Below are 47,911 nucleotides of genomic sequence, written 5' to 3'. Positions count from 1 at the left end.
TTATTACTTAAAAGCTACAAAAGTCTCAAAATTTACCCATTTAAAGACACTTTCTACTTTAGAAAATCCTGCCTTTTTAAGCATAGTTATGTTTTCATTTTGAGTATAAGGTATGAGGACATTTTCCAAAGCTTCTCTTTTGCTTGAAATTTCTAACTTGCTATAACCTTGCTCTAGTTTATATTGCTCATAAATTTGTATCATTTTTTTAGCTATTTTGACATCTTCATAAAGAATTTTTTCACTAAGCACAAATATACCATTTTCATTTAGGTTTTGATAGATTTTATCAACTAATTCTTGTCTTTTAGGTGGGCGGATAAACTGTAAAGTATAAGTAGCTATAAAAACATCATTTTTAAAAAACTCAAAATCATCTAAATTTTTTTGATAAAATTCCACTCTAGCTCCAAAAGCTTGGCATTTACTTTTAGCAATCTCTAGCATAGCATTAGCCTCATCAACCCCACTTAAAAGAAAATCTTTTCTTTTTTCATAAAATGCAAGCAACAAACTAGCCGTAGAACAACCAAGATCGCAAATTCTCGCATTTTGCGGTGCAAAATGATCTATGAGTTCAACTATGAGTTTTAAATTTTGCGTATAAAAAGGCACGGACCTTGACACCATATCATCAAAAACACTTGCTACGCTTTTATCAAATTCAAATTGTTTCTCTAAAGGTTTTTTAAAAATTTCATCTTTCATTTAATTTTCCTAAAATTTCTTTTGCTTTGTTAATATCTTTACTAATTTGTGCTTTTAATAAGGCTAAATCGTTAAATTTCTCATTAGCTCTTATATAGTCAATAAAACTTAACTCCACTAACTTTGCTTTTGTGTTTGTGAAATTTTCATCTAAAATATGCGTTTCTAGAGCAAAATTTTCATCAGTAGATCTTATGCCTATAAAACTTACACTATGATAACTTTTATTTTCAATCTTTACCAAAGTCGCATATACACCATCTTTAGGTAAAATAAAGTCTTTTGCATATAAATTTAAAGTTGCAAAAAGCTCTTTAGCACCTATGCCTTGCCCTTTGATGATATTTGCTTGTATAGTATAAAATCTACCTAGAAAATTTTTAGCTTCTTTGACTTTTGCTTCTTTAAGTAAGGTTTTAATCATACTTGTATGAACACTTTTATTTTGAATTTTAAACTCATCTACGATAATAGTGTTTATACCACAAAGACTTTGTATGTCTTTGGCACTGCATTTTCTTTCTTTGCCAAATTTAAAATCATAACCTACGATGATCTTTTCTAGTTTGGGAAATTCTTGCTTTAAAAGCTTTAAAAAATCCTCGCCTTTATAGTCCTTGATTTTATCAAAATCACAAAAAATCAAAGGAAAATCAACTAAAGTTGCTCTAAAATCCTTAGGTGTTAGGGTTTCTTTTTTCTCTTTAGTGATGATAAATAAAGCGCCATTTTCATCTAAATGCTTAAAAAGCTCAAAATGCCCCAAATGCATACCATCAAAACGCCCTATGGCTAAATTTGTGATTTTAGTTTTTTCTATAGGCGTAGAAAAACTCAACATTACCTTCTTTTCCTTTTAAGTGCGACTCTTGACTTACTTGCAAGATCCAACCAAGCTTTGCGCAGGCTTTTTCAAAGCCCTCTTTGGCAGTTTTAATAGCTTTTATATCTTTTACCACTCCGTTTTTATCACGCTTAGCATTTTTACCTACTTCAAATTGAGGTTTAAAAAGCAAGATGATAAGATCTTTAGCAAATTTATCTATATGAAAAATCAAATGTGTTAAAGATATAAAACTCACATCACAAGTGATAACATCATATAAAATTTCACTTTTAAACTCACGCAAATCGGTGTTTTCACAAATTTGAATATTTTCTAAATTTCTTAAGCTTTCATGAAGTTGGTTAGAACCTACATCTAAAGCAGTGATATATTTAGCATTATTTTGGTGTAAAATTTGCACAAAACCCCCAGTCGATGAGCCTATATCTAAACAAATTTTATCTTTTATAGTAAATGCATGCTCTTGTAAAAAATGCTTAAGCTTAAAAGCAGCTCTACTTACAAAAAGCTCTTCTAAAAGCGTGAGTTTTAAACTCTCATCTTCTAAAGGATTTAAAGATGTGATTTTAAAAGAGGTTTTTTTAAACTCACCATTGAGTAAAATTTGCTTGTTTTCTATAAGCTCACAAGCTTTATTGCGAGAAATATTTAACTTTGTGCTTACAAAGACATCATACCTCATCATCACCGCCTAAAAGAGCGTTAAACTCAGCTTCATTGATGCACTTAACTCCTAAACTTTGAGCCTTTTCAAGCTTTGAGCCTGCTTCACTTCCATATAATACAAAGTCAGTTTTCTTAGACACACTTGAACTTACCTTTGCTCCAAAGTTTTCGATTAGTTCTTTAAAATGATCGCGTGATTTGCTTAAAGTGCCTGTGATAACAAAGGTTTTATTAGAAATATTATCATTTATAATAAGCTCTTTTTTCTCATCCTCTAAATGCAAAATTTCATAAAAATGCTTAATGCGATTTGCATTGACATGGGTAAATTCTTCTAAGCTTTTAGCCATTTGTGCGCCAAAACCTTCTAAATTTGCATAAGCTTCATAGCTTTGCATAAACCATTCAAAGCCAAAAGATTGAGCTAGTTTTTTAGCTGCTACTTCGCCAATATGCTCTATACCTAAAGCAGTGATAAACCTTGATAAGGGGCATTTTTTTGCATTTTCAATAGCACTTAGAAGATTGTTAATTTTTTTCTCTTTAAAGCCTTCCAAGCCTTCAAAATCGCTGTATTTTAAGAAAAATATACTTTCTATGTTAGTGATTTTTCCTTCTTTAAATAAAAGCTCGACGATATTTTCTCCAAGGCCGTCTATATTTAAACACTTTTTAGATACAAAATGTATAATGGAATTTACAAGTCTTGCTTTGCAGTCTAAGTTTTGGCATTTTAAAAAAGCACCTTCATCTAAAAGTTCACTTAAACACTCAGGACAAAGAGTTGGCTTAGTGATTTTACTTTCTAAACCATCACGCCTTTGGGTAAAAACTTTAGTGATTTTTGGTATAACATCGCCACTTCTTATCACACTTACGCTATCGCCTATCATCACTCCAAGTCTAGCTATCTCATCAAAATTATGCAAGGTTGCAGACTTTACTACAACCCCATCTAAATTTACAGGCTCTAAAACCGCCACAGGAGTGATCACCCCGCTTCTTCCTACCTGCAAATTCACTCCAAGTAAGGTTGTAGTTTTTTCCAATGCAGGAAATTTAAACGCGGCCATAAATTTTGGAAATTTCACCGTATAACCCAAAAGCTTACAATGAGCTAAATCATCTACCCTTACAACCATACCATCCATCATCATAGGCTTTTGATCTCTTTTTTCTAAAAGCTCGTAGTATTTTTCCAAAACCCCATCTAAAGTTTTCACACAAAAAACAAAATCATCTTTTAAAAAACCAAGACTTCTTACAAACTCCATCACTTCAGAGTGCTTACTAAATTCTAAAGAATTCTCCCCCACTCCCCAAGGATAAAATTTTAAATTTCTTTCTTTTGTAATACTTGTATCAAGCTGTCTTAAAGAGCCACTTGCTGCATTACGTGGGTTTGCAAACAAACTTAAGCCATCTTTAGCTCTTTTTTCATTGATTTTTTCAAAATCTTCTTTTAAAATCACTACCTCGCCACGAATTTCTATCTTGTCTTTATAAGGAATTTTTTGAGGTATGTTTGATATTTCTTTCACATTTAAAGTAATATCCTCACCCACTTCTCCATCACCCCTTGTAGCGCCGCTGATTAAAATACCATTTTCATAAGTAAGATTTAAACTTGCTCCATCAAACTTAGGCTCTATGAAAAAACCAAACTCACATTTAGCTCTTTTTGCCCAAGCTCTAAGTTCAGTTTCATCAAAAACATCTTCCATAGACCACATTTTTGCACTATGTGCAAGTTTGTGAAATTCACTTTGTATAATAGGAGCGATGTTTTGTGTTGGAGAGTCTTTAGAAATCTTTTCTTGATGAAGCGTTTCAAATGCTTTTAACTCTCTTATAAGTTTATCGTATTCTTCATCACTTGCTAAAGGCTCATCATCTTCATAATAAGCCCTCATCCATTCTTTTGCTAATTTTACCTTTTCTAAATACTCTTGATAAGTCATCATTACTCCAAAGAAAGTTCATCCATAGCTTTTGCAAGTTCAAACATTTGCTTATGCTCATACACATCATGTGCTCTTATAATGCTTGCACCATTTTTGAAAGCCTCCAAATGCAAATAAAGCGTACCCGCTAGTCTTTGCTCAACACTTGAGTTAAAATAAGCATTTATCACACTTTTCCTACTAGCTCCGATCAAAAGTTCTTTTTCAAAGCGTAAAAAATGCTCTAAATGTTTGATTAACATCATATTATGCCAAGGACTTTTGCCAAAACCAATGCCAACATCTAAAATCACATCATCTAAACCAAGCTCACCTAGTCTTTCTAGCTTTTGTGCAAAAAAATCATCAAGCTCGGCTAATACATCTTCATAGAAAGGATTATCTTGCATATTTTGTGGGGTATTTTGTATATGCATGAGTGTATAAGTGGCTTTGTATTTTAAAGCTAGTTTGGCTAAATTTTCATTTTTAAAACCGGTGATATCATTAATAAGTTTAAAGCCTTTATTTAAAGCATATTCTAAACAATACTCATCAAAGCTATCTAAACTAAAAATACATTTTTCATAAAGTTTTTCTTTATAGATTAAATCTAGGGTATTTTTTAAGCGTTTAAACTCTTCTTCTTTCCCACAATACACACTACCAGGTCTTGAAGAAACCCCGCCTATATCTATATAATCAGCCCCTTGAGAAATCATGAGTTCGATTTTTTCCAAAACTTCATTTTCTTTAACCCTACTTTGAGCGTTAAAACTATCTTCATTAACATTAATCACACCCATGATTTTTGCATATTTTGGTTTAGCGAAATTAGACTTTAAAAATAGTGCTAAATTTTTAAGCTTAAAATCTTGCAATTTTTCTTTTTCTATAAGCTTTTTAGCTTGATCTTGCGTTACCATAAGCAAGGCATTAGTATGTTCCTTACCTAGTATAACTTCTTTATGTGTTACAAGTTCAGCTCCAACCCTTAGTGCATCTTGTTTAAGTATATTTGCAGCAGGTGCTCTTAATTCTTTGATAAGAAAGAAATGAATTTGAGTTTTTTCACTCATAATTTTCTCACCTGCTTTGTGCGGCTTTATGTATTTAGAAATTTGTTCAAAGTCTGTGTTGGGATTGATTTTAATGATTTTCATTTTTTCTCTCGTGTAAAATTAAAGCTATGGTACTTAGTAAAATAGTTGGCTTTGCATTTAATTTAGCTAATTCATAAGCCTTATAAAAAAATTCAATTTCTTCATCATTTAATTTTATATCTTGTTTAAAACATTCATGACTTAAAGCACTAATTAATTCTAAACACTCATGCTTGTCTATATTTTCATATTGTTTTAACAATGAAGCGATTTGAGCTAGATCTATTTTTTTAAGATCTAAATTTAAAGACATTTTTTCTTTTTGAATTTTATGTTTTTCTACGATAAATCTTGAAAGTATAGTAGGCAAAAAAACATTTTTTGAAGGAGCTACGATGATAAAATACACATTTTTTGGTGGTTCTTCAAAAAGTTTTAATAAAAAATTTTGTGCTTCTTCACGAAAAGATCTAGCTAGTATAACAATGATTTTAGCTTGTGCTTCAGCCATATAGCTTTCTTTCATAATAGCTCTTGCTGTTGCTTGGGCGTTTTTGTCATAGGTTAAGTCATTTAATCTTAATTCTAAGTCAGGATTTTTAGGTATGAAAAATCTAAGATTTTTTTGACCATATTCTTCTGTAAGCTTTTCTTGCATAAACTCAAAATCATTATGAATAATGATTTTATTTTTTAGATTCAAATTTCTACCTTAGAAAAAAGCACAGCCTCTAGGCTTTGCTCAAATACTTTATATAAAGAAATAAGCTTATAGTCTAATTCCTTATCGCGTGAGGAAAGATAAAAGCTATTTTGCAACTGCTCATCAAAAAGCCAAAGCATACTTTCTTCTTTAGAATTAGCAATTTTAAATTTAAAACCTGTATTAGTTCCTATATAAAAAAAAGCATAGCCATTAGGAAAAGAAATACTCAAAAGATCGTTTAGTAAATCTATATCTTCTTGGGTATTGCAAGCCTTATTATAAATTCCTTTTAAAGACACAAAAGGCACTAAAGGTCTTGTGGTGTTAGCATTAATTTGGCTTAAAAAATACTCTTCAAACCAAGCTCTTTGCTCATCAGTAATCACAATAAAAGTATAACCTTGTAAAAGCAAAGCTAATTTAGAAGCTATCAAAGGCGACCATTCAAGACGCCTTTCTTCTAACCAACTTGCATAAGTACCGTTTTCTCGGATTTGCTCTAGGGTAAATTTTAAAAAACTATTACTCATTTATACATCTAGTTTATAAACTTCATGCAATACTCTTACAGCTAATTCGCCGTATTTTTCATGCACGATGACTGAAATTTTAATTTCGCTTGTAGAAATCATTTGTATGTTGATATTTTCATTTGCTAATGCTTTAAAAGCTGCCGAAGCTACTCCAGAGTGTGATTTCATACCCACACCCACAACTGAAACTTTTACCACAGCACTATCTGTTTCTATATTAGCATTAGCACCTAAAACTTTTTTCATAGCATTAGTTGCTAAATCAAGCTCGTTTTCAGGCACAGTAAAGCCCAAATTTGTAGCTCCATCTACACCTACATTTTGGATAATCATATCTACATTGATATTTTCATTTGCTAAAGTTCCAAAAATTTCAGCAGCAATTCCTGGCTTATCATCAATATTTCTTAAAGTAACCCTTGCTTGGTTTTTATCTAGTGCTATACCACTAACCAAAGCTTGTTCCATATTTTCCTCCTTAGTAATAATCGTACCTTCATTTTCATTAAAACTACTTCTAGTAACTAATTTTACATTTAATTTTTTAGCAAGCTCTACAGAGCGATTTTGTAAAACTTTAGCTCCTAAACTTGCAAGCTCTAGCATTTCTTCATAAGAAATTTTATCTAGCTTTTTAGCCTTTGGCTCAATTCTAGGATCAGTGGTATATACCCCATCTACATCAGTGTAAATTTCACACAAATCAGCATTTAAAGCTCCAGCTAGCGCTACCGCACTTAAGTCACTTCCACCACGACCCAAAGTAGTAACATTACCCATTCTATCAATACCTTGAAAGCCAGCAACTACTACAATATACCCCTCATCTAAGGCTTTGTTAATGTTTGTAGTATCAATATGTTCAATTCTTGCTTTAGTATAAACATCATCTGTAATAATCCCTGCATTGCGTCCGGAAAATGCAGTAGCTTTTAAACCCATTTCATTTAATGCAATAGCAAGCAAAGATGAAGTTACGCGCTCGCCACTGCTTAAAAGCATATCCATCTCACGACCCGAAGGATTTTTGCTAAAATGATGAGCAAAATCAATAAGCTCATTAGTCACTCCACTCATTGCTGAAACTACTACAACTAGTTTATCGCAAGTTTTTTTACTTTTTGCCACCCTTTTAGCAACTTCATCAATACGTTCAAGCGTTCCTACGCTCGTTCCTCCATATTTTTGTACGATCAGCATTAAATATACCCCCTTTCTTTAAAATATTTTAAAACCTTGATATATATAGGTTTTTTAAAATGGTTAATCATATCATAAACATCTTCTAATGAAGCAAATTTATATGCATCAAATTCAGGATTTTTGGTGTTTAGATTAATAATAGCTTTATTTTTTAATCTAACTAAAAAATATTTTTGGATTTGACCATCGTAAGGATACATTTTTTGTGCAACCTTAACCGGAAAGTCATAACTAATCCACTCAGGATGTTCAGCTAAAATTTCAATCTCATCTGTACCTATTTCTTCTTTTAACTCTCTAAATAATGCACTTTTAATTTCCTCACCATCATCTATACCACCTTGAGGAAATTGCCATATATCTTCCATATCATTACGTTTAGCAAGTAAAATTTTACTTTCAAAAGGATAAGCTGATGATAATATTATGGCGGCTACATTTGGCCTATATTTTTTTTCTTTTTCCATGATTTTCTTATCCTTGACTTTTAAATAATATAATTCTAACAAAAAAATACGAATTTATAATCACATTTTAAAGAAGTTTTATGCATTTATATATACATATACCATTTTGCGAAAGTAAGTGTTTTTATTGTTCTTTTACCTCGCTTAAAAAAAAGGACTTTGAAAAAGATTATTTAAATGCTTTAATGCAAGATATAAAATATCAACTAGATTTTTTTAAACTTGACAAAAATTCTATAAAAACTATTTTCATAGGTGGTGGTACTCCTAGTTTAATGGGTATTAATTTTTATGAAAAAATTTTTATTTTTTTACAAAGTTATTTACAAAAAAATAATGAAATTAGTATAGAAGCCAACCCCAACTCAAGTAATTTTTCTTGGCTTAAAGAAATAAAAAATTTAGGATTTAATCGCATTTCTTTTGGCGCGCAAAGTTTTCATGAAAAAAAATTACAATTTCTTGGACGTATTCATGATCAAAAAAGTATTTTTACAAGTATAGAAAATGCAAAAAAAGCAGGATTTAATAATATAAATTTAGACTTAATTTATGATACAAAACTTGATGATAAAAAAATGCTTGATTATGAAATTTCTAAACTAACCCTGCTTGATATTAGCCATGTGAGTGCTTATAATCTAACTATAGAAGAAAAAACTAGATTTGCTAAAAAATTTCATTATAAAAAAAACGCTCCGCGCCTTGCAAAGCATTTTATTAAAGCAATTGAAAGCCTTGGCTATAAACAATATGAAATCAGTAATTTTGGACAAATTTGTAAACACAACCTTGCTTACTGGCAAGGAAAAGACTATATAGGCTGTGGCTTAAGTGCAGTAGGATTTTTAAAAAATCAAAGATTTTACACTAAAAAAAGTTTAAAAGATTATATAGCAAATCCTTGTTTTAGAGAGATTGAAAATTTAAATTCAAAAGATTTGCGTTTAGAGCATATTTTTCTAGGACTTAGAAGTATTATAGGGGTGGATGAAATAAAGCTAGAACCTTTAGAAAAAGAAAAGGCAATGTTTCTTAGCAAAAAAGGAAAATTAGTCTATAAAAATGGAATTTTTTATAACACCAACTACCTCTTAAGCGATGAATTAGCTTTGTATATTAGTACTTAAACCTCAAAGCCCATTTAACAAGTAAAATCAAAACAGGCACCTCAATCAATGGACCTATAATAGCAGCAAAAGATTGTAATGAGCTTATACCAAAAGATGCAATGGATATAGCTATAGCAAGTTCGAAATTATTACCACTAGCACTAAAACTAATAGCTGTATTTTTTTCATAGTTTAAACCTAGTTTTTTACTTATAAACCAAGAACTATAAAACATTATCACAAAATATAAAAACAAAGGAATACAAATTTTAAATACATCCAAAGGTAAACTGAAAATATCACTTGATCTATAAGAACACATAATAATGATAGTAAAAAGCAAAGTAATAAGTGTAATAGGACTAATTTTGGGTAAGAATTTTTGATCAAACCATTCTTTGCTTTTTAAACTAATGAAAATAACCCTACTTAAAATCCCTAATAAAAAAGGTAAACCAAGATAAATTGCCACATTTTTCAAAATTTCATCCATTTTTACTTCTAGGTTATTTTGAAAACTCAAGCCAAAAAGAGAAGGAAAAAATTCTAAAAACAAGTACACATAAAAAGCAAAACACAAAATTTGAAAAATAGTATTAATACCCACTAAAGCAGCGGTGTACTCTTTATCAGCCTTAGCTAAATCACTCCAAACTACCACCATAGCTACACAACGAGCTAAACCTATGATGATAATACCTTGCATATAATCAAGATCATTTTTTAAAAATACCCAAGCTAATATAAACATTAAAATAGGACCAAAAATCCAATTTAAAAACAAAGAAAGTATTAAAGCTTTAATAGAGTGAAAAATTTTAAATATTTTTCTATACTCAACCTTAGCCAAAGGTGGATACATCATTAAAACCAAACACACCATAAGCAAAACATTATTTTGATTATAATTAAAACTCTCCCAAAAATTTGTAATATTAGGAAAGATAAACCCAAAAAACAAACCTAAAGCCATGGCTATAAAAATCCACAAAGTCAAAAATCTATCTATAAAACCAAGCATTTAAAGCTCTCCTTGTATAATTTTTTCTAAAAGCTCTTTAAGTTTTAATTCTAAACTTTCCACCACTTTAATAAAATCCTCATCTTCAAAATTACTAGGATCTTCTAAGCCAAAATCAAAATGAAACTTTGCTCCAATATTTGCACAAGCTATCCCACAACCCATTCCTACAACAATATCTAAATCCTTAGGCAAACTATCAAAGCTCTTTACTTTATAAGTACTTATGTCAAGTGCATATTTTTGCTTTAAAATCTTTATAGCCTTAGGATTAATTTCCTTAGAAATATCACTTCCAGCTGAATAAATCTCTAAATTTAAACCAAGTTCTTTACATATTTTCTTACACAAAGCTTCAGCTATTTGAGATCTGCAACTATTATGAATGCAAATAAAAGCTATTTTCATTTTATTCCTTAGGACATTCACAAGAAAACCTTTTAAGTTCAGGAAGCTTTATAGAAAGCTCATTGATGTTTTTTAACACATCATTACAAAAATTATTTAAATGTTCTTTTACCCCATAATACGCCCAAACACCTTGTCTATCTACTTCTAAAAAATTAGCTTCTTTTAAAATTTTTAAGTGCCTTGAAAGCCTTGACTGACTCATATTTAAAGAGCTTTGTAAATCACATACACAAAGTTTTCCATATTTTTGTAAAAAAGCTAAGATTAAAATCCTACTTTCATCATTAATCGCACTTGTTATTTTTAAAAATTCTTGCATAAAAATCCTTATATGAAAAATATTAAAAGTCCAAAACTAATTGCTATAAAAACAATCATACTTGCAAATAAAATCAAAAAGCTTGTTTTAAAAATTCTTTTAAGTAAAATAAGTTCAGGTAAAGAACACCCTGCTCCTGCTATTAAAAAACTCATCATTATACCAAGTGGAATTCCGCTAGTAGTTAAAGCTAGTGCTATAGGTATCATAGCCGTACAATTCATATAAAGTAAAACCCCTATAAAAGCTGCTATAAATATGCCAAATACTCCATAATCTTTCATATAATTTTGGAAAAAATCTTGCGGGAAAAAGCCGTGTATAAAAGCTCCAATACCCATACCTATAACAATATAAGGTAATATTTTTTTATATTCTTTAAAGCTTTGCATAAATAGCATTTTGATTTTATTGTCTTTTGTCTTAGACTTAAATTTCAAAACTTTACCGCTAACTTTAGAATTTTTAACAAAAATAGAACTAGATTTTTGACAATATGAGTTTTGAAAAGTATTATTAGAACAACAACTTGACTTTTGCTCTAAATCATTTTTTAAAAAGTCTTCATTAAAAAATCTTTGAGTGTTTATTTTAGAAACACAAAAAGCAAGAAATAAAATCACGCAAAATAAAAATCCCACATAAAATAAAGAGATTTTTAAGCCAAAACTCACCACAAACATCACTACTATAATAGGATTGATTAAAGGCGAGGTGATTAAATAAGCTATACATACCCCAAGTGGTACTTTAGCTTTTAAAAATGCGTTTAAAAGCGGTATGCTTGAGCATGAGCAAAATGGAGTTAAACAGCCTAAAAGTATGGCTTTTATATAGCTTGTAAAAGAATCTTTCTTTAAATGCTCATTGAAAAATTTAGCATAGCGCTCATTTAAATAAGCAATAAGCATACTAACTAAAACAAATAAAACAGATATTTCTATGAATAAAATCAAAAAATCTTTTAAAATAAAAACTAATTTTTCCATGCTTTTCCTTTTTATTTTTAATTCATTATAACAAAAATATATCAATATATCAAGATATCTTTATATATTGATATAATAAAAGTAATAATATTTTTAAGTATTTTTATGTAAAATGTAGACCATATATTCAAGCGAAAGAAGACAAAATAATGAGTTTTGGTGAAATTTTAGTTATTTTAGTTGTAGCTATTTTAGTGCTTGGGCCTGAAAAATTACCTTCAACCATAGTTGAAATTGCAAAAATTTTAAAAGCCATTAAAAGCAATATTGATGAAGCAAAAGCAAGTATTAATAAAGAACTAAAAATAGCAGAATTAAAAGATGAAGCACAAAAATACAAAGATGAATTTTCACAAACTAATGAAAATATCAGAAAAAAACTAAGTTTTGAAGAATTTGATCAACTCAAAGAAGATATTTTAAATAATACCAAAGAATTAAAAAGTGAAATTAATGATTTAGAAAAAGATATACAAGAACTTTCTAATCTTGAAGAAAAAATTCAAAAAGATGAAAAAAATACTCAGAAAATGGAAAGCCAAGAATGTTTGAAGAATTAAAACCGCATTTAGTAGAACTTAGAAAAAGATTATTTATAAGTGTTGCTTGTGTTGTTGTGATGTTTTTTGTATGTTTTAGTTTTAATAGTTATATCATAGACATACTAAAAGCGCCTGTTGAAGCAGCCTTACCTGAAATTTCAAGACAAATGACCTTCGTTGAGTTACAAGAGCCTTTATTTACTGCGATGAAAGTTTCATTTTTTACAGCTTTTTTGATTTCTTTACCGGTTATTTTTTGGCAGTTTTGGAAGTTTGTAGCACCTGGACTTTATGATAATGAAAAAAGATTAGTAGTGCCTTTTGTAAGCTTTGCTAGTATTATGTTTGCACTTGGTGCTTTGTTTTGTTATTACATAGTTATACCTTTGGCTTTTAAATTTTTGATTGATTTTGGGGTGCAAACTCAAGATTTTAAACCTTTAATTAGTATAGGTTTATATGTAGGTTTTTTTACTAAATTAGTAATTGCTTTTGGTTTGGCTTTTGAGATGCCTGTAATAACATTTTTCTTTGCTAAACTTGGACTTGTTGATGATACTTTTTTAAAAAAACATTTTAGGGTTTCTGTTTTAGTGATTTTTGTTTTCTCGGCTATGATGACACCACCTGATGTTATATCACAATTTTTAATGGCCGTTCCTTTGTGTGGACTTTATGGGATTTCTATTTATATAGCTAAAAAAGTTAATCCTAGTCAAAAAGAAGATGATGAAAATGATTGATAAAGATCTTTTACTTTCTAGTTATGATTATGATTTACCTAATGAACTTATAGCAAATTTTCCTATTTTACCCAAAGAAAATGCTAAGCTTTTAGTTTATGAAAGATGTAAAGATCAAATTTCACATTTACATTTTAAGGACTTGGCTAAAATTTTACCACCTTGTGAAATCATCTTTAACGATACTAAAGTAATAAAAGCAAGAATTTATGGGAATAAAGAAAGTGGTAGTAAAATAGAACTTTTTATCAACCACCCTTTAAAAAACAATGATTTTTTAGTGCAAATTCGCGGTAAGGTTAAAGAAGGACAAATTTTATATTTTGAAAATTCTTTAAAAACTAAAATCAAAAAATTACACGATGATGGTACAAGAGAAGTGGAATTTTTTAATGATGATAAAAAACTTAATCATCATGAAGTTTTTGAAATTTTAGAAAAAATAGGCCATATACCTTTACCACCTTATATTAAAAGAGCAGATGAAGCACAAGATAGCATTAATTATCAAAGTATTTTTGCTAAAAACCAAGGTGCAGTTGCCGCACCTACTGCAAGCTTACACTTTGATGAAGCGATGATTGATGAACTTAAAATAAATCACAATATCCATACTATCACACTACATGTTGGCGCAGGAACTTTTAAAGGTGTAGAATGTGAAGATATACGTGAGCATAAAATGCATTCAGAATTTTTTCATATTAATGATGAAGTTTGTGCTTTGATTAATTCTTCTAAGAAAATACTAGGTGTTGGCACTACCGTTACTCGTTGCATAGAGTATTATCATAGAAAAAAATTAAAAGAAGGTTTTTGTGATTTGTTTTTACACCCACAAAACACTCCACAAAGACTTGATTATTTACTTACTAATTTTCACTTACCAAAATCGACTTTAATTATGCTTGTAGCAGCATTTATAGGTAGAGAAAAAACCTTAGATCTTTACCATAAAGCCATAGAAAACAACTATCGTTTTTACTCATATGGTGATGGAATGCTAATTATTTAGTCTTTCTCTTAATATATTTTTTATCAATATAACCCAAATCTATAAGTTTTTGATAAATTTTAGCAAGTATAGGTCCTCCTGTGCTACTACCACTTTTTCCATGTTCGATTAAAACCACTACTACATACTGCGGTTTTTCATAAGGCGCATAAGAAGTAATCCAAGCATGAGATCTTAAAAAATACTCTAAATCCTCTTCTTTAATACGCTTTTTTTCACTTTGGGAAATTCCAACTACTTGAGCTGTTCCTGTCTTAGCTGCTATAGTAATAGGAGAATTTCTTAAAAATCTTGCCGTAGTTCCACCATCAACATTGGCCACCTCATACATCGCACGCCTTAAAAGTGGGAGTTTTGATAATTCAAAAGTCGTAAAAACACTTTCATTATTGTCAAAATTTACCTTAGTAACATTATCATCAACACTATGTAAAAAATGCGGTGTGATATTTTTAGCTGTAGCAATCATAGCTGTAAATTTAGCCACTTGCATAGGAGTAGCAAGAAAATCACCTTGTCCTATGCTTGTATTTAAAGTTTCACCTTGATACCATGGTTGGTTGTATTTTTCCTTTTTCCATATTCTATTAGGTACTGTTCCTATAAATTCATTAGGTAAATCCACTCCTGTTTTTGTACCAAAACCTATTCTTTCAAAAACAGAACTAATGGTATCAATACCTACCTCTAAAGCGCCTTTATAAAAATATACATCACAACTTTCCCTAATAGCATCATTCATATTTACATAACCATGACCTATAGCTTTCCAACATCTAAATTTTCTACCACCAAGCTCAAAATTAGAATCACATAAATATTTGTGATTTTCATTTACTTTACCACTATCTAAAAAAGCTAAAGCTGTACCCATTTTCACAACTGAACCTGGAGGATAAAGACCATTAATAAGTTTATTAGTAAAAGGATGATTTAAATCATTAGAAAGTTTATCCCATTCTTCTTGGCTAATACCTGTAACAAAAGGATTAAGATTATACTCAGGAAAACTACCCGCTGCTAAAATAGCTCCACTTTTTACATCCATTATTATAGCCGCACCTGCTAAATTTTCAAAAATACTAGCTAAGTATTCTTGTAAATCAAGATCTATGCTTAAAGTGATATTGCTTGAAGTAGGTTTTTTATAAGAAAGTTCTTCTATTTCTTTATTTAACGCATTTACCTTGCTAACTTTTTCACCTTTTTGACCTTGCAAAATTTCATTATACGAACGCTCTATTCCACTACGTCCTACATAGCTAGTTAATCTTGCAATTTCATTTTCATTCATATCGTTTAAATTTGCTTTTCCAACATAACCTATAACATGACTAGCTAAAGCATCATAAGGATAAAATCTTTGAGTAGTAGATTTAACTTGCATATTTTCACGCAAATTAAGTTTAGTAAAATGCTTAATCATCGCATCATATTCTATAAATGGCACCACTTCTATATAATCTTGATTGTAATAAGAATCAGCTTTTATATAATTTCGTTTTAATTTGGTTATATTTAAATCAGGAAAAGCTTCTACTATGGCTTGCAATTCTTGCTCTAAAAGATTTCTATTTTTCTTTTTTATATGCAAATATGGCTTTATAGAGATTGAAAAACCTAATTTATTTACCGCTAAGGGTCTGCCTTTAACATCTAAAATTTGCCCTCTTACAGGCGCTAAAAATTGTGTTTTAATGGCATTTTGCTTGGCTATTTCTTCATAATAAACATTAGATTTTATACTTATATAATACACTCTAGCAAGTAAAAGCATAAAAAAGCAAGCTATAAAACCCATTACTAAACGCATACGCATATTAGATTTTCCCTTTAAAAATAACAAAAGAAATCAAAGCTTCAACAGCAAAAAACCATAAATATTCAATACCAAATTTTAAAATTTCACTATTATCCAAATAAGCCAAAAACACATCAAAAAGATAGATAAAAATATAAGCACAAAAAGTAAATATAACGAGTAAATAATGCCCTAACTTTAACTTGCTCTTAAACCAATCGACAAAAAAATGATAAAAGATAAAAAAGGCTATCCAAGAACTAAAAAGATAAAATCCATGGATAATATCAATTAATAAAAGATAAAACAAAGAAAAATACCATCTAAAATCAAGCTTATTAAGGGTTCTTTCTTTTTCTTTTAAAAGCACTATCATGTAACAAAAAAATACCCCGAACAAAGGAGGCATCCAATAATACACAGAACTTAGCACTTGATAAAAAATCAAAGATAAATAAAAAAATAAATAAGAAAAATCAAATCTATTTTTTACTAAATTTCTACTCCTCATTAAAACCCAAGCTCTCTAAAATAATTTTTTGTTCTAATTTATCAATACCACTTTTTTTCAAATTTGACACCAAAATGGCATTTTTATTTGCATTTAAAATTTTTGCTTTTTGACTTTGATTGAGCTTGTCTGCTTTTGTAAAAACTGTTATTTTTTTTTGATCAGCTCTAATAAAAGAATCTAAATATAAATCCAAATTTGCATCAATATCTAAATTTTCATGCCTTGAATCTATTAAATGGATAAAAAGCTTGATAGAACTGCGCTCTTTTAAAAACTCGTCTAAATTTTTATTCCAAATAGCCTTAGTTTTTTTGCTCACTTTAGCATAACCAAAACCAGGTAAATCAATAAATATTAGTTTAAATTTATCCTCATCTTTTTTACAATCAACTTCAAAAAAATTAATGAGTTGGGTTTTACCCGGAGTTGAAGAGCTTTTTGCTAAATTTTTATTTTTGCATAGTGTATTAATCAAAGAACTTTTACCCACATTAGAGCGTCCTAAAAAAGCGATTTCAGTGTATATAGGTTGTGGAGCTTCATCTATTTTAGAAGCAGAAATTAAAAATTTAGCATTTAATATCATTCTTTTACTTCAAATACAAATTTAGCAGGTTTTTTATCTTTACTCACTACTCTATAAGTCATATTTTTTCTATCTACTATGATTTTATCCCCTATGAGTTCCTTTTTTGACTGTACTTCTATAATTTTTGCATTGCCATTAATCTCATATGTATCCTTAGCTACATTGTAAATAAACTCATCACCACTTCCATGATAAGTTTTATCTTTCATCATGATTTTAAATCTAGCATCTTTAGTAGCTATATACTTAATAGGTTGTTTATTTTTCATATAAATGACTAATTTTTGCGAATTTAAAACATCATTACCTTTTTTAACTTCTACATCACCGGTTAATACACTTGTTTCATTTTTTTCATCTAAATAAAAATCTTTAGCATAAACTTCTATTTTTTGCGCACTAAATGCAAATAAATTTAACAAACACAAAAAAATTATTGCTCTAAAAACCATGCTTTTATTCCTTGAATTTTTAATTCTTTTTGATTCACATCATATAAAAAATTATCCCCAAAAATCTCATTTAAACCTACATATGCTTTAAAATTATCATTAGAAAATAAAATTTTATTTTTCATATCGTAAGTTGCTTTTTGGGTAAAAATAGAAGTTTGATTATGATCAAAATAACTTACATTACCTTCTAAAATGGATTTTTCATCATTTCTTACTAATAAATCCGAACTTAAATTATAATCAAGTGCTTGCACTTTAAAATCATCAAAAATATCTTTATCTTGGTATTTTACCCAACGACTTGCTTGATAGCTAGCTTTTGTAACAGATGTATTAAGCTCATAATCAAACACATCAAACGCTTGCATATTTGCCACATCTACCTTTTGCGGTTTTATGGCGAACAAATAAGGATCTTGAGTACTTAAAATCACCATAACAAAGGCAAATAAACTCATTAATATAGCAAAAATTTTTATCGCCAAAGTTTATCCCATTGAGCTTGCATATTATTATGTTCAATTAAAATTTCTATCATCTCACTTACCGCCCCATTACCACCTTTTCTGTTTAAAACTTTATCAGTTTTTAAAGCCTTATGTGCATCTTTTGGCTTAAAACTATAAGCAACTGCTTCAAGTAAACTCATATCATTATAATAATCCCCAATAGCAGCACATTGAGAAAAATCTAAATTTAATTTTTCTAAAATTTCTTTAGCACAAGCTAGTTTATCGCTAATACCTTGATATACTAGATCAATTTTTAAATCTCTAGCTCTAAAATACACACACTCACTAGTCCTGCCTGTAATAATAGCAACTTTTTTACCAAGCTTTTGCCAAGCCTCAATTGCTGCGCCATCTTTTACATTAAACTCTTTAATTTCACCATAATTTTGTGTGTAGATGATTTTACCATCTGTTAGACAACCATCTACATCTAAAAAAATAAGCTCTATCATAATTTTACTCTCTTACTATAAACGCACCTGGGAAAGATCCGCTATCAACAAAATCTCTTGCTTCTTGCTCGCTTCTAAAGCCTTTTAAAAATACTCTATGTAAACCATCTTTAGCACTTGTTTGTATAGTCGAAGTGTAAGAGTTATAGTTTTTATACCTACTTGCTATTAACTCTGCACCGCTTTTATTTCTAAATGCACCAATTTGCACCATAAAAGATCCACCTTGGAAAATATGGCCACTATCAGCAATCTCTCCACTACTACCTAAATTAGAATTAGTATGCACTGAACCTGAGTTTGCACTTGTTCCAAAGCCAATTACTTCAAGTCTTACAGGAGCTGTTCCTGCTTGAATCATATCAATATCTCTTGCAGCCATATTAGATAAATCTATAATCCTACCTGCCACAAAAGGTCCTCTATCATTAATCCTAACAGTAGTTTGACGGTGATTTTTTAAATTAGTTACTTTTACTATAGTATTCATAGGTAAAGTTTTATGAGCTGCAGTATAAGCATGTTGATCATAAGTTTCACCATTAGAAGTTTTTTTACCATGAAAACCCGGTCCATACCAACTAGCTATACCATCAGCAGTCTCACCTACTTCTACTACAGTTGGATAATAAGTTTTGCCATTAATAGTATAAGGCTTCATAGTGCCTTTTAAACTAGTGTTGTTATGTTTTATACTTTTAAAGTCCCTCTCTGGATAATACACAGTAGGCGTACTAATAGGCACCATACTACAAGCACTAAATAAAACTCCTACACAACTAACGACTAACGACTTTTGTATGAGAGTTTTTTGGTAATTTTTGAGTAGTTTTGATTTTTGCATTGTTATTCTCCTTAATTTTTAACACAAGTTTTTGATTAATATTGATTAAATTTCCTTTAATTTTATTATATTCTTTAATACTTTCAATGCTAATTTTGTGTTTTCTTGCAATAGTATAAAGACTATCACCCTCTTTTACTATATAAATTTTTGTATGTGGAATGGTTGTATCCACTTTGGCTAATTTTACATTCTCTAATGCCTTTTCTACTACCACGCTTTTGCTTAAAGGGATATACATATAATAATCTTTTTTATCAGGTGGAGTAAAGTCATAATTAAAATGTGGATTATAACGCTTAAATTCATTATAAGACATCTTGGCTACTTTAGCAAGCTCTCTTAAAGAAACACTTGGTGGAACTGAAATTTTTTTAACCTCACTTGATAGGGCATAATTAAGCAAAGCACTATCTTGAGAAATCAAAAAGTCATTATTGTTTGCCAAAAATGCCATAGTAAGAATTTTTCTAATAAAAATCCTAGTTTCTAATGGTAAGTATTTTTTATCAGGATCAAGTAAGATTCTTAAATCATCACTTTTTGCTTTTTTTATAGCTTGGCGTAATTTGCCATCACCACAATTATAAGCCAAAATAGCCAAATACCATTTTCCAAATTGCTCTTTTAGTTGTTTTAAATAAGTAATAGCTGCATAAGTTGATTTTACTAAATCTTTTCTCTCATCTACATAAGGATCTATCCTTAAGCCTAAAGTTTGTGCTGTTGGCTTCATAAACTGCCAAACACCCACTGCTTTAGTTCTTGAAATACTGTGAATTTTCAAACCAGATTCTACAATCGCTAAGTATAAAAATTCTTGAGGGATATTTTCTTTTTCTAAGATTTTGCGGATAATCGGGGTAATTTTGTAAAATTCCCTCATAGTATCTACCAAAGTTTTAGAATGCATATCTATGGAAGATTCTTTAAATTCTAAAAAAATCATATCACTAAGATAGCTTGCTTCTATATCTAAATTTCTTAAAATTTGTGCTTGTTGTGTGTAATGCTCTGGAGTAAATTGTAAGGCCTTAGCATTTAAACATAATAATACTAAAATAAAAAATAAAAAACTTTTTTTCATTATAAACCTTGGAAAAATAAACGATTAGCGTTAAAATTAGTAAGTTTTATTATTTCATTTTTAGATAATTTTAAAAGCTCAGCCATTTTTTGAGCTACAAAATGCATCAAAATAGGATCATTTACCTTACCACGATATGGTTCTGGAGTTAAATAAGGTCCATCTGTTTCTAAGACTAGTTTATCCTTTGGAATTTTAGGTAAAATTTCCACTAATTTTTTTGCATTTTTAAAAGTTAAAACTCCACCTATACCAAAATAAAATCCTTCATCAGCTAACTGAAGTAAAAGCTCGCTAGCATTAAAACAATGCAAAACACCGCCTTGTAAATCTTTTGCATACTTTTTTAAAATATTAAAACTATCTTCATTGGCTTCACGCACATGCACAATCAAAGGTTTTTTGTATTCAATAGCTAGTTGTATTTGGGTTATAAAAACTTCTTTTTGCTTTGCTTTTATTTCTTCTTCATCTGCTTTTAAACGATAATAATCAAGTCCACACTCACCCACTGCAACGCATTTTTTATCATCTATAAATTCTTTTAAAACTTCTAAATCAAAATCATCTATATCGTAAGGATGTACCCCACAAGAAAAATACACATTTTCATAATTATGTGCAATTTCTCTTGCTCTTGGTAAATCTTTTATATCTGCACCGGGTATGATGATTTTATCTACTCCATTAGCAAAAGCATGATTTAATATTTCATCTAAATATCCAAAATAAGCTTGACTATCTAGATGACAATGCGTGTCTATGATTTTTTCACTAAAATCACAATCTAAAAACATACCTCTACCCTATTTTTACCATTAGACTTAGCTAAATCTAGTGCCTTTTGAGCATTATCTAATAAATCTTGCATTTGACTTATTTTAGCACCAAAAGCAACTCCTACAGAAACACTATAATCTACTTCATCTAAAGCTATTAAAACGCTTTCTTTGGAAATATTAACTCTTATATTTGAAAACACTTTTAAAGCTTCTTTATGTCCAGTATTTTTCAACAACACGTAAAACTTACCATCTTCAATCTTAGTTGCTAAATCCATACCGCGAATTTGGTCTTTGATTTTTTTAGCCGTGTGCTTAATCACTCCATCACCACAATCATAGCTTAACTCATAATTAATTGTTGCAAGATTATCAATATCAATCAAAGCCAAAGCCATCTCTTCGTTTTCTTGCATATCTTCTAAGTAATCTAAAAATCTTTTTTCAAAATTTGCATAATCATCAAGTCCTGTTAGCAAATCCTTACCCAAACTATATTCATCAAGTAAAACGCATTTTTGCATATAATCTAAACAATTATTTACCCTGCAATTAAGCGATTCTTTTTGAAAAGGTCTAATAACATAATCATTCACACCCTTTCTAAAAGCCCTTGCTTCCAATGCATCATCTTTATCTCCAACCATAATTACACCAAGCTCTATTTTAGAATATTTTGAACGAATTTCTACAAGTAAATCTTCTCCATTAATTACTGGCATAGTTGCATCACAAATTACTAATTTTGTATCAGGATTATCACTTAAATAACTTAACGCTTCTTCTCCATGAGCTGCTGCTAAGACATTAAAAAGTTGATTATTTAAATTTTTCTTCATTTCTGCACGTAAAGTTACATTTGCGATTGCTAAAATTATCTTGGTTTTATTGTTTTTTTGAAGCATTCTAATAGAGTTTAGCATTTCATCAATACAGCTTTCACTTTCTTTTTGAATATAACCAATAATATCTTTTTCCATAAATTTCTTACGCGTTTGTCCATCGCTACTTCCTGTAAGAACTATAGCAGGAATATTTTTTTCTAAAATTACATCCACTACTTCTCCATTAGGTGCATCTGGCAAGCAAAGATCCACAAAGGCCATAAAATAATCATTTTTCACCAATTCTTTAGCACTATTCATATCAAAAGCAACATCTACTTTTAAACCTAAAGTATTTTCCACTTTTTTCGCCAAAAGTTTTGTAAGCATTTTATTATCATCAATAATTAAAATTTTTTGTTCCATGAATTAACTCTCTTTAACAATTTAAAATATAATTATATCATATAGAAATTTACTTTTTATTTTTAAAGTAAAGTTCTAGTAAATTCCAAAGCTTCTTGTGTGATATTTTCCCCACTTACCATTCTAGCAAGCTCTCTTACTCTTTCTTCTTTTTCTATTTTTCTTACCCTACTTTCATTTCCTATTTTTTCTACTAAAAAATGATTACTTGCTTTTGATGAAAGCTGCGGTAAATGTGAAATTGCAAAAATTTGATAAAATTTTGCAAGTTCTTTTAATACTTCAGCTATACTCATAGCTTCTTTGCCACTTAAATTTGCATCAATTTCGTCTAAAAATATTATCCCACTAGCCTTATTAGTGACATTACATTCAGTTGCAATAAAAGAAAGTCTTAGACGGTTTATCTCACCCGAGCTTAAATTTTTCAAACTAGCTTCATTGATATTTAAACTCACTTCATCTTTACCTAAAACACTCAAAGCACAGTCTTTAAGTTCTAATTTAACTTCCTTCATATAAAGTTTTTCAAGATAAAAATTAAGTAATTTTTCAAGCTCTTTTAATCTTTTTTTACGCAAAGTGCTTAATTTTTGACTTTTCTCATTTAAAAGTATTTTAGTGTTTTGTACTTTTTCTTCTAATTCCTTTTTTTCAAAACTTAAATTTTCATAATGAGCTAATTCTGCTTTTTTCTTCCCTAAAGCTTCTAAAGCTTCTTCTATGCTTCCATATTTTGAAATCAAAGAAGAAAGTTTTTCTATCCTATCAAGCACTTCTTCTATGTCAAAATCAAAATCATCAAAACTTTGACTTTCCCATACCACCCTTAACTCATTTAAACATTCTGAAAAAAATGAACTATCAACATCACTAATTTGTAAAGCTTCAACCACTGCTGATTCTAACTCAAAAATTCTACTTGCCCTATTCCAAGCAGCATCAATTTTGTCTTTTTTTGAAAGCCTTTTTTTAAGACTCATTAATTCATCAAATTCACCATTTTTTGGGTTAATACTTTGGATTTTTTGTATTTCAAAGCTAGTAAATTCTTTTAACTCTTCTACTTTTTTTTCTTCTTCTTGAATTTTTTCTAATTTAATTTTATTTTCTATATATTCTTTATAAATGTTTTTATATTCATTTAAAAAATCTTGAAATTTCTTATCTTCTTTTGATTGCATAAAATCAAGTAAGTTTAAAAACCTTTCATTTGAAAACTCATTATTTTCTTTAGCTGAAAGATGTTTTACAAATTTCTTAGAAAGTAAAGCCAAATTCTTTTTTGAAATAAGTTGATTATTGATAAAATAACGTGAGCTTTTATCTTTTAAAAGTTTAAATACATTTATTTCTTCATTTTCAATACCAAACTCATCTAACTCAAGCTCATCATTTAATAAAACTTCCACCATCTTTGCTTCACTCTCACTTAAAGCAAACACTGCTAAAATAGCCTTAAAAAGCACAGACTTTCCAGCACCACTTAAGCCAGTAAAAACAGTAAGTCCAGCTTCTAAGTCTAATTTTGCTTGTTTAAAACCTAAATTTTCTTTAATTAAAATGCTTTCTATCATTACTTACCCCAATTTAACTTTTCTTTTAAAACTTGGAAATAATCTCTATCTTTTTTATGTATAAAACTAAGTTCTTTTTTACTAAGTCCTATAAGAATTTTATCATATTCTTTAGGATCAATCACTTCTTGCCCATCTAAATATAACAAACAATGCTCAACTTTTAATTCAAGTTCAAAACCATAAGGTAAAACTATAGGTCTTTGAGTTAAAGAATGAGAACAAACCGGAGTTAGAACAAAAATTTCACTCCAAGGATGTACTATAGGCCCACCTGCACTAATATTATAAGCAGTTGAACCACTTGAACTAGCTATGATTAAACCATCTCCATAATAAGCATTAAAAAGTTTATTTTCAAAAAAAACTTCCACATTTGCCATTAAAGCATTATCACGAGAAAAAACTGCGTCATTAAAAGCAAATTTTTTAATGATTTTATTCTTTTTACAAAGTGATATTTGAAGCATTTTGGCTTTTTCTATTTTAAAATCATTTTTAAAAAAATCTTTAAAAAAACTTTCTACCTCACTAAAAGAAAAAGCAGTTAAAAAACCTAAATTTCCTGCATTTATACCTAAAATAGGCTTTTTTGCTTGATAAGCTTGTCTGCATAAAGATAAAAGCGTGCCATCCCCACCTAGAGAAATCAAAAAATCTAATTTTTTTAAATCTTTTAGATTAATTTTTTCTTGATCTAATAACACAAGCTCTATATTTTTTTGCAAAAAAATTGTTTTTAAAAAAGCAATTTGCTCATTTAAATTTGTATTTAACCTGCAAAATAAGCCTATTTTTTGAATTTTTTCTATATTTATATTTTTTTTCATAAAAAAATTATAACAAAACTTAGCTAAGCAAAAGAATAAAATACTATAATAACAAAATTGAACAAAATTAAGCTAAGGAAAAATTTTGAGAACTCATTATAATACAGAGCTTAACATACAAAATGTTGGCGCGGAAGTAACATTATGTGGTTGGGTAAATTCTTACCGTGATCACGGAGGTGTAATTTTTATCGATCTTAGAGATCGTAGCGGACTTATACAGTTAGTATGTGATCCTGCAGATAATCAAGAAGCACATAATATAGCTTCATCAGTGAGAAATGAATATGTTTTAATAGCACAAGGTAAAATTCGCCCACGTGGTGAAGGACTTGTAAATCCAAAATTAAAAACCGGAGAAATAGAAGTTGTTATAAGCAAACTTACTATTGAAAATGAAAGTGCTGTAATACCTTTTGCCATAGGCGATGAAAGTGTAAATGAAGAATTAAGATTAAAATATAGATTTTTAGATTTAAGAAGCAAAAAACTTTATGATAATTTTGCTCTAAGATCAACTGCTTGTATTGCAACAAGAAATTCTTTAGCAAAAATGGGATTTTTAGAGGTTGAAACCCCTATTTTAACCAAAGCCACTCCAGAAGGCGCAAGGGATTATTTAGTACCATCACGCGTACATCAAGGTGAATTTTATGCCCTGCCTCAAAGTCCTCAACTTTTCAAACAACTTTTAATGTGTTCAGGATTTGATAGATATTTTCAAATTGCAAAATGTTTTAGAGATGAGGATTTAAGAGCAGATCGTCAACCTGAATTTACTCAAATAGACATAGAAATGAGTTTTTGTGAGCAAAAAGATATCATAGCTATGGCAGAAAATTTACTCAAAGATATTTTCAAAGCTTGCGGAAAAGAAATTAGCATACCTTTTAGACAAATGAGTTACAAAGAAGCTATGGAAAATTATGGCTCTGATAAACCTGATTTAAGATTTGATATGAAATTTATTGATGTGATTGATATTTTTGCAAAATCAAATAACGAAATTTTTGCAAATATTGCAAAAGATACAAAGAAAAATCGTATTAAAGCTTTAAGAGTTCCAAAAGGCGATACGATTTTCTCTAAACGCCAAATGCAAAGATTTGAAGAATTTGTGCGCAAATTTGGAGCAGCAGGACTTGCATTCATACAAATGAAAGAAGATGGTCCTAAGGGTCCACTTTGTAAATTCTTTAGCGAAGAGGATTTGAATGCTTTAATTCAAAGATGTGAATTAGAAGTTGAAGATGTAGTATTTTTTGGTGCAGGAGCTAAGAAAACTGTGCTTGATTATATGGGTAGATTTAGATTATTCCTTGCTGATGAAATGAAAATTATTGATGAGGATAGATTAGAATTTTTATGGGTTATTGATTTTCCTATGTTTGAGCAAAATGATGATGGAAGCTATTCTGCAATGCACCATCCATTTACTATGCCAAAAAATATTGATGAGCAAGATTTAGAAGAAATTAATTCTATTGCACACGATGTGGTATTAAATGGTGTAGAATTAGGTGGTGGTAGCATAAGAATTCATAAAAGCCCTATCCAACAAAAAGTCTTTAAGCTTTTAAATATTGACGAAGAAGAACAAAGAAAGAAATTTGGCTTCTTGCTTGATGCATTAAGCTTTGGAGCACCGCCACATGGTGGTATAGCGATAGGCCTTGATAGACTTATCATGCTTTTAACAAAATCTTCAAGCATTAGAGAAGTCATAGCATTTCCAAAAACCCAAAGAGCACAATGTCTTATGACTCAAGCTCCAAGCGAAGTAAGCAATGAACAAATGAGAGAACTAGGTATAAGATTAAGGGAGAATACTAAATGAAACAATTATTTTTAATCATAGGTGCACCAGGTAGTGGTAAAACAACCGATGCAAGCATCATAGCTAAAGATGATGCAAACATTACTCATTATTCTACAGGTGATTTACTAAGAGCAGAAGTGGCTAGTGGTAGTGAGCTTGGAAAGACTATTGATAGTTTTATTTCTAAAGGAAATTTAGTTCCTTTGGAAGTAGTAGTTAATACTATCATCACTGCTTTAAAAAATGCACCAACTAATACTATATTAATAGATGGTTATCCAAGAAGTGTTGAACAAATGCTTGAGTTTGATAAGGTATTAAAAAATCAAAATGAAGTAAATTTAAAAGGTGTTATAGAAGTTAAAGTTAGTGAAGAAGTTGCTAGAGAAAGAGTTTTAGGACGTGCTAGAGGTGCTGATGATAACGAAGAAGTTTTCAATAATAGAATGAAAGTTTATTTAGAACCTTTAAAAGAAATAACAAATTTCTATACTAAAGAAAATATCCACCATGCAATCAATGGTGAAAGAAGTATTGAAGCTATTGTAACTGATATGAAAAATTTAATCAATGATTTATTAAAATAAAGGATAAAAAATGGATATTCGCAAAATCAAAGTTGGAGAAGTACCAAACAAACTTAATGCAGTTATTGAAATTCCTTATGGATCAAACATTAAATACGAGCTTGATAAAGAAAGCGGAGCCATCATGGTTGATCGCGTGATGTATTCAGCTATGTTTTATCCAGCAAACTATGGTTTTATACCAAATACTCTTGCAGATGATGGCGATCCTATTGATGTTTTAGTATTAAATGAATACCCTATCCAAGCAGGAGCTGTGATTCCTTGTCGTTTAATAGGAGTATTATTAATGGAAGATGAAAGCGGTATGGATGAAAAATTACTTGCTGTTCCTGTAAGTAAAATTGACCCAAGATATGATAATATTAAATGTTTAGATGATTTACCAAAAGCAAGCTTAGATAAAATCAAAAATTTCTTTGAAACATATAAAATGCTTGAACCAAACAAATGGGTAAAAGTAAAAGAATTTGCAGGCATTGAAAAAGCAAGTGAAATTTTAGAAAATTCTATTAAAAATTATAAATAATCAAAGTCCTTTTGAGGACTTCACAAAGGAAAAAAATGAAAAGTATTATTGCTTTTAGTATAGCTTTTGTGGTGCTAATAGGCGCTAGTATTAGTTTTTATATGTGGTATTTTGAAGACGATTCAAACACTTATGTATATGATTATAAAAAAAGTAGTTCTTATCAAAACTACACTCCGCCAAGTACTCAATATAACCAAGAAAGAAATAATATAAGTGATAATACTTATTATCCATCACAACAAACAAATCAAGAGCCTTTAAAAGAAGAAACTCCAGTGCAAAATAATCCTATCATAGATGAAAATACAAGCACTCAAGAAGTCACGCCAACGACTCAAACAAACACAGCCGAAATTTCTAAAAATGAAATTATTGCACCTAAAGTAGCCCAAGAAGAACAAAAAGTTCTCGTTGAAAACAACAAACAAACAAGCGTAAAAAAAGAAAAAACAACAAAATATAAAAATACTATGCAAGAATACATTGCAAAAGGTAAAACTAGTAGATATGAGCCAAGATTAAGTGATGATTTTGTTAAAGTTTATGTATTAGATGGAAAAAGTTTAAGTGATTATAGAATTGATATGTTAAAAGAAATGATTAATCCTGTTAAAGCTAATTCCAAAGATTATAATTTAACTATTTTTATCGATATGCTTTCAAATGACAATATGAAATTAAGCATATATAATAAAGATATTGTTTTTGCTAAAAATAAGAAAAAATACAATTATGTAGATGTGAAAATTTCTGATTTGAAATTTTTATTTGAAAGAAATGGATATAGTGAATACAGCAATGAAAATTTACTTGAAAAAATCAATCAAAATCTAGCAAGAGAAGATATACTCAAAAGAGTTAAAATTCAAGGTTATGCAGACGATAGAGGTAGTACTTTTGCAAACTATATGATAGGACTAAATAGAGCAATGAACGTGGCTAAACACTTCTTTAGCTTTACTGAGATTATAGAAATAGAATCTTTAGGAAAAGACACCTATCCTACTAAAGATAAGTCTGATTCTCAAAGACAAAATAATCGTAAAGTAGAAATTAGTTTTTTATAACTAATTTCTAAATTTCAAAACTTCTTTAACAATTTTAAGCTAACATAACAATTTATTTTCATTCTCAAGGTAGCAATTATGTATGATAAATCACTAGAAAAAGAATATTATAAAATTTGCGAAGAACGCGGATATTTTGAAATCAATGGTAATGAAAAAATTCAAGAAAAAGGCAAAAATTTTTGTATTATGATGCCACCACCTAATGTAACAGGTGTTTTACATATAGGTCATGCTCTAACTTGTACTTTACAAGATATCACAACGCGTTATAAAAGAATGGATGGTTATAAAACTCTTTATCAGCCAGGACTTGATCATGCAGGGATTGCAACACAAAATGTTGTAGAAAAACAACTTTTAGCTCAAGGTATTAAAAAAGAAGAACTCGGTAGAGAAGAATTTATAAAAAAAGTATGGGAATGGAAAGAGCAAAGCGGTGGTACTATAGTTAAGCAAATGCGAATTTTGGGTATCACTCCTGCTTGGAGTCGTTTACGCTTTACCATGGATGAGGGTTTAGTAAATGCAGTAAAAAAAGCCTTTGTAGATCTTTATGATAAAAAGCTTATTGTGCGTGGAAATTATATGGTAAATTGGTGTACCCATGATGGAGCATTAAGTGATATAGAAGTAGAACACAAAGAAAATAAAGGAAAATTATATTATTTAAAATATTTCTTAGAAAATTCTCAAGAATACATCGTAGTAGCCACCACAAGACCAGAAACTTATTTTGGCGATAGCGCTGTGATGGTTAATCCAAACGATGGAAGATTTAAACACTTAATAGGCAAAAATGTCATTTTACCTTTAATAGATAGAAAAATTCCTATTATTGCTGATGAGCATGTAGATATGGAATTTGGTACAGGCTTTGTGAAAGTAACCCCAGCACATGATCATAATGACTATGAAGTAGGCTTAAGACATAAACTTGAATTTATTACTATCTTTGATGAGAAAGGCATTTTAAATGAGCATTGCTTGCATTTTAAAGGCTTAGAAAGATTAGAAGCAAGAGATATTATTATAAAAGAATTACAAGAAAAAGGTTTTGTTGAAAAAATAGAAGATTACACTAATCAAGTGGGATATTGTTATCGTTGTAAAAATGTGGTTGAGCCCTATATTTCTAAACAATGGTTTGTAAAAAATGAAATTGCAAAAGAAAGCATAGAAAAAGTTAATCTTGGTGGAAGCAAATTCTACCCTGCACATTGGATTAATAGTTTTAATGCTTGGATGAGGGATTTAAAAGATTGGTGTATTTCAAGACAACTTTGGTGGGGTCATCAAATTCCTGTGTATTACTGTGAATGCTCTCATGAATGGGCAAGCGAAGAAACTCCAAGTCAATGCCCAAAATGCCAAAGCACTAATTTCAAACAAGACCCTGATGTTTTAGATACTTGGTTTTCTTCAGGTCTTTGGGCTATGAGTACTTTAGGTTGGGGTAATAAAGACTGGGGCAAAAACACACTTTGGCGTGAAGATGATTTAAAAGACTTTTATCCAAATTCTTTATTAATCACTGGCTTTGATATTTTATTTTTCTGGGTTGCTAGAATGATGTTTCAAAGTACTAATGCCTTAAGTGAGCTTCCTTTTAAAGATATATATTTGCATGCTTTGGTTAAAGATGAACAAGGTAGAAAAATGAGCAAGTCTTTAGGTAATGTCATTGATCCTGTGCAAAGCGTGGATGAATACAGTGCTGATATCTTGCGTTTTACCCTTGCTCTTTTAGCTATCCAAGGTAGAGATATAAAATTAAGCAATGACAAACTCATACAAGTTAGAAATTTTACTAACAAACTTTATAATGCAAGTAAATTTTTACTCTTAAATGAAGAAAAATTTGAAGATTTAGATAAAAGTAAAATTCAAACCAACTTGGCAAAATATATACTATCTCGTTTTGAAGTATGTGTAAAAGAAACAAGAGAAAATTTAGACAATTACCGTTTTAATGATGCAGCAAACACCTTGTATAGATTTTTTTGGGATGAATTTTGTGATTGGGGGATCGAGCTTAGCAAGGCTGAAAAATCAAGCATAAAAGAACTTGGAAGCATTTTTAAAGAAGCATTAAAGCTTTTAAATCCTTTTATGCCATTTATTAGTGAGTATTTATACCATGAGTTAAGTAAAACTTCTATCCAAACTCATGAATCTATAATGATTTCAAAATATCCTAAATTTAATTCTAGAGATGAAAAAATAGAAAAATTATTCAATATCATTATAGAAAGCATAGTAAGTTTACGCCGTGCAAAAACCCTAGTAGAACTTGCAAATGCAAAAATTCAAAAAGCTTGTATAAAATTAAACGATGAGAGTTTAATAGCTGAGTTAAAAAATTACACTAATTTCATCTCAACACTTGCAAAATGTGAAAACATCGAGCTTATTAGTACAAATTTAGAAAAATCCATTAGAGATGTAAGCGAGAATTTAGAAGTATTTATACCAACTCAAAATCTTGATTTAAGCGGTGTTTTAAATAGGCTTAATAGTCAAAAAACAAAACTTGAAAAAGAATTTAACAAGTTAGATGCTATGATGAAAAATGAAAAATTTATCTCTAATGCACCTGCTGCAGTCGTTGAGCAAAATAAAACTCAACTTGAAAGCATTAAAACTCAACTTGAAAAAATCAATGATGAAATTTCTAATTTAGAAGGCTAATAAGTGATAAAAATACAAAATCTTAAAAAATATTATGGTAAAGAATTAGTTATAAATGATGTTTCTTTAGAAGTTAAAGAAGGAGAAATTTATGCTCTTGTTGGACACAGCGGAGCAGGAAAATCAACTTTGCTAAGATGTATTAATGGTTTGGAAAATTACCAAAGCGGTAGCGTACAAGTTTTTGGTAAAGAAATAGCTACCTTAAAAGAAAAAGAGTTAAGAGTATTTAGAAAAGATATAGGAATGATTTTTCAGCATTTTGCACTTATGAGTAGAAAAAATGTATTTGAAAATGTAGCTATGCCTTTAGAAATTCATAATTTTGACAAAAACACAATTCAAAAAAGAGTTAATGAACTTTTAGATCTTGTGGGACTTTTAGCTAAAAGCAAAGCTTATCCAAATGAGCTAAGTGGTGGGCAAAAACAAAGGGTAGCCATAGCTAGAGCCCTTGCTTTAAATCCTAAAATTTTACTAAGCGATGAAGCTACTTCTGCACTTGATCCAAATACTACAAATAACATTTTAGAACTTATTGCCAAAATCAATCAAGAATTTAACATCAGCGTAGTATTAGTAACTCATGAAATGGAAGCAGTAAAACAAATAGCACAAAAGGCTGTATTATTAGAGCATGGACAAATCATAGGTCAAGGGAAAATTGAGGATTTATTCTTAAAGCCAAGTGAAAAAATGCGTGAATTCTTAGGTGAGAGTGATTTTTTACCACTAAATGGAGTTAATGTGCGCTTATATTTTTGCAAAGAAAAAGCAAACCAAAGTATTATCACTCATATGGCTAGAAGTTTAAATATTGATTTTAATATAGTTTGGGGTAAGATAGAAAAACTAAACAACAATGCTTTAGGAAATTTGGTGATCAATATAGAAGCTAAAGATCAAGAAAGAGTTTTAAATTATTTACAAGAAAATGGCGTTATTTGGGAGCTTGTGTAATGAATTTAGAAGCAATTTTAAGAAATTTTGAAAATATACTTTATCCGGCATTACTAGAAACTCTTTATATGAGTTTTACAGCCACTTTTTTAGCTTTTTTAATCGCACTTATCCCTGCAATTATACTTACTGTTACTGATAAAGGTGGCTTGTGGGAAAATAAAAGCATTTATAGCGTGCTTGATTTTATTATCAATATTTTAAGATCTTTTCCATTTTTAGTACTCATTGTGGTTTTAAGTCCTTTTACAAAATATCTCATTGGAATTAGCATAGGTACAACTGCCACGATAGTACCACTTACTATAGGAATTGCACCTTATCTAGCAAAAATGATAGAAAGTGCTTTTAAAGAAATTGATCCTGCTATCATTGAAGCAGCAAGATCTTATGGAGCTAGCAAAGCTCAAATTATCTTTAAAGTAATGTTTAGTGAAGCTTTGCCAAGCATTATTAATGGTATCACTTTGATTTTAATCATCGTAATAGGATTTTCTGCTATGGCAGGAACTGTTGGTGGTGGTGGTTTGGGTGATGTGGCCATTCGCTATGGTTATGAGCGTTTTAGAACTGATATTATGATTCAAACCGTTGTGATTTTAATTATTTTAGTTCAAATCATACAATTTATAGGAAATATTCTTTATAAAATCACCAAAAGATAAACAATGAAATATAAACTTGGTATTTTGCTAGCAGCGACTAAAAATTCAAGCTTTACCATAGGAACTTTACTCATTAATATCATGGATGTTATGGGTAAGAAAGTAGATATATTTTATATTTTACATGATGGTTTTAGCTTGAATGATCAAAATATCATGCAAAAAATTGTTAAAAATAAAACAATCAAATTCATTCCTTTTACCCAAGAAGATTTTTTAGCTGCTCTTGATAAAAATTAAAACGATATTAATAATTTATTTTTCTTAAAAAGATGGACACATATGGCTTTTGCAAGATTGGGTAAAATTTACTTCAAACAGCTCTGCCTTTGGAAAAAAATCATAACAATAAACGAGTATATCAAACAGGGATTTTAGTTTTTACCGATCTTATACCAAATCCTTTACAGTGTTATCAATTCATCTATAATTATCCTTCGCAAAATACCAAAAACCGGCAGGATCAAGGAATTTTTTCCTTAATGACTTATGAAAATCACTTTAAAGTCAAAGATTTAAAAGACAAATACACAGGAAGCACTCATTATCTTACAAATCTTACACAAAATGCCTCTATAGTTCATGCTTGTGGCACTAATAGCCGTTTTTGGAATAGTAAATTTTGCAATCAAACATGGCCTAGATGGCAAGAATATTATGAAAAATGGTTAAAACTTGGAGGAAGTAAATATACAGGATCTTTTTATAAAGATAATAAACAATCCATTCAACGTACAAGATATCATTTATCATACAAGCTAGGTTATGCCTTTATAGAATATGCTAAAAATAAGAAAAAATTCCTTTTTTGCCTTTTACTCTACTAAAGTTTTATTACAAACACACAAAATTTGCTAAACAATATCAAAAAGATTTGAAAACAAAACTTTATCTTAAGCTTCCACCTTTATCAAGCTTTGATGATTATAAAAGTGAAGGTGGTATTAAAAATCAAAATACTTATTCTTATAAAATCAGACAAACTCTCATTAAGGCTCAAAAAATTGGCACAAGGGTGGTTATGTGAATTTTATAAAAGAACTCAAACATTTTGCCAAAAAATACAAAAACAAACAAAAATAAAACTTTTCCTATCTTATTAATATTTTTACAATATAATCAAATATTTTAAAAACTATAAAAAGGAGTTAAAATGAAATTGTTAAAACTGCTCGCTGTAAGCACAATTTTAAGTGCAAGTTTATTTGCTAATGAAGTTATCACTGTAGGTGCAACACCTGTGCCTCACGCTGAAATTTTAGAACAAACCAAAGATTTGCTAAAAAAAGAAGGTTACACATTAGAAATTAAAGAATTTAATGACTATGTTTTACCAAATCTTAGTACAGATAGTAAAGAACTTGATGCAAATTTCTTCCAACATCAGCCTTATTTAGATGAATTTAATGCTAATAAAGGTACAAAATTAATTAGTGTTGCAAAAATTCACATCGAACCAATGGCAGTTTATTCTAAAAAATATAAAAATATCCAAGATCTTCCACAAAATGCTACCATAGCTGTGCCAAATGATCCGACAAATGAAAGCAGAGCTTTAGATATTATCGCTAGTACCAAACTAGTTAGTTTTGAAAATAGTGCATTAAAAACTCCACTTGATATTAAAGATAATCCAAAAAATATCAAATTTAAAGAGTTAAAAGCAGCACAACTTCCAAGAGCTTTAGATGATGTTGATTTTGCAGTGATTAATTCAAACTATGCCTTATCGGCAAATTTAAATCCTGTAAAAGATTCTATTTTAATAGAAAGCAAAGAGAGTCCTTATGCAAATATCTTAGTAACCACTCAAGATAATAAAGACAATCCTAAAATCAAAGCTTTGGTAAAGGCTTTGCAAAGTCAAAAAGTAAAAGATTTTATCAATGAAAAATACCAAGGTGCAGTAGTTCCTGCATTTTAAAATAAACCTTGAGTTTAAAACTCAAGGTTATTTATTTTTAATAAGTTCTGTGGTAATTTTAGCTATTTCTAATTCTTCTTCTGTTGGAACAATTAAAATTTTAATTTTAGAGTCTTTTTTACTAATCTCACCATTTCTAAGTTGTGCATTTTTATCTAAATCTATATCAAATCCCAAATGCGCTAGTCTTTGACAAACTTTTGCTCTAACAATATTATCATTTTCACCTATACCAGCTGTAAAAATCAACGCATCGACTCTAGGTAAAATTGCAAAATAAGAGCCAATATATTTACTCAAACGATAACAAAACATATCAAGAGCAAGTCTTGCTTTTTCGTTATTTTCTTCAATTTGCGCTTCAATATCTCTAAAATCATTAAACCCACAAATTCCATAAACACCACTTTTTTTATTCATTATAGTGTCTAAATCAGACGGATTTAAATTTAATTCTTTTGCTAAAAATGGCAGCACAGCAGGATCAATATCACCACATCTAGTTCCCATAATCAAACCTTCTAGCGGAGTAAAACCCATAGAAGTATCTACACATTTTCCATTTTCTATGGCACAAACACTCGCACCATTTCCAAGATGAGCGCTAATTGCATTAAATTCATTAATATCTTTACCAAGTATATGTGCAGCTTGTTTACTTACATAAGAATGTGAAGTACCGTGAAAGCCGTATTTTCTAACTTGGTGTTTTTCATAAAACTCATAAGGCAAAGCATACATATAAGCATAATCAGGCATGCTTTGATGAAAAGCTGTATCAAAAACTGTCACATTAGGAACTTTTGGAGCTGCTTTTATCATAGTTTTAATACCTATTAAATGTGCAGGATTATGTAAAGGTGCTATGTGAGAAACCCTATCAATTTCTTTTAAAATTTCATCATCTACCAAACAATGCTTGGTTAAATTTGGGCCTCCATGAACTATCCTATGTCCACACCCATCAAGCTCATTTAAATCATGTAAAATTCCACTTTGAGCAAATAATTCATTTACTAATTCAATACCTTGCTCATGATCTTTAATCGCTAATTCTTTTTGGTATTTTTGACCACTTTTTAAATCTTTTAGTTCTATTTTAGAGCTTTGCTCGCCTATTTTTTCCACTAAACCAGATGCTAGGGCTTCATCTTTTTCAAAAAGCTTAAATTTAATTGAAGACGAACCTGAATTTAAAACTAATATTTTCATTTTTCTCCTTATTCTTGTGCTTGAATAGCACTTAAAATCACAGTATTAACAATATCTTCCACCAAGCAACCTCTACTTAAATCATTAATTGGCTTTTTAAGACCTTGTAAAATCGGGCCAATCGCTAAAGAATTTGCTGTTCTTTGCACTGCTTTGTAACAAATATTTGCCGCATTTAAATCAGGAAACACATATACATTTGCCTTTCCTGCTACTTTAGAATTTGGCATTTTACTTTTTGCTGTTAGCATATCATATGCTGCATCAAATTGTATAGGGCCTTCTAGCTCAAGTTGAGGATATTTTTCTTTAGCTATTTTAGTAGCTTCTTTAATTGCATCCACACTAGCCCCACTCCCACTATCTCCACTAGAATATGAAAGTAAAGCCACTTTAGGTTCAAGTCCAAAAGCTTTAGCACTATTTGCACTCACATAAGCAATTTCAGCAAGTTGTTCAGGGGTAGGATTTGGCATAACAGCACAATCAGCAAAAACTAAAACCTTATCTTCTAAAGACATAAAAAACATACCAGAAACCAAACTCACATCAGGTTTTGTTTTGATAATTTGCAAGGCAGGACGAATAGTTTCAGCAGTAGTTGTGCTTGCACCACTTACCATAGCATGTGCTTTTTGAGTATGAACAAGCAAGGTCGCAAAATATGTTTTATCTTGCACTAACTTTTTAGCTTCTTCTTTACTCATGCCTTTATTTTTTCTAGCTTCATACAAAAGCTCTTCAAATTCTTCATTATATTGAGAATTTTTAGGATTTATAATACGTACACCATCGATATTGATATTTAAACTATTGGCTTTAGCACAGATTTCATTGCTATCGCCTAGTAAAATCAAATCAACAATCTCATTTTGCATTAAAAACTCACTAGCTTTTAATACTCTTTCATCAAAACTTTCAGGTAAAACTACTATTTTTTTATCTGCTTTTGCTTTTTCAAAAAGCTCATAAGAAAATCTTGCCTGAGTTTTATAGGTGTATTCTTGTAATAAATCTTGAGTAAAATCTTCATTTTCTTTTAATAAAACAAAACCATCAAGCTTTTGACTTAATAAAAAATTTAACATAGTATGATTTTCATCTTGACTTTTTGCATATAATGGAGCATTTAGCTCTTTAGCTAAGGCTATATTTAAACTCAAATCACCCATCAAGCCAAAATCATCTACTCCAACCACTATAACAAAATCATTTTCTTTTTTTATTTTTTCATAATCTTGAATTATTTTTTTAAAAAAATCATTTGAATTTTGAGTAAATTTACTTTGATAATCATTTTTTTCAAAACTAAAACTACTAAAAAAATCTAACTTGAAACTGGTTTTTGAACATATTAAAGCAATTTTTTCTTTCTTCTTTTCACAAAAAACAGGAAAATAAAAAGCTATTTTACCTTGAACTTTTTCTAAAGACTGTGTTAAAAATTTCTCATCAACACAATTTAATAAAAACATGGATTTCATTTTTTCCTCTTTTTTAACAAAATAATTGTTTTTTTGTAATATAATAATTTTAAAATTCATCACAATAATATAAGGTTATAAAGCTATGAAATTTAAAAATGTTAATTTTTACTTGTTACCTTTTGTAATGTTTGGTTGTAGCGCCACAGTCGATCCACATATTAATATGAAACCACCTACCTATGTAGAAGAACTAGCTCCTAAACAGAACAACAATACTCAAAGTAACCCTGGATCGCTGTTTGGTAAAGGAGATAATCCTTTATTTTCTGATAAAAAAGCAATGAATGTAAATGATTTAGTTACCGTAGTCATTAGAGAGAATGCTACGCAAAATTCACAAGGCTCCAAAGCTACAAGTAAAAACAATAATGTTAATTTAGGCGGAGGACAAATAACCACTGGTGCTGGACTTAGCAAAGCTAGAGATTTTATCAACGATTATACAAACATAGGTTATACCACAGCAAGTACTTCACAATATGAAGGTACAGGAAGCCAAACTAGAAGTGAAAATTTCCAAACCACCATTTCTGCTAGAGTAATTAAAGTTTTATCTAATGGAAATTATTTTATAGAGGGAAGTCGTGAGCTTTTAATCAATGGTGAAAAACAAATCATTCAGCTAAGTGGGGTTATAAGACCTTATGATATTTCTCAGGATAATATGATAGATAGTAAATATATAGCTGATGCGAAAATTCTTTATAAAACCGAAGGTGATATTGACAAATCTACACGCAAGCCTTGGGGAACAAAATTTATGGAGACCATTTGGCCTTTTTAAGCTAAATGGTTTTACATAAAACTTGGCGCATCATTAGAAAATAAAATCAAATCTCCATTTTGAGTTAATTTTGATAAAGCTTGTACAAGTTGAGATTTTTCTTTTAATACATAAAAATCTAATGTAATATATTTTTGCAAAATCGTGCTATTAGCCTCTGAAGTAATAATTACAAAATCAAAACATTCATTGATTATCTTACATAATTTTATATTTTCTTCTTCATTAACTTCAACTATACCAGGAGTTACCAAAATTTTTCTTCCTTGATAGTTTTTACAAAGCTCATAGCTTTGACTCATACCCTTAAAATTTCCATTAAAGCCATCATCTATGATAAATTTAGGTTCTTTAGAAATCACTTGCAAACGATGCTCTACTGCTTTTAATTTCGATACGCTTTTTATAATATTTTCTATTTTAATTCCTAAATAATGTGCAAGCAAAATACATACACTAATATTATAAGCATTAAAAGCACCTAATAAATTCGCATGAAAGTCATAAATACTATCATCTAATCTTATTTTAAAATCTAAACCTTCCAAACTTGCCCTAACATCACTTAAACAATCATCATAAAATTCATTTTCATATAAAGTGCTTGAATGTAAAAAGTATTTTTCCAAGCGCTTAGATTTTAAAGCTTGTAACTTAGCACTGCGGATATTATCTTGAGTTTTAAAATACTCCAAATGCGCCAAACCAATCTCACCAACTATGCAAATTTGAGGATTTAAAAACTCTGTAATTTCTAAAATATCATTTTGCTCTCTTGCGCCAGCTTCTACGATATAAATTTCAGTATTTTTTTCCAAATTTTCATTGATATCTTTTACTATACCCATAAAAGTATTAACACTTCTTGGAGTTTTATAGCACTTAAACTCATCTTTTAAAAGTTCGTATAAAAAATTTTTTATACTTGTTTTTCCAAAACTTGCAGTAATTAGAATAATTTTTAAATTTGGATTATCACAAATCTTTTTATTTGCCTTTTTTATAAATGTATTTTGGTTTATTTGTTCTACCAAAAAGCTTAATAAAAATGCGACTACTAAAGCTTCTAAACCAATCCAAAAAAATGGCATAAATACTAAAGTAAAAAGCGACAAAAATAAAAAATAACGCTTAATTCTAGCAGTAAAAACCAGCTTTTTATCTAAATTTTTATATAAGTATCCACCATATAGCAAAGATAAAGCAAAAACTATAAAATATAAATAAAAATTTCCACTATATAAAGAAAACACAAAAGCAAAATAAGGAATTATTAAAAAATATAAATGCCACAAGGGTTTAGCAAAATGTAAAATTATGCGTGAGAATTTATAAGAGTACCATTGTAAGGCTAAAATCAGGTAAAATCCAAGTAAAAAATTCAAACTTAAAAAAGCTATCATACTAATCATTTTTTAAAAATTCCTCATGTATTTTTTCATTTATAAAATCAGCATGTTTTAAAAAGAAAAAATGATCTCCATCTAATGCAAAAAATTTCCCTTTTTGTGCTAGAGAATGAATAATCGCTCCACTTTTTAAAGGCGTAGCCTTATCTTCATTACCCCAAAAAATCAAAATAGGATTTTTAAGTTTTTGAAATTCATTTTCCAAATTTTCATTAACAACCTTTTTAAAGGTTTCATACATCACTTCATTCATACCTTGAGCGTCTTTGCTAATAAAAAATTTCCTCCAAAAATCTCCGTAAGGAAGATTTTTTAAAATTTTAAATAAGGCTATTTTAAATTTCACTTTAAAACTTTTTGGTAAAACTACACCTGCGCTAGAGAGTAAAATCAAACCTTGAAAATTAGTATTTTGACACATAATAGTCGCAACTTTTCCGCCAAAAGAATGCCCCATTAAATAATCTGCTTTTTGTTCTATCGTAGTTAAAAAATCTTCTACAACCTTGGCATAAGCATAAGAATCCATAGGTGCATCTATACTTGAATTTCCAAAACCAGGCAAATCTAAATAAATTTGTTTAAAATCACTCAAAGGTTTTTCAAAAGCTTGTTTCATAAGCTCTTTATTAGCACCCCAACCATGTAAAATAAGAATTGTTTTTTCACATTTTGGATTGATGATTTCATAACTTAAATTATAAAAATACCCATTAGAATATACTCTAGTTTTTGCCATTTCTAGCCTTTTTTATCTTTGTAAATCTTTTCTAAAAGCATCACAGCTTCATTTAAACGCTCATATTCTTCAAAGTTCAAAAGTACAGCTTCAAATTTATTGTTTTTTACAATCACCACCCTACCATTTTCACTCTTTTTTGTTTTTTCAAGCATAGTACTGAAATTTCTTACCACTTCAGTTGCAGTATAAATTTCATCTTTGCTAAAAGTAGCCATGATTATAATTTACCTTTTTGTCCATTAATGCTGTGAATAAAAGCATAATCAATCTTAATTTGCTTTTCTAATTCTATATTTTTAGCTAAATTATTAATCACATTAGTAAAATCTTCAAATAAATAATTTGCTAATGATCCTGGATTTGGATTGATTTCATTTAAATAAACCTCATCATCTATCACAAAAAAATCACAGCGAATCAAAGCTCCTTTAAACAAAGGATTATAAATTCTTATAAAATTATCCCTTAGTTTTTGTTTTAGCTCTTCACTAATATTTGCTTCACTGACTTTGGAACTTTCTGAAAAACCTAAATATTTTTGTTCAAAATCTAAAATTTCATTTTTTTTAGGCTCTTCAATGATAGAAAATTCCATTTTTTCACCTATCATACAACCTGCTAAGTTATACTCTTTAATATTGCTTACAAATTGTTCAACCATAACATCCTCATCAAATTCAAAAGCAACATCTTTAGCATACTTAAGCTCACTTTCATCTTTAACTATACTTATACCTATACTACTACCCAATCTTGCAGGCTTTAAAATACAAGGAAAGTCCAAAGAAATATTTTGCTCTTTATGTAAATTTAAAACTTTATAATCAAGTGTTTTTACTCCTACGCTTTGTGCATAAAGTTTAGTTAAAACCTTATTAAAAGATAAAACACTAGCTTCTATGCGTGGTCCTATGTATTTTATACCATAAAAATCAAGCAAAGCAGCTATTTTGCCATCTTCACCATCTTTTCCATGTACAATATTTATCGCTATATCAATATCAAGTTTTTTCTCACCTAACATAGTTTTTATAAAAAATCCACCCTGCTTTAACACCAAGGTTTTTTCTTTTTTATAAGCACCACTACTAAAAGTTTTTGCATTCATTTTTTCTTCATCTATAAGAAAAAATTCCTTATTTTTATCACAAAATATAAATTTTTTTTGCACTTTGAGTACTTTTTTTAATACCACAGCACTCACAATGCTAATTTCATGCTCATAAGAATTTGCACCAAAAATTACACCATATATCATTATATTTTTCCTTTTATTATGCTAATTTTTTCAAAGCCTCTTTAATAAGCTCACTAGTATTTTTACTCTCACAAGTTCTTAAAACTTTTAAAATATTTTCTTGTTTAAAGCCAAGTGAAAGTAAGGCTGCTAAAGCTTGTGCTTGGTCTTGATTAGAATTTTCTATATTGATTTTTGCATCACTTAACTCAGCTATAATTCTTTTTGCACTCTTTGGGCCAATACCAGGAACCTTTTTAAATACATTCTCATCGCCATTTTGTAAAGCTGCATAAAAAGTATTAGTATCTAAGCTTGAGCAAAGAGCCATAGCAGTAGTTGCTCCTATACCACTAATTTTAATTAATAATTCAAACATTCTTTGCTCGTTAATATCTAAAAATCCATATAATTTATGAGAGTCTTCTTTAATAATTTGAGTGATTAAAAACTCAACCTTTTGACCTTTTTCAAAATTACTTGAGCAAAAAAGTGATACATAAACACCATAACTTACTCCACTTGAAGTCTTTAAAATTACAAAAGTAGGCTCTTTTTTACTCACTATTCCTTCAATCGCCACTATCATTTAGCTTCTTCCTTGTAATTGCTAATAGAGCGAATTTCATAAACGCTCGTTCCATTTTCAGTATCTATTTTTTCAAGTTCAAAACATTGGATTTTTTCCTCACTATGAGGATGATAACTTAGCACTTTTCTAGGATTTAACAAATTAAATTTAATTTCATTTAGATCTGTCCATTTTCCGCTTTTATTAATAATTTTAGATTGTAAAAGTTCATCTTGAATTTTTTTAAGTTTTTCTATATTTGCTTTTTCTTCTTCTTTTGAAGTTTCTATTTTGTTAGCTAAAACACTTAAACTTTCGATTTTTTGATTAAAATCTTTAATAGTAGCTTTATAAGCTTGCGGTATAGCTCTTTTTGCGCTCATTAGTTCTTTTACTTTTTGCTGTAAAATTCTTACAGAATCTTTACTAACATGAATAATATGCTTAGTATCTTCAATTTCTTTAGCTAAGGCTTCTTGCTCTTTTTTTAACTCTTCAATATGTAAAAGTATTTCTTCTCCACTTTTTTCTTTATCAAAAGCTTTAAGATCTTGAATTACAAGTTTATTGCCACTTCCTTGAATTTTTTCAATATTAATTAGACTTTTAGCACTACAAAAACAATTTCCTCCAAGCTCCTGTATATAAATTTCATCTGCAATAATCTCCCCACCTATAGCCTTTTTAATATTTACCTTTTTAGCTTTAATAATTCCATTTTCCAAGGTTTCAGCTTCTAGTTCTTGAGCCTCACAATATCCTCTTAAAATATTAACTTCAACCTTTTGTCCTATAATGGTGCTTTTATGATGCATATTACCCTTAAGAACCACTTTTTTACCTCTTAAAACAGAATCTTGAGCTATATTACCAGTAACTTCTAGTTCCTGAGCTTCTACGGTAATTCTAGGACCTACGGCATCCTCTAATGAGTTAGTGTTTTTGATCACAACAATTACTCGCTTATCAAAACCAGCCCAAATAGAACCCGTACTTTTAAAATCAACTTTACTAAATTCTAAATAATTTTCTATCTCATAAATAGATTTTCTTTGGATAATAAAACCATCTTTTTTGGCAATATATTTTATACTTTCATCATCTTCTTTTGTTTCAAAATTATCTGAACAAATAACTTTTTCTTTGTTTGTTTTTGGCGGAAGAGTTTTTAAAATTTTAAACCTTAAATCTTTACCATCACTACCTTCTTTTGGCTTAATCTTCTCAATAGCCACCTCATCTTTTCCTATAGGTGCAACATAATTTCTATTCATCACGTCATTGTGTTTTTTTAGATTTTCTAGATAGTGATATTTAATTTCTTCATTTGTAGGCTCTTGTGGATCAACTCCCTTACACACTTCAAATTCAACTTCAAAATCAAATTTTTGTTTTTCCTTAACTTTGGTATTAAAATCAATAATTTGTTTTTTAAAATCAAAATTCCTAAATCCAAGCAAATACTTCTCTTTTATCATCGCTTTATAAATGGCCTCTAAAAGCTCTAGTGCTAATTTATCATGAAAGGCAATAACTTCACTAGCTCTAACATTAGCTTTTAATAAAGTACATATTTCGTTGGTATGCAAACTAATCTCAAAAGCTGGTGAGCGTACAAATTTTTTAAAATAAATTTCTATTTTATACTCTTGTTCTATATTTAAATCATGATTTAAAAATTTTTCATCTTCTTCAAAAATTTTCAATTCTTTTTCATTAACTTTTATCCATTTTTGATTATCATAAGTATAAGAAGTGCTAAAACTTAACAATCTAAAATCAAGCTCTTCAACTTCGCATTTATTTTCAGAAGCAAACATCAAAAGCTCTTTATAAGGGTCTTTAGTATATAAAATTTTCTTCTCTTCCATAGCTTAAGCTTCCTTATTGTATATAAAATTTTGATTTTAGCAAAAATAAAATCAAAATTTAGTTAAAATTATTGCTATAAAAAAATTTTATAATACTCAAACTAATGTTTAAAGAATGAAAATTAATGAGAAAAAATATTGTTTTTAAAAATTTCATCATCAATGCCTTAGGAATTTTATTTTCTAGGATTATGGGCGTTTTAAGAGATATTGTTTTAGCTTTATATTTAGGAGCTGGAATTTATAGTGATATTTTCTTTGTAGCTTTAAAAATGCCTGCTTTTTTTAGAAGAATTTTTGCAGAAGGGGCCTTTGGACAAGCTTTTTTACCAAGTTTTTTAAAAGCAAGTAAAAAAGGTGCTTTTTGCATAAATATCTTATTGCAATTTAGCATTATTGTTTTTTTAACCTGTGTTTTAGTAAGTTTTTTTGCTGAATTTTTTACAAAAATTTTCGCCTTTGGCTTTAATAAAGAAACGATTATCCTAGCCGCGCCTTTAGTTTCTATTAATTTTTGGTATTTGTTTTTTATTTTTTTAGTAACTTTTTTAGGCTCTTTGTTAAATTACAAACAAAATTTTTTCATCACTTCTTTTTCTGCTTCATTTTTTAATCTTTTTGTTGTCATTGCAGGTTTTTTTGTCAATCAAGATGAGCCTTTAGAGGCTTTGTATTATTTTTCATATGCGACTGTTTTAAGCGGTCTAGCTCAACTTATATGGCATATTTTTGCTTTAAAAAACACTAGAATTTTAAAAAGTATGTATTTAAGCATAAAACTTAAAAAAATAAAAACTAATTTAGATAAGTTCCACTCTACTTTTACTCATGGACTTTTAGGCTCTTCAGCAAACCAAATTAGTTCATTATTAGATACTACTATAGCTAGTTTTTTAATGGCCGGAAGTATTTCATATTTGTATTATTCTAATAGGGTTTTTCAGCTTCCTTTAGCTCTTTTTGCAATCGCTCTAAGTCAAGTAAGCTTCCCAAAAATACTAAGACATTTAAAAGCAAATGAAGAACAAAAAGCCTTAGCTTTTATGCAAAAAGCTTTTGAGTATTTAAGCGTACTTTTGATTTTAGCTAGTATAGTAGGGATTATTTTAGCTAAAGAAATTGTGGAGTTTTTATTTCAAAGAGGAAATTTTAATCAAGAAGATACAAAAATCACTGCATTTTTATTACAAGCTTATCTTTTAGGACTTTTACCTTTTGGTTTGCAAAAACTTTTTTCTTTATGGCTTTATGCTAAATTTAAACAAAAAATAGCCGCTATAATAGCCTTTAAAACACTTTTTATATCAGCATTTTTTAGCATAGTGATTATTTTACTTATCAAAGAAGAAGCTTATAAAAGCTTAGGTATTGCACTCGCCTCATCTATTAGTGCTTTTTATTTATTGTATGCTAATATTAAAGAATTTGGTTTTAAAAATCTTTGGGGTATTTTTAGGGTTAAATTTTGGCTTATAAGTATAGTATTTTTAAGTTTATTTGCTTTAGGCTTATTTGAGATTAAAGATATTTTAATACAATTTTTAATTGAAATTTATCATTTTTTTAAAGGCTTATTTTAATGATTTTTTTTGATAGTGTTTTAAAGAAAAAATGCGAATTTATCCCACATGAGGCAAAAAAAGCAAATATTTATTTATGCGGACCTACTGTATATGATGATGCACATTTAGGACATGCAAGAAGTAGTGTATGTTTTGATTTTTTAAGAAGAGTTTTACTAGCAAGTGATTATGAAGTAATTTTTGCTAGAAATTACACTGATATTGATGATAAAATCTTAAAAAAAATGCAAGAAAGTGGTAAAAGCTTAGAAGAAATTACAAATTTTTATATTAAAAGATATGAAGAGGATATGAAAACACTTAATATCTTAGAGCCTAACTTTAAGCCAAAAGCTACAGCTTATATTGAGCAAATGATTACTTATATAGAAAAGCTTTTAGAATTAAACCTAGCTTATAAACTTGAAGATGGAATTTATTTTGATACCAGCAAGGATGATAAATACTTTTATATTTCTAAAAGAAACTTAGAAGATAATCAATCGCGCTTAGAAGAAAGTGTGGCTAAAAAAAATGATAGCGATTTTGTCTTGTGGAAATTTGATGAAAAATTTTATCCTGCAAGCTTTGGCAAAGGGAGACCAGGTTGGCACACAGAATGCGTTGTGATGATAGAGAGTCTTTTTAAAGATAAACTTGATATTCATGCAGGGGGCATAGATTTACTTTTTCCTCATCATGAAAATGAAGCTTGTCAGTGTCGTTGTAAAAACAATCATGAGTTGGCTAATTTTTGGCTGCATAATGGCTTTGTGCAAATTAATGGCGAAAAAATGAGCAAAAGCTTAGGAAATAGTTTTTTTCTAAAAGATTCTTTAAAACTTTTTAGTGGAGAGGTTTTGAGATTTTATCTTTTAAGCGTACATTATAGAGCACATTTTAACTATGCTTTAGAAGACTTACAAGCTACTAAAAAAAGACTTGATAAATTTTACCGCTTAAAAAAACGCTTAAATTTAAATGCTTTTATAGATGAAAAAACTACCATAGAAAGTGAAGTAGCTAAAAATATCTTAGAAGTTTTAAATGATGATTTAAATACCTCTAAAGCCTTGGCTTTACTTGATGAGTTTATCAATGAAAGTAATATTTATTTAGATAAAAACTCAAAAGACAAAGCTTATAAAATACAAGTAGAAAAAACTTTAAAAGAACTTGCTTTTATTTTTGGTATAGGTTTTATAGATACTATAAAATATTTTCAATTTGGCATTAGTGAAGAAAAATGTCAAGAAATAGAAGAAAAAATCACTCTACGCAACAAGGCAAAGCAAGAAAAAAACTATGCCCTAGCAGATCAAATCCGTGATGATTTAGCTAAAGAGAATATTCTTTTAATGGATACACCAAATGGTGTGGTATGGGAGAAAAATGGATAAAAATTACAAAGAAATGAAGCTTAAAGAGGTATTTACTCGCTTTAAGCCTTATTATAAAGATTATTGGTTTTATTTTGTTTTAGCTATTATTGGCATGCTTTTAACTAGTGGTGGCACAGCTGCTAGTGCATACATCATAGAGCCTATTTTAAATAAAATTTTTATAGAAAAAAATGTTGATTTGCTTTATTATATGCCTTTACTTGTTGTTTTAATTTATGCTTTAAAAAATCTTGGTGCTTATATGCAAGTTTATTATATATCTTATGTTGGGACAGATATTTTAAGAAGATTAAGAGAATTAGTTCTTGGCAATCTTTTACGCTTAGATATGAGCTTTTTTCATAAATACAGAAGCGGAGAATTAATC

Annotated in this window: 51 protein-coding genes and 1 pseudogene (1 of these 52 only partly in view); 19 read left to right on the top strand and 33 right to left on the bottom strand. The window is 29.2% G+C overall.

All coding sequences use genetic code 11. The annotated features are described in order from the left end of the window. Positions 1-3: 3 nt before the first annotated feature. Genes cmoA through CAMP5060_RS01855 form a run of 9 tightly spaced genes read right to left on the bottom strand, consistent with a single transcriptional unit; the run spans position 4 to position 8,176 of the window. Entirely contained in the window at positions 4-708 is a 705-nt protein-coding gene (gene cmoA, locus CAMP5060_RS01895) for a carboxy-S-adenosyl-L-methionine synthase CmoA (protein ID WP_337217807.1), read from the bottom strand. Further along, positions 698-1,549 (bottom strand): bifunctional riboflavin kinase/FAD synthetase, encoded by an 852-nt coding sequence (locus CAMP5060_RS01890; protein WP_337217806.1) that lies wholly within the window; start codon positions 1,547-1,549, stop codon positions 698-700. Before CAMP5060_RS01890 ends, cmoA begins: the two co-directional genes overlap by 11 nt. Further along, on the bottom strand, positions 1,515-2,237 hold the full coding sequence (gene tlyA, locus CAMP5060_RS01885; protein ID WP_337217805.1) for a 23S rRNA (cytidine-2'-O)-methyltransferase TlyA: 723 nt from the start codon (positions 2,235-2,237) through the stop codon (positions 1,515-1,517). The genes CAMP5060_RS01890 and tlyA overlap by 35 nt, the downstream gene beginning before the upstream one ends. Then, positions 2,227-4,182, bottom strand: a complete 1,956-nt coding sequence (gene ligA / locus CAMP5060_RS01880; protein ID WP_337217813.1) for an NAD-dependent DNA ligase LigA — start codon at positions 4,180-4,182, stop codon at positions 2,227-2,229. Before ligA ends, tlyA begins: the two co-directional genes overlap by 11 nt. A gap of 2 nt (positions 4,183-4,184) precedes the next feature. Next, the gene (gene folP / locus CAMP5060_RS01875; protein WP_337217396.1) at positions 4,185-5,327 is read right to left on the bottom strand and encodes a dihydropteroate synthase; all 1,143 of its coding nucleotides are present in this window, start codon (positions 5,325-5,327) and stop codon (positions 4,185-4,187) included. Continuing rightward, the gene (locus CAMP5060_RS01870; RefSeq protein ID WP_337217812.1) at positions 5,314-5,925 is read right to left on the bottom strand and encodes a DNA polymerase III subunit delta'; all 612 of its coding nucleotides are present in this window, start codon (positions 5,923-5,925) and stop codon (positions 5,314-5,316) included. The genes folP and CAMP5060_RS01870 overlap by 14 nt, the downstream gene beginning before the upstream one ends. Positions 5,926-5,966: 41 nt before the next feature. Beyond that, a complete protein-coding gene (locus tag CAMP5060_RS01865) occupies positions 5,967-6,503 on the bottom strand; it encodes a HobA family DNA replication regulator (RefSeq protein ID WP_087699011.1) in 537 nt (178 codons plus the stop codon). Beyond that, positions 6,504-7,706 (bottom strand): aspartate kinase, encoded by a 1,203-nt coding sequence (locus CAMP5060_RS01860; protein ID WP_087699012.1) that lies wholly within the window; start codon positions 7,704-7,706, stop codon positions 6,504-6,506. Continuing rightward, positions 7,706-8,176: an RNA pyrophosphohydrolase gene (locus tag CAMP5060_RS01855; RefSeq protein ID WP_087699013.1), complete on the bottom strand. Its 471-nt coding sequence runs from the start codon at positions 8,174-8,176 to the stop codon at positions 7,706-7,708. Before CAMP5060_RS01855 ends, CAMP5060_RS01860 begins: the two co-directional genes overlap by 1 nt. Before the next feature lie 80 nt (positions 8,177-8,256). On the opposite strand from CAMP5060_RS01855, the gene hemW reads away from it, so the two are divergent. After that, a complete protein-coding gene (hemW, locus tag CAMP5060_RS01850) occupies positions 8,257-9,306 on the top strand; it encodes a radical SAM family heme chaperone HemW (protein WP_337217804.1) in 1,050 nt (349 codons plus the stop codon). On the opposite strand, the gene arsB is transcribed toward hemW, so the two are convergent. Genes arsB through CAMP5060_RS01830 form a run of 4 tightly spaced genes read right to left on the bottom strand, consistent with a single transcriptional unit; the run spans position 9,296 to position 12,028 of the window. After that, entirely contained in the window at positions 9,296-10,309 is a 1,014-nt protein-coding gene (arsB, locus tag CAMP5060_RS01845) for an ACR3 family arsenite efflux transporter (RefSeq protein WP_337217803.1), read from the bottom strand. The genes hemW and arsB overlap by 11 nt on opposite strands. Then, positions 10,310-10,717 (bottom strand): arsenate reductase/protein-tyrosine-phosphatase family protein, encoded by a 408-nt coding sequence (locus tag CAMP5060_RS01840; RefSeq protein ID WP_337217802.1) that lies wholly within the window; start codon positions 10,715-10,717, stop codon positions 10,310-10,312. Between the two features lies 1 nt (position 10,718). Further along, positions 10,719-11,039, bottom strand: a complete 321-nt coding sequence (locus tag CAMP5060_RS01835; RefSeq protein WP_214126265.1) for an ArsR/SmtB family transcription factor — start codon at positions 11,037-11,039, stop codon at positions 10,719-10,721. A gap of 8 nt (positions 11,040-11,047) precedes the next feature. After that, the gene (locus CAMP5060_RS01830; protein ID WP_337217801.1) at positions 11,048-12,028 is read right to left on the bottom strand and encodes a permease; all 981 of its coding nucleotides are present in this window, start codon (positions 12,026-12,028) and stop codon (positions 11,048-11,050) included. Positions 12,029-12,177: 149 nt separating this feature from the next. Between CAMP5060_RS01830 and tatB the strand changes: the two genes are divergently transcribed. Genes tatB through queA form a run of 3 tightly spaced genes read left to right on the top strand, consistent with a single transcriptional unit; the run spans position 12,178 to position 14,328 of the window. Then, positions 12,178-12,588 carry a Sec-independent protein translocase protein TatB gene (gene tatB, locus CAMP5060_RS01825; protein WP_087699019.1) on the top strand — a complete coding sequence of 137 codons (411 nt, stop codon included), beginning with the start codon at positions 12,178-12,180 and terminating at the stop codon, positions 12,586-12,588. Next, complete coding sequence (tatC, locus tag CAMP5060_RS01820) at positions 12,573-13,313, top strand: twin-arginine translocase subunit TatC (RefSeq protein WP_214126268.1); 741 nt, start codon at positions 12,573-12,575, stop codon at positions 13,311-13,313. The genes tatB and tatC overlap by 16 nt, the downstream gene beginning before the upstream one ends. Next, the gene (gene queA, locus CAMP5060_RS01815; RefSeq protein ID WP_261530054.1) at positions 13,300-14,328 is read left to right on the top strand and encodes a tRNA preQ1(34) S-adenosylmethionine ribosyltransferase-isomerase QueA; all 1,029 of its coding nucleotides are present in this window, start codon (positions 13,300-13,302) and stop codon (positions 14,326-14,328) included. Before tatC ends, queA begins: the two co-directional genes overlap by 14 nt. On the opposite strand, the gene mrdA is transcribed toward queA, so the two are convergent. The 12 genes from mrdA to CAMP5060_RS01755 all read right to left on the bottom strand — a co-directional run bounded on the left by mrdA (position 14,321) and on the right by CAMP5060_RS01755 (position 25,021). Next, positions 14,321-16,147, bottom strand: coding sequence for a penicillin-binding protein 2 (gene mrdA / locus CAMP5060_RS01810; RefSeq protein ID WP_214100086.1), 1,827 nt, complete (start codon positions 16,145-16,147; stop codon positions 14,321-14,323). The two genes, queA and mrdA, sit on opposite strands and share 8 nt — an antisense overlap. Before the next feature lies 1 nt (position 16,148). Then, on the bottom strand, positions 16,149-16,640 hold the full coding sequence (locus CAMP5060_RS01805; protein WP_087699023.1) for a hypothetical protein: 492 nt from the start codon (positions 16,638-16,640) through the stop codon (positions 16,149-16,151). Further along, complete coding sequence (yihA, locus tag CAMP5060_RS01800; protein ID WP_087699024.1) at positions 16,630-17,229, bottom strand: ribosome biogenesis GTP-binding protein YihA/YsxC; 600 nt, start codon at positions 17,227-17,229, stop codon at positions 16,630-16,632. The genes CAMP5060_RS01805 and yihA overlap by 11 nt, the downstream gene beginning before the upstream one ends. Further along, positions 17,226-17,684: a lipopolysaccharide transport periplasmic protein LptA gene (lptA, locus tag CAMP5060_RS01795; protein ID WP_337217392.1), complete on the bottom strand. Its 459-nt coding sequence runs from the start codon at positions 17,682-17,684 to the stop codon at positions 17,226-17,228. Before lptA ends, yihA begins: the two co-directional genes overlap by 4 nt. Further along, the gene (locus CAMP5060_RS01790; protein WP_087699026.1) at positions 17,666-18,172 is read right to left on the bottom strand and encodes a hypothetical protein; all 507 of its coding nucleotides are present in this window, start codon (positions 18,170-18,172) and stop codon (positions 17,666-17,668) included. The genes lptA and CAMP5060_RS01790 overlap by 19 nt, the downstream gene beginning before the upstream one ends. Next, a complete protein-coding gene (locus CAMP5060_RS01785; protein ID WP_087699027.1) occupies positions 18,163-18,651 on the bottom strand; it encodes an HAD hydrolase family protein in 489 nt (162 codons plus the stop codon). Before CAMP5060_RS01785 ends, CAMP5060_RS01790 begins: the two co-directional genes overlap by 10 nt. A 4-nt stretch (positions 18,652-18,655) precedes the next feature. Continuing rightward, entirely contained in the window at positions 18,656-19,495 is an 840-nt protein-coding gene (locus tag CAMP5060_RS01780; RefSeq protein WP_087699028.1) for a septal ring lytic transglycosylase RlpA family protein, read from the bottom strand. After that, positions 19,431-20,582, bottom strand: a complete 1,152-nt coding sequence (locus CAMP5060_RS01775; RefSeq protein WP_337217800.1) for a lytic transglycosylase domain-containing protein — start codon at positions 20,580-20,582, stop codon at positions 19,431-19,433. The genes CAMP5060_RS01780 and CAMP5060_RS01775 overlap by 65 nt, the downstream gene beginning before the upstream one ends. Next, positions 20,582-21,379 (bottom strand): TatD family hydrolase, encoded by a 798-nt coding sequence (locus CAMP5060_RS01770; protein WP_337217799.1) that lies wholly within the window; start codon positions 21,377-21,379, stop codon positions 20,582-20,584. Before CAMP5060_RS01770 ends, CAMP5060_RS01775 begins: the two co-directional genes overlap by 1 nt. Then, the gene (gene cbrR / locus CAMP5060_RS01765) at positions 21,370-22,614 is read right to left on the bottom strand and encodes a bile resistance response regulator CbrR (protein ID WP_087699031.1); all 1,245 of its coding nucleotides are present in this window, start codon (positions 22,612-22,614) and stop codon (positions 21,370-21,372) included. Before cbrR ends, CAMP5060_RS01770 begins: the two co-directional genes overlap by 10 nt. 62 nt (positions 22,615-22,676) lie before the next feature. Beyond that, the gene (locus CAMP5060_RS01760) at positions 22,677-24,191 is read right to left on the bottom strand and encodes an AAA family ATPase (protein WP_337217798.1); all 1,515 of its coding nucleotides are present in this window, start codon (positions 24,189-24,191) and stop codon (positions 22,677-22,679) included. Then, positions 24,191-25,021, bottom strand: a complete 831-nt coding sequence (locus CAMP5060_RS01755; RefSeq protein ID WP_087699033.1) for an NAD(+)/NADH kinase — start codon at positions 25,019-25,021, stop codon at positions 24,191-24,193. Before CAMP5060_RS01755 ends, CAMP5060_RS01760 begins: the two co-directional genes overlap by 1 nt. Before the next feature lie 85 nt (positions 25,022-25,106). Here CAMP5060_RS01755 and aspS point away from each other — a divergent pair, with 85 nt between their 5' ends. From aspS to CAMP5060_RS01700, 11 genes and pseudogenes are all read left to right on the top strand, one after another. Continuing rightward, positions 25,107-26,858 (top strand): aspartate--tRNA ligase, encoded by a 1,752-nt coding sequence (aspS, locus tag CAMP5060_RS01750; RefSeq protein ID WP_337217797.1) that lies wholly within the window; start codon positions 25,107-25,109, stop codon positions 26,856-26,858. Then, positions 26,855-27,427, top strand: coding sequence for an adenylate kinase (locus CAMP5060_RS01745; protein WP_261530042.1), 573 nt, complete (start codon positions 26,855-26,857; stop codon positions 27,425-27,427). The genes aspS and CAMP5060_RS01745 overlap by 4 nt, the downstream gene beginning before the upstream one ends. Before the next feature lie 10 nt (positions 27,428-27,437). Continuing rightward, a complete protein-coding gene (ppa, locus tag CAMP5060_RS01740; protein WP_087699036.1) occupies positions 27,438-27,956 on the top strand; it encodes an inorganic diphosphatase in 519 nt (172 codons plus the stop codon). A gap of 35 nt (positions 27,957-27,991) precedes the next feature. After that, positions 27,992-29,026, top strand: coding sequence for a hypothetical protein (locus tag CAMP5060_RS01735; RefSeq protein ID WP_261530041.1), 1,035 nt, complete (start codon positions 27,992-27,994; stop codon positions 29,024-29,026). Between the two features lie 78 nt (positions 29,027-29,104). After that, positions 29,105-31,717, top strand: a complete 2,613-nt coding sequence (locus tag CAMP5060_RS01730; RefSeq protein WP_337217796.1) for a valine--tRNA ligase — start codon at positions 29,105-29,107, stop codon at positions 31,715-31,717. A 3-nt stretch (positions 31,718-31,720) separates the two neighbouring features. Beyond that, the gene (locus tag CAMP5060_RS01725; protein WP_214126278.1) at positions 31,721-32,677 is read left to right on the top strand and encodes an ATP-binding cassette domain-containing protein; all 957 of its coding nucleotides are present in this window, start codon (positions 31,721-31,723) and stop codon (positions 32,675-32,677) included. 2 nt (positions 32,678-32,679) lie between these two features. Beyond that, a pseudogene (locus CAMP5060_RS01720) lies at positions 32,680-33,336 on the top strand (methionine ABC transporter permease); the annotation flags it as partial. Between the two features lie 9 nt (positions 33,337-33,345). Next, complete coding sequence (locus CAMP5060_RS01715) at positions 33,346-33,582, top strand: hypothetical protein (RefSeq protein WP_337217795.1); 237 nt, start codon at positions 33,346-33,348, stop codon at positions 33,580-33,582. 89 nt (positions 33,583-33,671) lie between these two features. After that, on the top strand, positions 33,672-34,169 hold the full coding sequence (locus CAMP5060_RS01710; protein WP_337217794.1) for a hypothetical protein: 498 nt from the start codon (positions 33,672-33,674) through the stop codon (positions 34,167-34,169). Positions 34,170-34,216: 47 nt separating this feature from the next. Then, on the top strand, positions 34,217-34,369 hold the full coding sequence (locus CAMP5060_RS01705; RefSeq protein ID WP_337217793.1) for a hypothetical protein: 153 nt from the start codon (positions 34,217-34,219) through the stop codon (positions 34,367-34,369). Positions 34,370-34,495: 126 nt separating this feature from the next. Further along, positions 34,496-35,266 carry a MetQ/NlpA family ABC transporter substrate-binding protein gene (locus CAMP5060_RS01700; protein WP_337217792.1) on the top strand — a complete coding sequence of 257 codons (771 nt, stop codon included), beginning with the start codon at positions 34,496-34,498 and terminating at the stop codon, positions 35,264-35,266. A 27-nt stretch (positions 35,267-35,293) separates the two neighbouring features. Here CAMP5060_RS01700 and CAMP5060_RS01695 read toward each other — a convergent pair whose 3' ends face one another. Together CAMP5060_RS01695 and pta are read right to left on the bottom strand one after the other, a co-directional pair. Further along, positions 35,294-36,478: an acetate kinase gene (locus tag CAMP5060_RS01695; protein WP_337217791.1), complete on the bottom strand. Its 1,185-nt coding sequence runs from the start codon at positions 36,476-36,478 to the stop codon at positions 35,294-35,296. A gap of 8 nt (positions 36,479-36,486) precedes the next feature. Beyond that, entirely contained in the window at positions 36,487-37,962 is a 1,476-nt protein-coding gene (gene pta / locus CAMP5060_RS01690; RefSeq protein ID WP_337217790.1) for a phosphate acetyltransferase, read from the bottom strand. An 85-nt stretch (positions 37,963-38,047) separates the two neighbouring features. Between pta and flgH the strand changes: the two genes are divergently transcribed. Then, the gene (gene flgH / locus CAMP5060_RS01685) at positions 38,048-38,749 is read left to right on the top strand and encodes a flagellar basal body L-ring protein FlgH (protein ID WP_214126283.1); all 702 of its coding nucleotides are present in this window, start codon (positions 38,048-38,050) and stop codon (positions 38,747-38,749) included. Positions 38,750-38,760: 11 nt separating this feature from the next. Here the strand turns inward: flgH and CAMP5060_RS01680 are convergent, their stop codons facing one another. From CAMP5060_RS01680 to CAMP5060_RS01655, 6 genes are read right to left on the bottom strand one after another with little or no spacing between them, the layout of a single operon-like run. Then, positions 38,761-40,161 carry a Mur ligase family protein gene (locus CAMP5060_RS01680; protein ID WP_214126284.1) on the bottom strand — a complete coding sequence of 467 codons (1,401 nt, stop codon included), beginning with the start codon at positions 40,159-40,161 and terminating at the stop codon, positions 38,761-38,763. Beyond that, the gene (locus CAMP5060_RS01675; RefSeq protein ID WP_087699048.1) at positions 40,154-40,897 is read right to left on the bottom strand and encodes an alpha/beta fold hydrolase; all 744 of its coding nucleotides are present in this window, start codon (positions 40,895-40,897) and stop codon (positions 40,154-40,156) included. Before CAMP5060_RS01675 ends, CAMP5060_RS01680 begins: the two co-directional genes overlap by 8 nt. A gap of 2 nt (positions 40,898-40,899) precedes the next feature. After that, entirely contained in the window at positions 40,900-41,115 is a 216-nt protein-coding gene (locus tag CAMP5060_RS01670) for a type II toxin-antitoxin system Phd/YefM family antitoxin (protein ID WP_087699049.1), read from the bottom strand. A gap of 2 nt (positions 41,116-41,117) precedes the next feature. Next, complete coding sequence (locus CAMP5060_RS01665) at positions 41,118-42,158, bottom strand: D-alanine--D-alanine ligase (RefSeq protein ID WP_214100072.1); 1,041 nt, start codon at positions 42,156-42,158, stop codon at positions 41,118-41,120. Between the two features lie 16 nt (positions 42,159-42,174). Next, the gene (gene ruvA, locus CAMP5060_RS01660; protein ID WP_214126287.1) at positions 42,175-42,726 is read right to left on the bottom strand and encodes a Holliday junction branch migration protein RuvA; all 552 of its coding nucleotides are present in this window, start codon (positions 42,724-42,726) and stop codon (positions 42,175-42,177) included. Beyond that, on the bottom strand, positions 42,723-44,579 hold the full coding sequence (locus CAMP5060_RS01655) for a FapA family protein (RefSeq protein WP_263667506.1): 1,857 nt from the start codon (positions 44,577-44,579) through the stop codon (positions 42,723-42,725). Before CAMP5060_RS01655 ends, ruvA begins: the two co-directional genes overlap by 4 nt. Before the next feature lie 125 nt (positions 44,580-44,704). Here CAMP5060_RS01655 and murJ point away from each other — a divergent pair, with 125 nt between their 5' ends. The 3 genes in view from murJ to CAMP5060_RS01640 are tightly spaced (each overlapping or abutting the next) and all read left to right on the top strand, a layout consistent with a single transcriptional unit that may run on beyond the window. Next, positions 44,705-46,159 (top strand): murein biosynthesis integral membrane protein MurJ, encoded by a 1,455-nt coding sequence (gene murJ, locus CAMP5060_RS01650; protein ID WP_263667507.1) that lies wholly within the window; start codon positions 44,705-44,707, stop codon positions 46,157-46,159. Continuing rightward, positions 46,159-47,541, top strand: a complete 1,383-nt coding sequence (gene cysS / locus CAMP5060_RS01645; RefSeq protein WP_087699054.1) for a cysteine--tRNA ligase — start codon at positions 46,159-46,161, stop codon at positions 47,539-47,541. The genes murJ and cysS overlap by 1 nt, the downstream gene beginning before the upstream one ends. Continuing rightward, positions 47,534-47,911, top strand: the beginning of a protein-coding gene (locus tag CAMP5060_RS01640; RefSeq protein ID WP_337217811.1) for an ABC transporter ATP-binding protein. Its footprint extends 1,386 nt past the window's final position; 378 of the gene's 1,764 nt are visible here — the first part of the coding sequence; the start codon lies at positions 47,534-47,536; its stop codon lies off the right edge, out of view. Before cysS ends, CAMP5060_RS01640 begins: the two co-directional genes overlap by 8 nt.

Origin of the sequence: Campylobacter sp. 1569 (assembly GCF_024723675.1) — a bacterium.
Classification (GTDB): Bacteria; Campylobacterota; Campylobacteria; order Campylobacterales; family Campylobacteraceae; genus Campylobacter_D; species Campylobacter_D jejuni_C.
The sequence above is the reverse complement of the archived record's forward strand: the minus strand, read 5'-3'. Positions and strand labels throughout refer to the sequence as shown.

Coding starts and splice junctions, on each gene's coding strand:
- cmoA (WP_337217807.1), bottom strand. CDS start 708: ATGAAAGATGAAATTTTTAAAAAACCTTTAGAGAAACAATTTGAATTT.
- CAMP5060_RS01890 (WP_337217806.1), bottom strand. CDS start 1,549: ATGTTGAGTTTTTCTACGCCTATAGAAAAAACTAAAATCACAAATTTA.
- tlyA (WP_337217805.1), bottom strand. CDS start 2,237: ATGAGGTATGATGTCTTTGTAAGCACAAAGTTAAATATTTCTCGCAAT.
- ligA (WP_337217813.1), bottom strand. CDS start 4,182: ATGACTTATCAAGAGTATTTAGAAAAGGTAAAATTAGCAAAAGAATGG.
- folP (WP_337217396.1), bottom strand. CDS start 5,327: ATGAAAATCATTAAAATCAATCCCAACACAGACTTTGAACAAATTTCT.
- CAMP5060_RS01870 (WP_337217812.1), bottom strand. CDS start 5,925: ATGCAAGAAAAGCTTACAGAAGAATATGGTCAAAAAAATCTTAGATTT.
- CAMP5060_RS01865 (WP_087699011.1), bottom strand. CDS start 6,503: ATGAGTAATAGTTTTTTAAAATTTACCCTAGAGCAAATCCGAGAAAAC.
- CAMP5060_RS01860 (WP_087699012.1), bottom strand. CDS start 7,706: ATGCTGATCGTACAAAAATATGGAGGAACGAGCGTAGGAACGCTTGAA.
- CAMP5060_RS01855 (WP_087699013.1), bottom strand. CDS start 8,176: ATGGAAAAAGAAAAAAAATATAGGCCAAATGTAGCCGCCATAATATTA.
- hemW (WP_337217804.1), top strand. CDS start 8,257: ATGCATTTATATATACATATACCATTTTGCGAAAGTAAGTGTTTTTAT.
- arsB (WP_337217803.1), bottom strand. CDS start 10,309: ATGCTTGGTTTTATAGATAGATTTTTGACTTTGTGGATTTTTATAGCC.
- CAMP5060_RS01840 (WP_337217802.1), bottom strand. CDS start 10,717: ATGAAAATAGCTTTTATTTGCATTCATAATAGTTGCAGATCTCAAATA.
- CAMP5060_RS01835 (WP_214126265.1), bottom strand. CDS start 11,039: ATGCAAGAATTTTTAAAAATAACAAGTGCGATTAATGATGAAAGTAGG.
- CAMP5060_RS01830 (WP_337217801.1), bottom strand. CDS start 12,028: ATGGAAAAATTAGTTTTTATTTTAAAAGATTTTTTGATTTTATTCATA.
- tatB (WP_087699019.1), top strand. CDS start 12,178: ATGAGTTTTGGTGAAATTTTAGTTATTTTAGTTGTAGCTATTTTAGTG.
- tatC (WP_214126268.1), top strand. CDS start 12,573: ATGTTTGAAGAATTAAAACCGCATTTAGTAGAACTTAGAAAAAGATTA.
- queA (WP_261530054.1), top strand. CDS start 13,300: ATGAAAATGATTGATAAAGATCTTTTACTTTCTAGTTATGATTATGAT.
- mrdA (WP_214100086.1), bottom strand. CDS start 16,147: ATGCGTATGCGTTTAGTAATGGGTTTTATAGCTTGCTTTTTTATGCTT.
- CAMP5060_RS01805 (WP_087699023.1), bottom strand. CDS start 16,640: ATGAGGAGTAGAAATTTAGTAAAAAATAGATTTGATTTTTCTTATTTA.
- yihA (WP_087699024.1), bottom strand. CDS start 17,229: ATGATATTAAATGCTAAATTTTTAATTTCTGCTTCTAAAATAGATGAA.
- lptA (WP_337217392.1), bottom strand. CDS start 17,684: ATGGTTTTTAGAGCAATAATTTTTTTGTGTTTGTTAAATTTATTTGCA.
- CAMP5060_RS01785 (WP_087699027.1), bottom strand. CDS start 18,651: ATGATAGAGCTTATTTTTTTAGATGTAGATGGTTGTCTAACAGATGGT.
- CAMP5060_RS01780 (WP_087699028.1), bottom strand. CDS start 19,495: ATGCAAAAATCAAAACTACTCAAAAATTACCAAAAAACTCTCATACAA.
- CAMP5060_RS01775 (WP_337217800.1), bottom strand. CDS start 20,582: ATGAAAAAAAGTTTTTTATTTTTTATTTTAGTATTATTATGTTTAAAT.
- CAMP5060_RS01770 (WP_337217799.1), bottom strand. CDS start 21,379: ATGTTTTTAGATTGTGATTTTAGTGAAAAAATCATAGACACGCATTGT.
- cbrR (WP_087699031.1), bottom strand. CDS start 22,614: ATGGAACAAAAAATTTTAATTATTGATGATAATAAAATGCTTACAAAA.
- CAMP5060_RS01760 (WP_337217798.1), bottom strand. CDS start 24,191: ATGATAGAAAGCATTTTAATTAAAGAAAATTTAGGTTTTAAACAAGCA.
- CAMP5060_RS01755 (WP_087699033.1), bottom strand. CDS start 25,021: ATGAAAAAAAATATAAATATAGAAAAAATTCAAAAAATAGGCTTATTT.
- CAMP5060_RS01745 (WP_261530042.1), top strand. CDS start 26,855: ATGAAACAATTATTTTTAATCATAGGTGCACCAGGTAGTGGTAAAACA.
- ppa (WP_087699036.1), top strand. CDS start 27,438: ATGGATATTCGCAAAATCAAAGTTGGAGAAGTACCAAACAAACTTAAT.
- CAMP5060_RS01735 (WP_261530041.1), top strand. CDS start 27,992: ATGAAAAGTATTATTGCTTTTAGTATAGCTTTTGTGGTGCTAATAGGC.
- CAMP5060_RS01730 (WP_337217796.1), top strand. CDS start 29,105: ATGTATGATAAATCACTAGAAAAAGAATATTATAAAATTTGCGAAGAA.
- CAMP5060_RS01715 (WP_337217795.1), top strand. CDS start 33,346: ATGAAATATAAACTTGGTATTTTGCTAGCAGCGACTAAAAATTCAAGC.
- CAMP5060_RS01700 (WP_337217792.1), top strand. CDS start 34,496: ATGAAATTGTTAAAACTGCTCGCTGTAAGCACAATTTTAAGTGCAAGT.
- CAMP5060_RS01695 (WP_337217791.1), bottom strand. CDS start 36,478: ATGAAAATATTAGTTTTAAATTCAGGTTCGTCTTCAATTAAATTTAAG.
- pta (WP_337217790.1), bottom strand. CDS start 37,962: ATGAAATCCATGTTTTTATTAAATTGTGTTGATGAGAAATTTTTAACA.
- flgH (WP_214126283.1), top strand. CDS start 38,048: ATGAAATTTAAAAATGTTAATTTTTACTTGTTACCTTTTGTAATGTTT.
- CAMP5060_RS01680 (WP_214126284.1), bottom strand. CDS start 40,161: ATGATTAGTATGATAGCTTTTTTAAGTTTGAATTTTTTACTTGGATTT.
- CAMP5060_RS01675 (WP_087699048.1), bottom strand. CDS start 40,897: ATGGCAAAAACTAGAGTATATTCTAATGGGTATTTTTATAATTTAAGT.
- CAMP5060_RS01670 (WP_087699049.1), bottom strand. CDS start 41,115: ATGGCTACTTTTAGCAAAGATGAAATTTATACTGCAACTGAAGTGGTA.
- CAMP5060_RS01665 (WP_214100072.1), bottom strand. CDS start 42,158: ATGATATATGGTGTAATTTTTGGTGCAAATTCTTATGAGCATGAAATT.
- ruvA (WP_214126287.1), bottom strand. CDS start 42,726: ATGATAGTGGCGATTGAAGGAATAGTGAGTAAAAAAGAGCCTACTTTT.
- CAMP5060_RS01655 (WP_263667506.1), bottom strand. CDS start 44,579: ATGGAAGAGAAGAAAATTTTATATACTAAAGACCCTTATAAAGAGCTT.
- murJ (WP_263667507.1), top strand. CDS start 44,705: ATGAGAAAAAATATTGTTTTTAAAAATTTCATCATCAATGCCTTAGGA.
- cysS (WP_087699054.1), top strand. CDS start 46,159: ATGATTTTTTTTGATAGTGTTTTAAAGAAAAAATGCGAATTTATCCCA.